At 53.2% G+C, this 57,671-nt stretch carries 46 protein-coding genes (2 of these 46 cut by a window edge); 15 read left to right on the forward strand and 31 right to left on the reverse strand.

Annotated elements, in window-relative coordinates; genetic code table 11:
• Window positions 1-200: the start of a branched-chain amino acid transaminase gene (locus tag CO251_RS16165; RefSeq protein ID WP_103376845.1), read on the reverse strand. Its footprint begins 706 nt before the window's first position; the window shows 200 of its 906 coding nt (coding positions 1-200); the start codon lies at window positions 198-200; its stop codon lies beyond the left edge, outside the window.
• 191 nt (window positions 201-391) lie between these two features.
• Between CO251_RS16165 and CO251_RS16170 the strand changes: the two genes are divergently transcribed.
• Window positions 392-1,003: a hypothetical protein gene (locus CO251_RS16170; protein WP_103376846.1), complete on the forward strand. Its 612-nt coding sequence runs from the start codon at window positions 392-394 to the stop codon at window positions 1,001-1,003.
• A gap of 34 nt (window positions 1,004-1,037) precedes the next feature.
• On the opposite strand, the gene CO251_RS16175 is transcribed toward CO251_RS16170, so the two are convergent.
• The 6 genes from CO251_RS16175 to CO251_RS16200 are packed head-to-tail and all read right to left on the reverse strand — an operon-like array spanning window position 1,038 to window position 7,162.
• Entirely contained in the window at window positions 1,038-1,787 is a 750-nt protein-coding gene (locus CO251_RS16175; RefSeq protein WP_103376847.1) for a VIT1/CCC1 transporter family protein, read from the reverse strand.
• A 44-nt stretch (window positions 1,788-1,831) separates the two neighbouring features.
• Window positions 1,832-2,317 (reverse strand): NUDIX hydrolase, encoded by a 486-nt coding sequence (locus CO251_RS16180; RefSeq protein ID WP_103376848.1) that lies wholly within the window; start codon window positions 2,315-2,317, stop codon window positions 1,832-1,834.
• Window positions 2,304-3,572 (reverse strand): (Fe-S)-binding protein, encoded by a 1,269-nt coding sequence (locus CO251_RS16185; RefSeq protein WP_103376849.1) that lies wholly within the window; start codon window positions 3,570-3,572, stop codon window positions 2,304-2,306. Before CO251_RS16185 ends, CO251_RS16180 begins: the two co-directional genes overlap by 14 nt.
• Window positions 3,573-3,587: 15 nt before the next feature.
• Window positions 3,588-6,173 (reverse strand): FAD-binding oxidoreductase, encoded by a 2,586-nt coding sequence (locus tag CO251_RS16190; RefSeq protein WP_103376850.1) that lies wholly within the window; start codon window positions 6,171-6,173, stop codon window positions 3,588-3,590.
• Window positions 6,174-6,206: 33 nt separating this feature from the next.
• The gene (def, locus tag CO251_RS16195) at window positions 6,207-6,800 is read right to left on the reverse strand and encodes a peptide deformylase (protein ID WP_103376851.1); all 594 of its coding nucleotides are present in this window, start codon (window positions 6,798-6,800) and stop codon (window positions 6,207-6,209) included.
• A 14-nt stretch (window positions 6,801-6,814) separates the two neighbouring features.
• The gene (locus CO251_RS16200; protein WP_103376852.1) at window positions 6,815-7,162 is read right to left on the reverse strand and encodes a toprim domain-containing protein; all 348 of its coding nucleotides are present in this window, start codon (window positions 7,160-7,162) and stop codon (window positions 6,815-6,817) included.
• Between the two features lie 443 nt (window positions 7,163-7,605).
• Here CO251_RS16200 and CO251_RS16205 point away from each other — a divergent pair, with 443 nt between their 5' ends.
• A complete protein-coding gene (locus tag CO251_RS16205) occupies window positions 7,606-8,463 on the forward strand; it encodes an aldo/keto reductase (RefSeq protein WP_242968656.1) in 858 nt (285 codons plus the stop codon).
• Between the two features lie 148 nt (window positions 8,464-8,611).
• Here CO251_RS16205 and CO251_RS16210 read toward each other — a convergent pair whose 3' ends face one another.
• The 4 genes from CO251_RS16210 to CO251_RS16225 form a co-directional block, all read right to left on the reverse strand.
• Complete coding sequence (locus tag CO251_RS16210; RefSeq protein ID WP_242968657.1) at window positions 8,612-8,986, reverse strand: PadR family transcriptional regulator; 375 nt, start codon at window positions 8,984-8,986, stop codon at window positions 8,612-8,614.
• A gap of 49 nt (window positions 8,987-9,035) precedes the next feature.
• Entirely contained in the window at window positions 9,036-10,217 is a 1,182-nt protein-coding gene (locus CO251_RS16215) for an acyl-CoA dehydrogenase family protein (protein ID WP_242968658.1), read from the reverse strand.
• A gap of 103 nt (window positions 10,218-10,320) precedes the next feature.
• Complete coding sequence (gabT, locus tag CO251_RS16220; protein WP_103376853.1) at window positions 10,321-11,676, reverse strand: 4-aminobutyrate--2-oxoglutarate transaminase; 1,356 nt, start codon at window positions 11,674-11,676, stop codon at window positions 10,321-10,323.
• Window positions 11,677-11,703: 27 nt separating this feature from the next.
• On the reverse strand, window positions 11,704-13,179 hold the full coding sequence (locus CO251_RS16225) for an aldehyde dehydrogenase family protein (protein WP_103376854.1): 1,476 nt from the start codon (window positions 13,177-13,179) through the stop codon (window positions 11,704-11,706).
• A 240-nt stretch (window positions 13,180-13,419) separates the two neighbouring features.
• Between CO251_RS16225 and CO251_RS16230 the strand changes: the two genes are divergently transcribed.
• Window positions 13,420-13,722, forward strand: coding sequence for a rhodanese-like domain-containing protein (locus CO251_RS16230; protein WP_103376855.1), 303 nt, complete (start codon window positions 13,420-13,422; stop codon window positions 13,720-13,722).
• 59 nt (window positions 13,723-13,781) lie between these two features.
• Here CO251_RS16230 and CO251_RS16235 read toward each other — a convergent pair whose 3' ends face one another.
• Window positions 13,782-14,783, reverse strand: coding sequence for a heavy metal-binding domain-containing protein (locus CO251_RS16235; RefSeq protein WP_146039121.1), 1,002 nt, complete (start codon window positions 14,781-14,783; stop codon window positions 13,782-13,784).
• A 26-nt stretch (window positions 14,784-14,809) separates the two neighbouring features.
• Window positions 14,810-15,613 carry a heavy metal-binding domain-containing protein gene (locus CO251_RS16240; RefSeq protein ID WP_103377000.1) on the reverse strand — a complete coding sequence of 268 codons (804 nt, stop codon included), beginning with the start codon at window positions 15,611-15,613 and terminating at the stop codon, window positions 14,810-14,812.
• 245 nt (window positions 15,614-15,858) lie between these two features.
• On the opposite strand from CO251_RS16240, the gene hemQ reads away from it, so the two are divergent.
• From hemQ to thrB, 3 genes are all read left to right on the forward strand, one after another.
• Complete coding sequence (hemQ, locus tag CO251_RS16245; protein ID WP_103376857.1) at window positions 15,859-16,602, forward strand: hydrogen peroxide-dependent heme synthase; 744 nt, start codon at window positions 15,859-15,861, stop codon at window positions 16,600-16,602.
• A gap of 223 nt (window positions 16,603-16,825) precedes the next feature.
• Window positions 16,826-17,851, forward strand: a complete 1,026-nt coding sequence (gene thrC / locus CO251_RS16250) for a threonine synthase (RefSeq protein ID WP_103376858.1) — start codon at window positions 16,826-16,828, stop codon at window positions 17,849-17,851.
• Between the two features lie 12 nt (window positions 17,852-17,863).
• Entirely contained in the window at window positions 17,864-18,793 is a 930-nt protein-coding gene (thrB, locus tag CO251_RS16255) for a homoserine kinase (RefSeq protein WP_103376859.1), read from the forward strand.
• Here the strand turns inward: thrB and CO251_RS16260 are convergent.
• Window positions 18,753-19,784 carry a glycosyltransferase family 4 protein gene (locus CO251_RS16260; protein WP_103376860.1) on the reverse strand — a complete coding sequence of 344 codons (1,032 nt, stop codon included), beginning with the start codon at window positions 19,782-19,784 and terminating at the stop codon, window positions 18,753-18,755. The two genes, thrB and CO251_RS16260, sit on opposite strands and share 41 nt — an antisense overlap.
• Entirely contained in the window at window positions 19,781-20,845 is a 1,065-nt protein-coding gene (locus CO251_RS16265) for a glycosyltransferase (RefSeq protein ID WP_103376861.1), read from the reverse strand. The genes CO251_RS16260 and CO251_RS16265 overlap by 4 nt, the downstream gene beginning before the upstream one ends.
• Before the next feature lie 481 nt (window positions 20,846-21,326).
• Here CO251_RS16265 and CO251_RS16270 point away from each other — a divergent pair, with 481 nt between their 5' ends.
• The gene (locus tag CO251_RS16270) at window positions 21,327-25,601 is read left to right on the forward strand and encodes a glutamate synthase-related protein (protein WP_103376862.1); all 4,275 of its coding nucleotides are present in this window, start codon (window positions 21,327-21,329) and stop codon (window positions 25,599-25,601) included.
• A gap of 28 nt (window positions 25,602-25,629) precedes the next feature.
• Here CO251_RS16270 and CO251_RS16275 read toward each other — a convergent pair whose 3' ends face one another.
• Window positions 25,630-27,576 carry an acetate--CoA ligase gene (locus CO251_RS16275; protein ID WP_103377001.1) on the reverse strand — a complete coding sequence of 649 codons (1,947 nt, stop codon included), beginning with the start codon at window positions 27,574-27,576 and terminating at the stop codon, window positions 25,630-25,632.
• Window positions 27,577-27,887: 311 nt separating this feature from the next.
• Here CO251_RS16275 and CO251_RS16280 point away from each other — a divergent pair, with 311 nt between their 5' ends.
• Together CO251_RS16280 and CO251_RS16285 are read left to right on the forward strand one after the other, a co-directional pair.
• Window positions 27,888-28,979 carry an NAD(P)/FAD-dependent oxidoreductase gene (locus tag CO251_RS16280; protein ID WP_103376863.1) on the forward strand — a complete coding sequence of 364 codons (1,092 nt, stop codon included), beginning with the start codon at window positions 27,888-27,890 and terminating at the stop codon, window positions 28,977-28,979.
• A gap of 33 nt (window positions 28,980-29,012) precedes the next feature.
• Window positions 29,013-29,366: a hypothetical protein gene (locus CO251_RS16285; RefSeq protein ID WP_146039122.1), complete on the forward strand. Its 354-nt coding sequence runs from the start codon at window positions 29,013-29,015 to the stop codon at window positions 29,364-29,366.
• Here CO251_RS16285 and CO251_RS16290 read toward each other — a convergent pair.
• Window positions 29,363-30,844, reverse strand: coding sequence for a beta-N-acetylglucosaminidase domain-containing protein (locus CO251_RS16290; protein ID WP_103376865.1), 1,482 nt, complete (start codon window positions 30,842-30,844; stop codon window positions 29,363-29,365). The genes CO251_RS16285 and CO251_RS16290 overlap by 4 nt on opposite strands.
• 144 nt (window positions 30,845-30,988) lie before the next feature.
• Between CO251_RS16290 and CO251_RS16295 the strand changes: the two genes are divergently transcribed.
• Window positions 30,989-32,287 carry a sugar transferase gene (locus CO251_RS16295; protein WP_103376866.1) on the forward strand — a complete coding sequence of 433 codons (1,299 nt, stop codon included), beginning with the start codon at window positions 30,989-30,991 and terminating at the stop codon, window positions 32,285-32,287.
• 534 nt (window positions 32,288-32,821) lie between these two features.
• Here the strand turns inward: CO251_RS16295 and CO251_RS16300 are convergent.
• The 5 genes from CO251_RS16300 to CO251_RS16320 all read right to left on the reverse strand — a co-directional run bounded on the left by CO251_RS16300 (window position 32,822) and on the right by CO251_RS16320 (window position 37,045).
• A complete protein-coding gene (locus tag CO251_RS16300; protein WP_103376867.1) occupies window positions 32,822-34,123 on the reverse strand; it encodes an O-antigen ligase in 1,302 nt (433 codons plus the stop codon).
• A 129-nt stretch (window positions 34,124-34,252) separates the two neighbouring features.
• Complete coding sequence (locus CO251_RS16305; RefSeq protein WP_103376868.1) at window positions 34,253-35,029, reverse strand: sulfite exporter TauE/SafE family protein; 777 nt, start codon at window positions 35,027-35,029, stop codon at window positions 34,253-34,255.
• Between the two features lie 145 nt (window positions 35,030-35,174).
• Complete coding sequence (locus tag CO251_RS16310) at window positions 35,175-35,762, reverse strand: hypothetical protein (RefSeq protein ID WP_146039123.1); 588 nt, start codon at window positions 35,760-35,762, stop codon at window positions 35,175-35,177.
• Window positions 35,759-36,664 carry a glycosyltransferase gene (locus tag CO251_RS16315; protein ID WP_103376870.1) on the reverse strand — a complete coding sequence of 302 codons (906 nt, stop codon included), beginning with the start codon at window positions 36,662-36,664 and terminating at the stop codon, window positions 35,759-35,761. Before CO251_RS16315 ends, CO251_RS16310 begins: the two co-directional genes overlap by 4 nt.
• Window positions 36,665-36,754: 90 nt before the next feature.
• Window positions 36,755-37,045, reverse strand: coding sequence for a hypothetical protein (locus tag CO251_RS16320; protein WP_103376871.1), 291 nt, complete (start codon window positions 37,043-37,045; stop codon window positions 36,755-36,757).
• 499 nt (window positions 37,046-37,544) lie between these two features.
• Between CO251_RS16320 and CO251_RS16330 the strand changes: the two genes are divergently transcribed.
• Together CO251_RS16330 and CO251_RS16335 are read left to right on the forward strand one after the other, a co-directional pair.
• Window positions 37,545-37,871: a hypothetical protein gene (locus tag CO251_RS16330; RefSeq protein ID WP_103376873.1), complete on the forward strand. Its 327-nt coding sequence runs from the start codon at window positions 37,545-37,547 to the stop codon at window positions 37,869-37,871.
• Between the two features lie 22 nt (window positions 37,872-37,893).
• Window positions 37,894-39,306, forward strand: coding sequence for an FAD-dependent thymidylate synthase (locus CO251_RS16335; RefSeq protein ID WP_103376874.1), 1,413 nt, complete (start codon window positions 37,894-37,896; stop codon window positions 39,304-39,306).
• On the opposite strand, the gene glgB is transcribed toward CO251_RS16335, so the two are convergent.
• From glgB to CO251_RS16355, 4 genes are read right to left on the reverse strand one after another with little or no spacing between them, the layout of a single operon-like run.
• Window positions 39,287-41,185, reverse strand: coding sequence for a 1,4-alpha-glucan branching protein GlgB (gene glgB, locus CO251_RS16340; protein ID WP_103376875.1), 1,899 nt, complete (start codon window positions 41,183-41,185; stop codon window positions 39,287-39,289). The genes CO251_RS16335 and glgB overlap by 20 nt on opposite strands.
• 30 nt (window positions 41,186-41,215) lie before the next feature.
• Entirely contained in the window at window positions 41,216-44,464 is a 3,249-nt protein-coding gene (treS, locus tag CO251_RS16345) for a maltose alpha-D-glucosyltransferase (protein ID WP_103376876.1), read from the reverse strand.
• Window positions 44,464-46,431 (reverse strand): alpha-1,4-glucan--maltose-1-phosphate maltosyltransferase, encoded by a 1,968-nt coding sequence (locus CO251_RS16350; protein WP_103376877.1) that lies wholly within the window; start codon window positions 46,429-46,431, stop codon window positions 44,464-44,466. Before CO251_RS16350 ends, treS begins: the two co-directional genes overlap by 1 nt.
• 20 nt (window positions 46,432-46,451) lie before the next feature.
• On the reverse strand, window positions 46,452-48,806 hold the full coding sequence (locus CO251_RS16355) for a DUF3536 domain-containing protein (protein WP_103376878.1): 2,355 nt from the start codon (window positions 48,804-48,806) through the stop codon (window positions 46,452-46,454).
• Window positions 48,807-49,223: 417 nt separating this feature from the next.
• Between CO251_RS16355 and CO251_RS16360 the strand changes: the two genes are divergently transcribed.
• Window positions 49,224-50,510, forward strand: a complete 1,287-nt coding sequence (locus tag CO251_RS16360; RefSeq protein ID WP_242968659.1) for an MFS transporter — start codon at window positions 49,224-49,226, stop codon at window positions 50,508-50,510.
• A 70-nt stretch (window positions 50,511-50,580) separates the two neighbouring features.
• Here CO251_RS16360 and CO251_RS16365 read toward each other — a convergent pair whose 3' ends face one another.
• The 5 genes from CO251_RS16365 to CO251_RS16380 form a co-directional block, all read right to left on the reverse strand.
• Window positions 50,581-51,492, reverse strand: coding sequence for a reverse transcriptase domain-containing protein (locus CO251_RS16365; RefSeq protein WP_242968660.1), 912 nt, complete (start codon window positions 51,490-51,492; stop codon window positions 50,581-50,583).
• Window positions 51,396-51,938 (reverse strand): reverse transcriptase domain-containing protein, encoded by a 543-nt coding sequence (locus tag CO251_RS17865; RefSeq protein ID WP_242968661.1) that lies wholly within the window; start codon window positions 51,936-51,938, stop codon window positions 51,396-51,398. Before CO251_RS17865 ends, CO251_RS16365 begins: the two co-directional genes overlap by 97 nt.
• 483 nt (window positions 51,939-52,421) lie before the next feature.
• Entirely contained in the window at window positions 52,422-53,804 is a 1,383-nt protein-coding gene (locus CO251_RS16370) for a cobyrinate a,c-diamide synthase (RefSeq protein WP_103376879.1), read from the reverse strand.
• A complete protein-coding gene (locus CO251_RS16375; RefSeq protein WP_103376880.1) occupies window positions 53,801-54,466 on the reverse strand; it encodes an SDR family oxidoreductase in 666 nt (221 codons plus the stop codon). The genes CO251_RS16370 and CO251_RS16375 overlap by 4 nt, the downstream gene beginning before the upstream one ends.
• Window positions 54,467-54,643: 177 nt before the next feature.
• On the reverse strand, window positions 54,644-55,747 hold the full coding sequence (locus CO251_RS16380; RefSeq protein WP_242968662.1) for an AI-2E family transporter: 1,104 nt from the start codon (window positions 55,745-55,747) through the stop codon (window positions 54,644-54,646).
• Between the two features lie 192 nt (window positions 55,748-55,939).
• Between CO251_RS16380 and murJ the strand changes: the two genes are divergently transcribed.
• On the forward strand, window positions 55,940-57,529 hold the full coding sequence (gene murJ, locus CO251_RS16385; protein ID WP_103376881.1) for a murein biosynthesis integral membrane protein MurJ: 1,590 nt from the start codon (window positions 55,940-55,942) through the stop codon (window positions 57,527-57,529).
• 58 nt (window positions 57,530-57,587) lie between these two features.
• Window positions 57,588-57,671 carry the 5' portion of a trehalose-6-phosphate synthase gene (locus CO251_RS16390; protein ID WP_103376882.1) on the forward strand. It continues 1,365 nt past the right edge of the window, so the window shows 84 of its 1,449 coding nt (coding positions 1-84); its start codon is at window positions 57,588-57,590; the stop codon falls past the right edge of the window.

Consider the following 57,671-nt stretch of genomic DNA (forward strand, 5'->3'; position numbering starts at 1 on the left):
ATACGCATAATTTGGCATGACCGTGCAAAGCGCTCATAGTGTTCCCGCAACCGAAAAATGTACAATTTGTCCTGTTCGCGATTGTGGTAGGCACGAATGCCCTCAAAACATCCCGTGCCATAATTCAGTCCATGAGTGGCAATGGACACGGTAGCCTCTTCAAGCGGCAAAAACCGGTGATGAAAATACGCCAATGGCATGATAATCCTCCCAACGCAATAAAGTTGAGATAATGATATCATGGATTGTCTTGTGTCGGGGACGTCATGTTAGGCCATTCCACTTCCTGCCAGACCAATGCCTCTTTGAGAGTGGTTAGAATTTTACGCAGAATTTTGGTATGATTACATCACCAAGTGATACCCCGTTCCGTGCCAGAAAGGAGCCGACCGTGTCCAAGAAGCCAATCTCTTTTAAAGACCATAGTCGCAAGCGCCATATGGAGAAGCTCTATCAACGTAAAGCCCGCCGACAGCCGCGGGAATGGGACGATTTCTTGGATTACTGGCACTACTTTTTGCGCAACCCCTTTCAGGTCGCAAGCCAAGGACCGTGGACTGACCGGATGCTGTGGAGCAATGCCATTGTCGCGGGCATATTGGCGGCCCTGCGCGTGGTGGCCTTTATTGGATTTCACGTGATGTTCATGTTAAGTGCTGTCATTAACACGCTCTTTATCGCATTTTTGTTTTATTATGGACTAACATGGGTCATTGTCTGGGTCTTGAACCGCACCGAACCTGGTCGCCGCTCCTATGCCGTAGATACCATTCGGGTTCAAGCCATTGTCTATTCCGGTTGGCTGATTGTCTTAACGCTCATCAGTTGGATTCCTATATCTGGCCTCGTGTATTTGGCTGGAGCCATTTTAGTGATTTTAGGCATTCGGGCTGTCCATCAGTTATATGGCGTGAGCTGGCCGCGTGCTGTCTCTAGCATGTTAGCGGGGTCTGTGAGCATGATCGCGATTATCATGATTTTGAATCACTTAGCTGCGTTGTAACGGTGCCAAGTGACCCCCGAACCGCCGCTCCCTATTAAGCGCCCAACAGCCCTAAGGCCCACCCAATCGCAGCACCAACGGTTGCCGACAATGATGCTAAAATCGCAAATTGCAAACTGCTCTTCCATAGCGCACTCCCGGTAAATTTTCCTTTTAACGCACCAACCACGAGCGCAGCCATAATCGAGAGAGCCCACGCCAAATCACGTGCCCAAATGGTTGAGATGGGTAGCAAAAAAGGAATGATTGGGGGGCTTGATCCGACCACAACAGCCACAGCCATCGTGATCGCGTTGACAAGCGGGGTTTCTTCATGACTCGGATGAACGCCCAAGGCCTCTCGCACCATAAACTTCAGCCAACGAGGTCGACTTGCGGTAATGGTTTTACGCACATCGGGGATCACCGGATCGGGAATTCCGATGTCTTCCAATAAATCCTCAACTTCCTCGGCTTCTTGGTGTGGTCGCCGTGCGATATCTTCTTGTTGCTGGCGAATTTGTTGCCGCACCCAGTCATTTTGCGATGTCGTCGCCAGATACGACCCCACACTCATCGACACCATGGCTGCTCCCACGGACGATAGCCCGGCAATAATTATAGACCCATGCGATTGATGGGAGAGCGCCTCACCTGATACTAACCCTACCGTGGCCACTAATCCATCATTCACCCCAAAAATTGCTTCACGCAACAACACCCGGAAGTTTAAAGACAGCCGGGGACGGCGTCCCCCAGCCTTCAGTCCATCGCGTACTCGTCCCCCACGCAGTTTGGTTGACATGCCAACACTCCTTCTGCCAAGAGTGTCTGACGAAAGTCTGGCCCTTATTCAGGTTCTTGACATGCCATCTGTATAATGCGCACCTCATAGTCATTCATGTGTCCGGCAGGTAATGCCTCAATGGGCCACCAACGAAGGTCTAACAGCTCATGCGCATCAGGTGCCAACGTCACGTCCGGCGCCAGAAGCTTCACCGTATAATAAAAACGGAGCGAGTGATAGGGATGGCTAAAAAACGCAATGAAGTTTTCTTGCATTTCGAGAAAGCGCTGAACACTTACCGTAATCCCGGTTTCTTCCAAGAATTCACGGGCCAATCCGTCCGCCAACGTTTCCCATGGTTCTATCCCGCCCCCAGGCAAATCCCATTTTTCGCTAAAACGCGACTGGGAGAGCAGAACCTGGTGATTGTGACATAACACGCCATACGCGGCAGGGCGGAAGCGAATGCTTTCCGGCGCAAATTCGTGATCGTGGCCATATAAGTCGGGGCAGGTAATCATATGAGCAGGGGGTTTAGAGCGCGCCATCAGGACTTCCTCCTTGTGTGGGCTGCGAAGATGCGGCAGCACGCGCTGCCGCGCGTTCTAAATAGGTGGCAAGATGCTCAACCTGGACCGAGTGGTCTCCAGCTTGTTCTGCACCCCACCGCATTTGCAAGTGACAACCGGGGTTATTGACGAGGATCCGGTTCGGTCGTAACGCAGTAATGTCTGCCATCTTGGCCGTTACAATCGCCAACGCCCACTCTTGGTGCTCAATATTATAGGTGCCAGCCGATCCACAACACCGGTCTTGCCCGGGATAACCGACAAATTGATCACCTGGCACACTGCTGGCTAACGCCGCCGCATCATCTCCCGCATGCTCGACATTGACCAGGTGGCATGAATTTTGCAATACAACCCGTTCGCCAGACCCAGCAAGCGGTATCGCCTGCGGCTGCTGACGCAATACGGTCGACCAATCTCTTACGCGTTGACTAAACCGTTGGGCTCGGGTGGCCCACTGCTCGTCATGTTCAAAAAGCTCTCCATACTCGGACAGCATCGCGCCACATCCGCCCGCTGTGTTGACAACAAGGACATCCCCTGTCGCCTCAAACGCGAGAATATTGGCTTTGGCCATCGCCACGGCTTCCTCGCGTTGCCCAGCATGCAGGTGTAAGGCGCCGCAACACCCTTGGCCCTGCGGCGTGACCACTGCTAGTCCCGCACGTTGCAGGAGATTTTGCGCAGCACGGTTTGCATCGGGAAAAATTGCCGACATTACGCATCCTTCAAAGAATGCGACGTCCGGTTTCTTTGAGGGAATAGGCGAGACCGGCTCGGCAACTGCCGCCTGGTAGCCCGTCAATGGCAACAAAGGCTGCAAGGCACGAGGCATTGGCCATTTCCGAAAGGTGTGCCCAATGCCTGCTAAGCGGCGCAGCCGTCTAGGATGTTTGACGGTTCCGAGAATTTGGCGAGTGGCCCAACTGAGCCGACGAGGACGATGCTGAGCCAACGCGGTACGCCCTGCCTCCAAAATCCGGTGATACCGCACCCCCGATGGACAAGCTGTCTCACAGGCGCGGCACGACAAACAATAGCTCAACGACTCCTCAATACCCTGGCCCCATTCAATTTCTTGACGCGTGGCGGCTTCCACCATCGCAATCCTGCCGCGAGGGGAATGGAGCTCACTGCCGGTGAGTTGATAGGTGGGACACGCTGGTAGACAAAAGCCACACTTATTACAATGGTCAATTTCGCTCAAAATGCTGTTGCGTGCCACTGATTGCATTGCTGTATCCCCCTTTTATGTGCGGGATTTTGATGGTCCAAAAATGCCATCCGGATCGAAGACGTGTCTGATCCGGTCTTGGGTAGCGTCCCATCCGTCCGTGGGTTGTTGCCAATACTGCCCCTCACTAATTCGGCGGCTCAACCCCTCAAGATTGAGCGGCACGTCATTGGGCCCCGCAAAGATTTCATAGGCGCCTGAGGCCGGATACACAATAAACAGATGGTCCAACGCGACGCGGTTTATGACGTGGCTTAAGTGTGTCGGCAAAACCCCGCCTTCGGCATAGGTACCATGTTGTAGAGCCTGTTGCCATAACCGAGTGCGTTCATCTTCCCACGAAACCCATGCGTCGTCCTCCAGCCACGTCCACGTCAAGCCCGCTTCCCGCCCTTGTCCCTCCACCCACGCCTTGATCGGTTCTGCACCTGGGCTTTCGTGGGCGATCCATAACTGCGCCTGACCGGGCTTGAGCCGCGTGATGACCACCCCATCGGGTCGGCTAGCGCTCGTTCCAAATTGCAAAGCCATGTCCAGTAATCGATCGACCGTATCACTTTGCGTGTATCCTAGCAGGCGCTGTGGTGCTAGCGGCCGTAACCGCAAGATAGCCTTAGAGATAAGACCTAAGCGACCCCATGAGCCGATCGCAAGCTTTGTTACATCGTATCCGGCCACATTTTTCATCGTTTTGCGGCCAAAACGCAAAATCTGTCCTCGCCCATCGATCCATTCCACACCCAATACCACATCCCGCCAGCCTAGCAAATACGCGTGGCGCCAGTTCCTGGCGTTGGCAGCAATCATCCCGCCGACCGTTGTCTTGGGGCTACTATAGGGAAGAAACGGACTCTGCAACCCTTCGTGCCGCAGCCACTGTGCAAGCTCCGATGCGCTCATCCCAGCCTCAACTTCCACCGTCAAATTGTCTTTATCAAAATCCACAATCTGGCGCAAATGCGACGTGCTTAGCGGCGTCGTCAGGGGGCGGCCGGTCATGGCCCAGCCCGTAAAGTAGCCTCCGACGCTAAGTTGTATACCCGCTTGGCGCGCGTCCATGACTGCCTGGCTGGCCTCTTGGGCCGTGTTGGGCGTCCATGTGTGATCTGAAGGTTCTTCCCAATGGGGATCTGAAGGGCGCACAGGAGGCGGTAGCACGACTTTGAGGGGATTCAAGACCCCGTTGGGGTCAAACGCGTGTTTGAGATCGGACATCGTTTGCCGTTCCCGAGGTCCATACATCAGCGCCAAATTTTCCAACTTGTCAATGCCAATACCATGCTCCCCCGTGATCGCTCCCCCACGGTTGACACACGCCGCTAAAATGTCGTGATCCGCTTGGCGCATCCGCGCCACTTCGTCGGCATTTGCCGGGTCATAGGTAATGATAGGGTGAAGATTGCCATCGCCAGCATGGGCCGAGCAGAAAATATTAAAGCCATGGTGCTGTCCAATGACAATGACGTCGCGCATCATCTCGGCCAACAAAGGCCTTGGAACGGTCACATCTTGAATCCATAAGTGGGGCGCTATGCGAGCCGCCGCTCCATAATGAGCACGGCGCCCTTTCCAGAGGGCGTCGGCTTCTAGCGCGCTCTGGGCAATGCGGAATTCGTGGGCTCCGCCTTGCGCGGCGATGTCAGCAATCGCGGCCGTTTGGGCCTGTACCACGGCAGAAGGGCCGTCCACTTCAATTAACAAGACGGCGCCCGCATCTACAGGATAGCCAGCGTGCACAAACGATTCCACAATTTCCAACGATTTCTTATCTAACAGTTCCAGCGTGGAGGGAACGATGTGGTGCGCAATAATGGCAGAGACGGTGTGCAAAGCCTCGTCGACCGACGCGAACACCGCTAGCATCGTGGCCGTCTGTTCAGGTTGCGGGGCGATTTGCGCCGTGATTTGTGTCACAATGGCCATGGTCCCTTCGGACCCTGTTAAAAGACCCGTGATGTCCAAGCCTACACGGTAATCGCGTGCCGTTGGTGTCAAGAGGCGGCGACCGTCGGCTAACACCACTTCCAACTGGATAATGTGATTGACGGTCACGCCGTATTTCACGCAATGTGGGCCCCCCGAGTTCTCGGCCACGTTGCCGCCTAATGTAGAGATCCGGTGACTAGCGGGATCTGGGGGATAAAAGAAATGCCACGACTGAAGCGCCACTTGCAGATCAGCATTAATCACTCCAGGCTCGACCACGGCTTGACGGTTTAGGACATCAACATGGCGGATGTGGTTCATGCGCGTCAACGACAAAATAAGGCCCCCTAGGACAGGCGTTGTTCCGCCGCTCAGGTTAGACGAAGAGCCCCTTGCCAAAATATAGACGCCTTGGGCTGCCGCGATTTGAACCGCTGTTTCGACCTCTTGAGCCGACTGCGCAAACACCACGACATCCGGCCAATGGCGCTCGCCGGTCGCATCATAACTAAACGCCAATAGGCGTTCACGGTCACTAATGACCTGATCAGGCTGTAGCGTCGCGTTCAGGGCGCTGACAACGCCTTGAACGGCTGCGCTGTCCGCTCGCGACGCCCCTGCGCCGGCAACCCATAGTCGGTCAAGCTGTCCCGCTAAGGCTCCCTGCTTATGCATGCCTGGTCCCCCATTTGTCAATGCACGACGTCTCTACCACAATAAAGCATGTCCCGGGATCGGCCGTCTCCGACTCCGAATGAATTCTTGCAATTCCGGGTTAAGGGGACGCTCCTCGTACGTCGGTTCCTCGTTTTTTTTCGTACTAGGAATTTCTTCCATGACATAGAGTTCATCAAGAGAGTCGATCCGGTCAATAAAGAGAACTCCTTCTAAGTGGTCGACTTCATGCTGAATAATGCGCGCATCAAAACCTTCAAAGCCCCGGCGAAAGGGTTGCCCCGTCTGTGTCCATCCCGACAACTCGATGTATTCAGCGCGCCGGGTCGGACCATAGATACCAGGCACACTCAGACACCCGTCATAATCCTTCACTTCTCCCCGCGCCCGAATGATTTTGGGATTGATGATGATCTCAGGATCCTGGCCTTTCGTGCTTTTCCAGATGAATATTCGTAGGCGGGCTCCAATTTGCGGTCCGGCAATTCCGTATGCGGACACTGTATCCCACGTGTCCATAAGATCCTGACTAACCGTCAGAACCTCTTGTGTAACCGATTTCGCCTTAATTGTCCTTTGCCGCAAAAAGTCATTACGACTGGCAATCGTCCAAATTCCTTGCTGCACTCGCGTCAACCTCGTCATTTAAAGTATGGTGACTCACATTCCAGGATGCCCAATCGTTTAAACCGCTCGCTAATATAGTCGATGGGCGTATGTTCTACTCCATTATATCCGGGTTTGGTGTAGACATTGATCGCATCCGGAAAAGCCTCTCGGAGGATGCGTCGTATCCGTCGCCCTGCCGCATCCGCATCCGTAAAAATAATGACAGTATGGTGTCTGACCGCCTTGCGAATGCGTTCGAGACGGTCTTGGTTGGGAATCCCAAAGGTCAGAATAATCGGGATTTCAGGTGGTATCACGGCCCGCAATCGGGAGCGGTCATTTTTTCCTTCGACGATAATGGCAAATGGTTCTTCCAGCATCGGACGCAACCTGGCACACAAAAGCCTACCCAACAGCCCAATGGTCCAAAACGGGTATTTCGGGTAGCGTCCTCCCGTGACCAGGAATGCTAGCTCCTTTGTGGGCAAATTTCTTCCAAAGGAAGAACGCACGACCGGGAGGACGATTCAACGCCACGCCGACTGATTCGTGCTTTGAGACCGTCTGCACAAACCAGACCCTTGATCACCCTGTACCACGCTCTTCACACACCCAGCAGCACGTGGTGAGGATTTGTGCCCTTTCTGTTCCAAGCCGTTATCCAATCCTATTCAGTTTCTTATACTCGGCAGACCTCTCGACAAGTGGCCTTGTCTCGTATTTTATCATTGACGACTGCCCTTGCCACGTCGTGACCATGAATTTCCCCGCTGATGCTCTGCTATACTCGTATTAAGTAAACATTTTGAGGAGGACGATCATCGTGCGGACCGTGACCTTTGCGAGCGACGCGCGCTCCTTGGCGGCTTTAGGCCAGGGGACGTGGAAAATGGGGATAAACCCTGAACACGCAAGCCAGGAAATTGCCATCTTGCAAGAAGGATTGACTCATGGCTTGCAGGTGATTGACACCGCGGCCATGTATGCAGACGGGGGCGCTGAGCAAATTGTGGGGCAAGCCATAAGAGGTCAGCGCGAACGCGCTTTTGTGGTCAGCAAGGTCTGGCCAACGCATGCAGATCGTGATGGGGTGCGGCATTCTCTAGAGGCATCGCTTAAGCGATTAGGCACCCCCTACTTAGATTTATTTCTCTTACATTGGCCCAGTGCTCGCGTACCCCTGAAAGAGACGATGCAGGCTATGGCGAACGCTTTCCACGAAGGCCAAGTCAAAGCCGTCGGGGTCAGTAATTTCTCTGTTGCCCTTATGGAACAAGCCCAAGATGCGTTGAGAGACGTGCCTTTAATTGCCAATCAGGTCGAATACAGTTTATTTGCTAGGGAGGCAGAGACCCGTGTCATTCCTTATTGCCAAGCGCATAACATAGTCGTCATGGCGTATTCTCCAGTCAAAAATCTCCAAGAAATAGGAACAGACCATCCGGGTTATCAACTTCTACACGAATTGGCAACCCAGTATCACACCAGCCCTTATACGGTGGCGCTCGCATGGGCAATTCGGTCCCCCCACGTGATAGCGATTCCGAAAACGGCAAATCCTGAACACCTTCACAGCAATGAGAAGGCGCTGACGCTCGAATTAAGCACGGCTGACCTTGACCGACTGGACGCCGTGTTTCCAGCCAGTGGCGAGGACATTGCGGTACAGTATATCTCCTAGCTCAAGACGCTCCCTCTGGGGGCTTGGTCATGGGCAGAGCCGATTAATTAAAAGAGCACCAGGAACAGGCTGTGCCCACCCGGTCATGACCGGGTGGAAGAGGGGGCGCGAAATGCCCAGCAAATAATCTCCAACGTGGCGGGGCCAATCATGACGCCCCATCATCTGGCCGCGCCTCGTCCCACCACCGTAGAAAAAGATCCATGGAACTACGCCTGACCCGCAGTTCTTGCGACCACTGGTTCAAACGTTCCCTGCCCTCTGGCGTAATTTGATAAAAGCGCTTGGGAGCGCCCTGCCCTTCCGTCACCCAAGAGGACGTCACCGCTCCCTGGCTTTCCAACTCACGCAATAGACGATAGACGCCGCCACTGTCAATGACCCAGACCAGCGGCAACTCATCTTGCAGCCGTTTCAAAATCGCTCCGCCATGGCTCGGCTGTTGATAAATAAAGAGCAGAATAAAGGCTTCTAAATGTTTTCCGGTTTGATATCGACGTCCCGGTTCCATTGCGTTCGTCACAACAATCCCTCTCATTCTCTTAGTTCAGCTGAGCCCTTGTTCTCATCAATCAAAACGCATCTTCTTGCAAAAGGTCACGCCCGACAATCAAGGTGTGAATCTCATACGTTCCTTCATAGGTGTCAACGGTCTCCAAATTGGCCGCATGGCGCATACTGTGATACTCTGTGCTAATCCCATTGCCGCCCAAAATTTCACGCGCCTGACGCGCAATCATTAAAGCGGCGCGGGCGTTATGGCGTTTCGCTAAAGAGACATGAGCATAGCGCAAGGTATGATCGGCGTATAAGTGCCCCAGTTGACGCGCCAACAATTGCATTGTCACTAATTGTGATTCCATATCCACAATATGGGCTTGCACGAGCTGTGTCGCCGCGATGGGTTTGCCAAACGCCACACGACTCTTAGCATACAAGGCGGCCTCGGTTAATGCATCAAGGGCCGCGCCGATTGTCCCCCACACAATACCGTAGCGCGCTTGGGTTAAACAGCTTAAGGGGGCTCCTAGCCCCCGGGCGTCGGGCAATTGATACGACTGCGGAATTTTGACATGATCCAAATATAATTCCGAGGTGGCTGACATGCGCATCGATGCTTTCGTGCGAATGGGTACGGCATGAAAACCCGGGGCATCCGTTGGGACAATGAAGCCCCGAACAATCCCCGCATCATCTTTAGCCCAAATGACCGCAATGTCGGCCAAATGGCCATTGGTAATCCATCGCTTCGCCCCCGAGATTACATAGAAATCCCCGTCTTTCGCAGCGCGAGTCGTCATCGCAGCCGGATCCGATCCGGCATCGGGCTCGGTGAGGCCAAAACACCCAATCAGTTCGCCCCGTGCCATTCGCGGCAAATAGGTGCGTTTTTGCTCTTCGGTCCCATACCGGTAAATCGCGTACATCGCCAGGCCGCCTTGTACTGAGGCAAATGAACGCAGTCCTGAATCACCCCGCTCCAATTCTTGCATCATGACGCCATAAGCTAAGGGCGATAAACCCGAACCCCCATAAGCTTCTGGTAGTGTCGGCCCCAGTACCCCTAATGTTCCTAATTGAGGGATCAAGTGACGCGGAAACTCTCCCGCCTGCCACCATTCTCCCGCATGAGGCATGACTTCGCGGTCGACAAAACGGCGGACGGTGTCTGCCACATCCACTTCTTCCTCAGTCCACGTATCTTTTAGGCGATAGAAATCTTCAATCTTTTCCATTATTTCCTGATTAGCCATTGTACAATGTCCTTTCTCCCCAATGTCCTGGTGCTTCTCTCGCCCTGACTTGTGGGCGCCTTGACCTTTCGTTAGGCCAAGGCGCCTGATTCCGCATACGGCGTTAACGCGCCTCTTCTTCCGACAATGCCGTCTCGAGCACGTCCAACGCTTCATCCAGCATATCCAAGGGGGTATTTAGCGGAGCCAAAAAGCGAATGTTGTTCCCATAGATCCCCGCCTTCAGCATAATCACGCCACGCTTGAGCGCGTTATGCAAAACCCGGTTGGTGAGCTCTGTAGCCGGTTCTTGCGTCTTAGGGTCGGTAACAAGCTCCATCGCGACCATCGCCCCTAAACCGCGTACATCTCCTATGACGGGGTGCCGCCCTTGCATGGCTTTCAAGCGCGCTTGCAAATGCTCCCCTTGCCGTACCGCTTGGTCCAACAGGTTTTCTTCTTCGAAGATATCTAACACTGCATTGCCCGCGGCAGTGGCCAGAGGATTGCCCACATAAGTCCCGCCAATTTGGGAATCTCCCGGACCATTCATAACTTCCGGTTTGCCCATCACCCCCGATAATGGGACGCCATCGGCAATTGACTTGGCCATGGTGAGCAGATCCGGGGTAATGCCGGCGTGCTCGGTCGCAAAGAATTTACCTGTGCGGCCAAATCCCGTTTGGACTTCATCCACGATTAATAGAATCCCATATTTTTCCGTAAAAGCGCGCAACCACGGCAGAAAGCTTTTCGGCGGGACGATAAAACCCCCTTCGCCCTGCACGGGTTCAACAATCACGGCCGCCACATCCTCCGGTGCCACTTGAATGGTCAACGCCTCTTCAATGGCCGCATAACAGGAGACATCGCACACATGATGGGGGTCACCATGACGGTTGGGACAGCGGTAGGGATACGGAAAGGGCACACGGTAGACTTCAGGAGCAAAGGGCCCCATGCCGGCCTTATATGGATGAACTTTGCTGGTTAACGTCATCGCCATCAATGTGCGTCCATGAAACGCCCGTTCGAAGGCGATTATGCCCTTACGGCGTGTATACGCCCGGGCGATTTTGACCGCGTTTTCCACCGCTTCAGCGCCGGAATTAAAGAAGACGGTCGTCGCCGGATGGCCTCCGGGAAAATGGGCATTAAGACGTTCGGCAAGACGGACATAGCTTTCATAAGGCACGACCGTAAAGTCTGTATGTAAAAATCGGTCCACTTGCTCATGCAGCGCTTTTCGCACTTTGTCATGGGTATGGCCCACATTGAGAACCCCCACCCCCCCTGTGAGGTCAATGAAGGTATTGCCATCAATATCGGTTAACAAGCTACCATGGGCGTGATCCACCACGAGTGGGGCATAAACGGATGTCGCCCTTGGGGTCGCTTGCGGAATGCGGTCTAGTACGGCCGCTGATTTGGGACCAGGAACGGTTGTTTTCAAGGCGATATATTTGGTTGTCGCTGCCATAAACGTCCTCCTCTAGTGCGTTGGTCCTCAGTCATCAATCTGAGCCCGTTGCAACTTTCCACTAAAATCGACATAGACGGCTTTCCACTCGCTAAAAAAGTCCAAAGCCGCAGTTCCGGCTTCCCGGTGCCCATTACCGGTCCCCCGTGTTCCTCCAAAGGGCAGATGAATCTCCGCGCCCGTTGTACCGGCATTGATATACACTATGCCGGTCGCAAGGTCTCTGATTGCCTGAAACGTCCGATTGACATTCTGCGTAAATATTGACGAACTCAGGCCATAGGTGACTTGATTGTTCGCGGCAATCGCTTCTTCTAGTGAACGGACACGAATCATAGATAACACGGGCCCAAAAATTTCCTCTTGAGCGATTCTCATGTCCATCGTGACGTCCGTAAAGAGCGTGGGCAAATAAAAATTTCCCCCTTGCAATGCGGGATCAGCCGCTATTTGCCCACCGATTTCTAGATGAGCTCCTTCATCTTGGCCAATTTTTACATAACGATGAACTTTTTCCAAGGCTTGGCGATTAATCAAAGGTCCTACATCAGTTTGTTGATCTAATCCACTTCCGAGCTTGAGCGTAGCAATCCGTTCCTTTAAACGGTCACGCAGAGCACCATAAACGGCTTCATGGACAATCAACCGTGAACACGCAGTGCATCGTTGGCCTGTGGTGCCAAATGCACTCCAGATAATGCCGTCTACAGCCAAGTCTAAGTCGGCATCGTCCATGACAATAATGGCATTTTTCCCACCCAACTCCAAAGATACCCGTTTAAGTCCCGCCCCAGCCACTTGAGCGACGTGACGCCCCGTCTCATTCGACCCCGTAAACGAAATTAACGCCACGTCGGGGTGGGTAATCAGCGTTTCGCCGACTTCCTGGCCGGAGCCAAATACCAAATTCACCACCCCATCAGGGACCCCGGCTTCTTGCAAAATTTTCACTAAATGATACGCCAAATGCGGAGTTTCCGAGGCAGGCTTGAACACGACCGTGTTCCCTGCCACGAGGGCCGGGAACATTTTCCACGTCGGAATCGCCATAGGAAAGTTCCAAGGGGTGATAATCCCCGCAACCCCAATGGGATCGCGCACGGCCATCGCGAACTTGTCGGGTAACTCTGACGGCGTGGTGTAGCCAAAGCTTCGGCGGCCTTCTCCGGCCATATAAAAGGCCATGTCGATGCCTTCTTGCACATCACCCATGGCCTCTACCTGAACTTTTCCCATTTCCCGCGTCATATCCCGAGCCAAGTCCATTTTGCGGTCCATTAAGATTTGTCCCACACGGAACAAGATCTCCCCGCGCTTAGGGGCGGGAACGAGCCGCCACGTTTTAAACGCGCGTTTGGCCGCGGCAATCGCACGTTCCGTATCCTCCCGGCTCGAACGCGGCACTTCAAGCAATACCTCGCCGGTTGCCGGATCATAGTCTTCTTGAAAGATTCCGTTTGTTGGTGCGACCCATTGCCCATCAATGAAGTTCAGCAAGCGCATCCACTTTGCCCTCCTTAATATACGGACGAAACGTCTTGCTCCTGGGGCTCTATTCCATCGCCCCGTTTCCAGTATACTGAACTTCTATGTCCGCGGGGCGATTTTTGCCACGCCTCAGGTGTTTCCACAAAAATGGATAGGCTAAGCGGGGGTATGGGCTCATCCGCCTCTGGATTGCGTCGCGAATTAACCTTTGATATAATTTCATTTAACTTTAGTACATCTCAGAGGTGGTCGTTCTTGGTTCATCATTTGTCTTCAGATCGCGTGGAAAGTATGGCGCGCAATGGACAAGCCATTGTAGTGGATGTACGCGAAAGCAGCGAATATCGTGCCGGACACATTCCTCGTTCGCGCCACATCCCTTTGAGCCAATTGGTTCATCGCTTGAAAGAAGTCAGTAAGTCCCATACGGTCATTGTTGTTTGCCAAAGCGGAAGTCGGTCTGCGCGCGCTTGTGAACTCCTTAGTCAAGCAGGCTATACGAAAGTCTTCAATCTTTCGGGCGGCATGGCCAATTGGAAAGGCCCTGTGGAACGCTAACCCGTCATTTAGGCGCACAAGGATCAACGCATTATCCGCCGATCTTTGTGCGCTTATGTTTACGACAACGCGAGATAGTTTTCAATATCTTGCCCTGACACAGCCCCATGAGCCAAGCGGACAACACTCGCCCCTGTCGCGAAAAATTCGGTATTGTATGCCGGGACTTCAACTTGGCCGTTTTCTTCATACGGATAGAACGTACCATCAATGGTTACCCCGCTGTCGTATAGACTGCCGCGGGAAAATATGATTTCGGTTTCTTCCACCGTATAGTCAACTTTGACGCCCACCAAACCATCCACGCCGTGGTGTTGGGTGGCATCTTGGCGCATTTTCCGCAAAGCAAGGGAGCGGCTATCCATTAATTTTCGGCTCACACTGGTAAATTCTTGATTGTACCAACTTTGCCCGATGCCGTACTTAGTTGAAAAACCGACGGGCATGCAGTGCCAGTGATATCCTAAGGCCATTCCAACTGGCAACCATCCTTGGCGCAAGAGCTTATAGGTTTCTTCCCCTGACAGTGGACTAATCAACGGATGGCTAGGCGGCTTCACATGGGCAAAGCGCACGGCGGTCCCTAAGATAGTAAAGGAGACGATAGTGCCCTCACGGTGAAAACGATAACGCGCGTTGAGGACTGCGTGAGCTCCCACGGTGGTTGCTTCCATCGACAGACGGGTTAACGCGTCGTCCTTGGCCCGGTAATACGCCCGAACCAAGTTCGAAGCATCCATGTTGCTATCGAGAAAAATGTGTCCTTGACTGTCGGTTGATGCATGAAAATAACAAGCACCACTGACCTGTGCAACGGGCTCCAACTGCAAGTGCTCCGTCAGATAAAAGTCAGGGGCCGAATACGTACTCATCCAAGGCAGTTGCTTATGCACCGTCTTGTTCAGGCGTTCTTTTGCCTTACGGGGCAAATCACCCGCCGCCAACGCCTCTTGATCAGCCTCGACGTCCGCTAAGCTTTGGCTTTCATAGGTCACGGACGGTACAGAAGCCTCAGACGTTCTGCCTATAGGCGGTTTCGGGGGTCTACGAAATAGCGGCATAACCTGCTCCTTTCATCGATAATCGCCTAACCATTCGTATCATTCATCGGCAACACGAGACCTGGGGCTTTAATCGCGGTCTCTTGAAATTTGACAACGGCCGTACCTACCGCGAAAAATTCAATAATGTGCGAATCCCAACTGTGATTGTTCTCATCAAGATGGACGCCAACAATACCCTGCGCCTGCAAATCTGCGGCTTCAAGCTGCATGCGCTCCATGGCCCGTTCCCGTGCATCATAAAGGCCTTGCGTATACGGCAGCAGTTCGCGGTTTTGGCCCATCTGACGAATGCTCGCCAACGCTCCTTGATGGGCGACATGATACACGCACGAACCCATCACTAAGCTAACCGGCCGATACCCCGCTTGCATGAGTAAATAAAAATCTTGGCCGGATAAATCGGAGGTAAACGGCTTATTTTTTATTGTCCGGTGGCTTGTTCCATCCTTAGCGCGTACCGCCGTGCCCACCGCTACAAATTCTGCGACGTGTTGGCCCCATTCTTTGTGACTTACCTGCAAACGCACCCCAATAATCCCATCAGCCTTTAAGGCATCCGCTTCTTCTTCCATACGGCTCATCGCCAGCTCACGGGCATTGTACATGGCTTGCGACAGAACCGTCATTTCTTGGTTTTTGGTCCAGTTTGCTTGTTGATAGCCGATATGGTAGATCGACGATCCCATGACAAGCCCTAACGGGGTAAATCCTGCTTCTTCCACTAAGACAAATTCATTCACGCTTAAATCGCTCGTAAAAACAAAGTGCCCACTATCTTGTTGTAAGCGGGTTAAAGCATCTTGTGGGATATCTGGAAATTCCGGCATGAATTTCATCGACTCGCAATACGGACGTCGTCCGCATCAACGGAGTCTGCCCCCTTTCTAGTGACTGATTTCCTCCAGTATACCAAACGCCACGAGCGAATCCGTGTTGAAGCGTGTGCTATACTAAATATGCTAAGAACCCGGTCGAAAAGCCAGGCACAGGGAGTTTAGAATGTACAAATCTCTTGGCCTGATATGAGCTAGGTACGGGGCGCTTCACATTCTCACGTAAGGCGGGACAAACGATGCCAGATCCAATTGAAACCGTAGAAGGTTGGTATGCACTGCATGATTTTCGCCAGATTGACCGTACCGTGTGGGCGAAATGGTCACCAGAGGAGCAGAAAGAGAGTCTTGCAGAATTTCGTCAAATCCTCACATACTGGAACCAAGTCGAGGACACCCGCCAGGGTAGCACGGGCAGCTATCAAATTATTGGGCATAAGGCGGATCTGTTGTTTTTAAACATGCGCCCATCGATGGACGAGTTAGCCGAGATTGAGCTGGCCGTCGATCAGTCGCGCTTAGGCCAAGTTCTACGCAAGCCCTATTCCTATTTCTCGGTGGTAGAACTGAGCAAATATCTTGTCAAATCTGAGCGCGATTTGACGGAACTACCCGGTACCAAAGAGCGCCTCTACCCGATTTTACCGAAAACCCACTACGTGTGCTTTTATCCGATGAATAAGCGGCGCGAAGGACAGGATAATTGGTATTCCCTCACCAAAGAACAGCGGCGTGAGATCATGAAAGGACATGGGATTATCGGGCATAAGTATGCTGACCGGGTCACTCAGATCATCACAGGCTCACAAGGGCTTGATGACTGGGAATGGGGGGTCACGCTTTATGCTGACGACACCTTGGACTTCAAGAAACTGATCTACGAAATGCGGTTTGATGAAGCCAGCGCGCGGTTTGCAGAATTCGGCCCCTTTCTCGTTGGACGGCGCATGACCACAGCCGATTTTCTACGCTGTTTTGCATAATCTCTCTTTCGATTGAGGAGATTTATGCGTGTATTCAACGTCTTGCCGTTATTATATCCCCTGCTCTCTTTCTCCGTTAGAAGACAGTAGGGGATATTTTATAGGTTATGGTGCTCAAGGCGACAATGATTGTAGTGGAACCGCCAATTTTCTCAAAAATGGTTGAGCTTCGTATCGAGACTATGCTAGCATGTAAACATCTTTCTCAGGAGTGTGCCATCTAATGAACAAGGGACTCATTCATCGCTACCACCCGTGGTTAGGACTACCTGATCTGACCCCCGTGACGTTAGGAGAAGGCTCCACCCCCATGGTCCATTGGGCGGATTGGGGTCCGCATCATATTTGGTTAAAGTTAGAAGGTTGCAATCCCACCGGGTCATTTAAAGACCGTGGCATGACCGTGGCGGTCAGTCAAGCGAAATATGAAGGGGCCACGGCGGTTATCTGCGCCTCGACGGGAAACACCGCGGCATCAGCGGCAGCTTATGCGGGGCGCGGTGGTTTAAAAGCTTTTGTTGTGGTGCCTCATGGCCAAGTGGCACTGCAAAAAATGATTCAAGCCAGCGCCTATGGAGCCATTATCTTGGCGGTTGAAGGCAATTTCGATCAAGCCCTCAGTGCTGTCCGTCACGTTGCAGAATCTGAACAATGGATTGCCTTGGTAAATTCTGTAAATCCATGGCGGCTTCGCGGGCAAGAAACGGGAGCATACGAGATTCTTGATGACCTTGGGCATGCGCCCGCTGGGTTTGTCCTACCGGTTGGCAATGCGGGCAATATTTCCGCTTATTTTCATGGATTCCGTAGACGCGGTGAGGGATTGCCGCAAATGTTCGGGATCCAGGCGCAAGGCGCTGACCCCTTAGTGCAAGGCCATGATTTGGACAACGTATCGACTGTCGCCTCCGCCATTCGCATCGGTAAGCCGGCTAGTGCTCATCTCGCCCGAGAAGCCGTTGCGACGACACGGGGACAGTTCCGATCTGTTTCTGATGACGCCATCTTGCAGGCGCAAAAAGAATTGGCTCATGGCGGTGTGTTTGTCGAACCGGCTTCCGCTGCCGCCTATGCCGGGCTCAAAATGTTATATCAAGAAGGGCGGCTTCCCGAAGGAGATATTGTGGCCATTTTGACAGGCAATGGCTTGAAGGATTCCGCCACAGCAGGACTGTGGGCAGCCGTTGAACCCCAAGTGGTGTCCAGCAACGAATTGCTGAACGCTATTGCAGACTTAATGACGCCCTAGGAGAGTGAGACTGTGCTTGAAGTGCGCGTGCCCGCTACGAGCGCCAACCTTGGATCCGGCTTAGACAGTCTCGGTCTCGCCTTATCTTTGGAGTTAACGCTCACATATCACCCAAGTTCTTCCCTTCATATTTTCACTGAAGGCGAAGGGGCAGACGAGCTACCGACTGACGAAAGCAATTTAATCTGGTCCTGTGCTACTAAGTTGTACGAAGAGATGACGGGCGAGCCGTTACCGTCTGGCGTCGTCCGCGTGACCAATCACATTCCTGTCAGTCGAGGATTAGGATCCAGTGCGGCGGCCGTTGTGGCCGGGTTATTGCTTGGCAATGCGCTATTGCCCCATCCCCTAGGTCGTGCAGCTCTCTTGGAACGTGCTACGGCATTAGAAGGCCACCCGGATAATGTTGCCGCAGCCCTATATGGCGGCTTTGTTTTAGTTTATCGCAATCGCCATCATCAATTAGCGGTCAGCCAATATGCTCCCCCGCCGTTAATCAGTTTATTAGCGATTCCTAGCTATCCCGTGCCCACGAAAGATTCCCGCGCCATCCTTCCATCTCATGTTGCGCGCGACGACGCGATTTTCAATGCCCAACGGGTAGGGCTATGGGTTCATGCCATGGCCAGTCGCGACTGGTCCCTGCTGCGTGACGCGGCTGAGGATCGATTGCATCAACCCTACCGTACCCAGTTGGTGGCGGGGCTTGACGACCTGATTCAAACCAGTTACGCCCATGGCGCTTATTCTGCCACGTTATCAGGATCAGGCCCCACAATTTTAGCGTTGGTGCCGCCTGACAACGTCTCAGACGTAGAATCCGCATGGACGGCGTTAGCCATCCACTATGACTGGCCCCTTCAGGTGGTGCGCAGTTCTCCAGTTGCTGACGCGGCATCGGTCAAGTTTCACTCTCCATCCAATGCCGCAAGCGACGGGTAACAGGCTCCCCCGATTGCGGCACCGCATACCATGCGGCGCCGACCGTACGTTGGTAGACTTCTGGATTTTGCAGCGCCTCGACATGGCGCAACCAATCCTCGGGTTGTGTTGCCACATGAATGCCTCGTTGAATGGTCTGCGGCAATGCCATGATCCCTGTAGGACTGCAAATGACGGGTCGACCAAAGCCTATCGCTTCAAGAATTTTATTTTGTGTTCCCGTGCCTAGTTCAACGGGACTGAGGCTAATGCCGGTTTGACGGTAGATCTCTTGAAGATTGGGCACATAGCCATAGGCTATAATCCCCTCCCCCCGAATGCGTTCGCTCCCGCATCCGACCACATGCAAGCGGTATTGATGGCGAGCCAAGTGGGGCCAAACTGTGCGTAAAAAGCGCTGCAATCCTGTGCGATTGGGCAGATAGGCAAGGTTGCCCACAAAGAGTAGATCACGGGGATTTCCTGGCGGTAGCAAGATTTTCTCCCGTACGGCATTAGCGACCACTTGGGCTGTGACCCCGTGCTCCTTGAGCCATTGCGCATCTTGCCAACCACTCACCCACACATCATCAAAACGCTTGGCCCACGCGACTTCTGCGGCCTCAATTCCGTGCAAGATCCACTGCCGCAAGCGGCCAACATGGGCCTGCTCCAGACGATGGCGAAACAAACCCAAACTATCGGTCAAATCCAAAATGCGGTGGCGGCCCCCAATGAGTGAAGCAAATGGGGCTGTTCGTAACTGAAAGGCTATCACCACATCATAGGCCGTGGTGGGTGGATTTCGCGGCGCGTAATACGCACGTGCCCAGTATAGCGACCGTGTCTGCCACCACGCCTGCATCTGGTGACGCACGTCATAGGTAGGCGTTAGACGCCAGTGATCCACAGACCCCAACGCTTGGGCGCCTTGAATCAGATTATCCAATCGGAGGCGATCCCCTTGAGCCGGCCCCATCAAATCAATCGTCGAGATAATCAAGGTTTTCATGCGCGTCGTGTCTCCGCCTGTAATAAGACCGCTTCCGTATTCCTGAGTTGGTGCTCCAACGTATAGTGTTCGGCAATGACGGTCTGTGACCTTTGCGCAATCGCCGCATAATGATGGGCCACATATTGCACAGCACGAACCATTGCCGCCGCATCGCCAACTGGAAATAGCAAAGCACCATCAATCGCCGTCATCAAATCGGGCAATCCTCCCACCGGCGTAGAAACCACGGGGATTCCCCGAGCTAACGCGTCTAAAACGGTATAGGGCAATCCTTCTTTAAAAGACGGTTGCACCAACACATCAATTTCCCTAAAAAACTCTTCCGGATTGTCAATCCAGCCCCGCCACGACACCTGCGGGCATGCCTCCACGGCCTCGGTCACAAGAGCGCGTAAGGCGCCGTCCCCCGCTATCATCCAGGTCCATTGGGGATTCATGCGTGCAGCGGTTAAAAACGTCGGCAAGCCCTTCTCTGCAGAAAATCGTCCAAGAAAGCCAATTCTCAACCGGTCGGGGAGGGTGGGTTGATGCCCCGTTTGCACGGTAACTCCGTTTGGAATATACGCCACCAAGGTTTTAGGCGCTACACGCCGGACAAACGCTTCGTCATACCGGGTCATAACAATCACCGCCGCACTGTGCCGACTTCCCCACGTCTCTAAGACCCGGTAGAGCCACCGACTACGTGGTGAGCGCATCGGATCCGTAAAGACCATCCCATGCGCTGTGTAGATGACAGGCACTCCTAAGCGCATACCCGCTCTGCGCGCTAAAATGCCTGCCTTCGAGCTATGGGCATGCACGACGGCTGGTCGAAGATCCCGAATAACCCGGGTCAAATCGCGCAAGGCCACCAGATCGTGCCCCGATATCGCCCGGCGCATGGGCGGCATATAGTGCACCGTGGCGACATGTTCCACGCGTTGGCTAAGCCAGTCCCCTCCACCGTGCACAACATGCACGTCATGGCCGCGATCTGCAAGATATAACGTCAGTTCTGCCACATGACGTTGTGCACCACCGGCCTCCCCTCCCGTGATGACTTCCACTATTCGCATGGAACCCTCCTGTCTTGCTATCTCTCGTATTATACAGAATTGTGGCAGAGTCGGTGGAATCGGGAACGATACGGCCTTGTCAGAATCTATCCACGGAATAGCGGAGGATTCTGCCGTTTTAAAGCCCAGGGCACATTTCTTTTCGAAACACTTTCAGTACCTCTCACAAAATTATTTAGAAGATCTCACAAATTTGTCGGCAAAGCCTCTTGGAAGCTCGCGCACATCGTGCTATCCTAAGAATTAAGTTATTCTCATGGAAGTTTATTCGAATCAAGGCATTGCACAGCTCGATTCCGTCGTTGTTACTCACGCAACACCTGTGGTTACCTTGACGCTGATACCCTAGTTTTTCAATGCGAAGAGGTCGTCCTCAACGATATTATTCTTTCGATTATCACTTTTTAAGTATTTTATGCATAAACTTTCATTTTATTGATTATTTGCCATCCGGCGATTTTTTTAGAAAGAAGGCGGATTGATGATGGAAAACTCCCTACAGGCGCTTCGCTATATCGGCATCGAACACGATGCCTGTGCTATTTACGCAGCCATTTCGAAGAAACCTACAGGTGTCGGCACCCAAAGCGTGGCGCTGTGGAAAGTTGGTGTGGAGTCGCTCCGCCAAATGGATCACCGGGCCGGTTGGATTGATGGACGCAGTGACGGTATGGGCCTTTTAGTGGACATTCCGCGCGCGTTATGGGCACAACGATTGTCCGAACATGATATCCCTCTTTCTCCGTTTACCGAAAACTTTTGGATTTTCCAAGTCGTGACGCCGATGACGCAGCGGCGCGACAGCCTTCACACATTAGGTCATGCGCTGATAGGAACGCCGTTTCGGCGTCTTTTATCACACCTGGAGTTAACAGATAATGGGCAAGCATTGGATTCTCATGCCTTATGGCTTGATGACGCGAGTGTGAACCCCCAAGAGATTTACCGCACCCTCGAAGCTCTCGAACGAGCCTTCCCTGGGCGCATCGCTTCGTTTAGTAATACGCATATTGTCTTGAAAGTCACGCAAGGGCCCGAAGCGTTAGAACGGGTCTTAGGAGATCAAACATCTTCCGCGTTTCAGCCCCGCGTCGTCATTGGTCATAACCGGTTTTCCACAAACACTGCCACGGATTTGTCGCGCGTGCAACCCTTTTTAGGTCTAGCCCACAATGGCGAAATTGACACCATCGACCGCCTCCAGCGCGAAATGGCGGCGCATGGAATCCAGACCATTCCGGACGGGAGTGATTCGCAAAATCTTGACCGCCTTATTACCGCACTGGTTTGGCGAGATGGGTTAGGCCACGCCGAAGCCGTTCGTACGGCCATCAGCCCCTCCCCGGCTGTCATCGCAGCGTTGCCCGAAGCCGAACAGGCGCTGTGGAACAAGCTTCATAGCATTTGGGGACCCTATGCGCAAGGTCCGGCCGCTATCGTTCACCGAATGGGCAATTCGGTCGTCGCCGCGGTCGATGCCTTAGGTCTTCGGCCGTTGTGGATCTTAGAAACTGCAGATGCTTATATTCTCTCATCCGAGCCCGGTATCACTTCCCCTGACCAATGGATTGCAGAACCACAAGTAATAGGGCCGGGACAAATGGTGGCCTTTGAATGGGATGCCACCAGCGAGGTTCGGCGTATTGAGCAACACGCCGTGATGGACCGATTGGCCACGCGTATTACGGGTCCCGAACCGTTATCATGGTCGCGGTCGTCGTCTTCCGTGAGTCCTCAATATCCGGTATGGTGGTTTCGGATGAACGGTTGGCATAAAGATGACGAACAACTCGTGCATACCTTTGCTCAAGAAGGCCGTGAACCCATTGGATCCTTGGGCTTTGATGGACCGTTGGCGCCTTTTTCAGAGTCCGTGGTGAATATCAGTGACTTCTTGCAAGAGACCGTCGCGGTTGTGACCAATCCCGCATTAGATCGTGAACGGGAATCGGAACACTTTTCCTTGCGCACCTATTTAGGCAAGCGTCCCGCATGGAGCAAGCAAATCAGCCCGTCCGTCATTCCGCTGACCTTGGAGTCGCCCTGGCTCAATGACGAGGACGTGACGGCCATTACTCAACACTTTGAGGGGTTTGTTGCAACTCTACCGCTCACACTGGCTTTGGACGCGGACGAATTGCCCACGTGTCAACTTCTCGCAGCAGCCGCAGTCCAAGCGGTCCGTGATGGCGCAGAACTCCTCCTTTTTGACGACAGTGATGCGGCCAAGACGCCAGGAACCCTTGGCTTAGACCCCGCCCTGGCCATCGCCGCCGTCGACCAAGCTTTGATTGACGCAGGGTTGCGACGGAACACGGGTATTGTGGTACGCTCGGCCATGATTCGCAACCTTCACGATGGGGCTGTACTCCTAGGGCTCGGCGCCAATGCTCTAGATCCCTATTTGATGTGGAGTGTGGCGGGCCCGGAGCAGTTTATCAAAACACGCACGGTGATGGATCATGGTCTCGAAAAAGTGATATCGACCATGGGCATTCACGAATTGGCAGGCTATGGCCGTGTATTCTCGGCTATCGGCTTGCCCGATCCCGTAGCTAATGTGCTTCAGGTCCGTTCGTTTGCCGCCAGCCCCTATGACTCGTGGTTAGACCACCGCCGCCAACAACAACAAGAGCGCAACATGTGGCGGGATGCGTCCACGCGCCTCATGCCCATCCCGCGGGCCACTAACTATGTCTTTAAGGCGGTTAAAAAATTAATCGCTGGATCGATTGACATTGCGACCTATGAAGAGGAAATGCGGCACAACGAGGCGAAACACCCGATCGCGCTACGGCAAACACTATCTTTTCGGACCGAACGCGCCTTACATGCTGACACGCCCGTCTCTTTAGAAGTTGGTGAACATTCGTTACCCTTTGTGATTTCCTCTATGTCTTTCGGGTCTCAGGGGGAGACTGCTTTCCGAGCCTATGCCGAAGCGGGCAAGCGTCTCAATATGCTGTCTATGAACGGTGAAGGTGGAGAAATTCCCGATATGATTGGGCAGTACTACCATTGGCGAGGTCACCAAGTTGCTTCAGGGCGCTTTGGCATTAACACCACGTTGTTGAATGGAGCACGCTACGCGGAAATCAAAATCGGACAAGGCGCAAAACCAGGCGAAGGTGGGCATTTGCCCGGGAAAAAGGTATCCGCCAAAGTCGCCGAAGCCCGCAGTGCCATGCCCGGGGTTGATCTCATTTCACCTAGCAACAACCACGATCTCTATTCGATTGAAGATCTGAAGGAGCTAATCGATGAACTGAAAGAAGCCAATCCTGAATTGCTCGTCGTGGTCAAAGTGCCGGTGGTGCCCAACATTGGGACCATCGCAATCGGCATCGTCAAGGCCGGAGCTGATGTCATCAATTTGTCAGGCTTTGATGGAGGCACCGGCGCGGCGCGTATGCATGCACTGCGGCACGTAGGGCTTCCTGCGGATATTGGCGTGCCCTTGACCCATACCGCTTTGACTCTGGCGGGCCTTCGCGACCGGGTTGAACTGTGGGCCGACGGCGGTCTTCGGAGCGCCGCCGACGTCGTGCGCATGATATTATTAGGGGCTAATCGGGTGGGTTTTGGAACCATTAGTATGATGGCGCTAGGGTGCACGATTTGCCGAGGATGCCAGCTTGATACCTGCCATGTGGGGATTACGACGCAGATTGAATCCATAGAAGAAGCGCAAATGCGGGGACTCAAACGGTTTATTCCCCAAGAACTAGATGCTGCGGTGAACGCGCTGGTGAGCTTTTACAGTCAACTAGGCGACGGCGTCCGCATGCACCTGCGCAAATTAGGCTTTACTAGCGTACAAGACGCTGTGGGTCAGTCGGGATTGCTTCAGCAGTCCGCCTTCAATGCGGTATTAGGCTATGAAACCTTTATTGAAGAGCTGGGTGACCTTATCCAACAAGATGAATACGGGGTGCAAAATAGCCAAGCCGTAGGCCTCTCCGCAAAGGGCGCCGTCCGTCTGCGCAATAGCCGTTCCATTGGGACTAATGTCTCTGGCCAACGTATTCGCTATAAGGACATCAAAACCCCGATACTGAATCCGGTTGAGCGTGTCGCGGGTCAAGGGTTTGGGGCGTTTCTTAGCCATGGCGTGCATCTGATTGCTCACGGCGGTGCACAAGATGGCGTGGGCAAAGGCGCGTCGGGAGGATTAATCGCCGTCGTCAAAGCTCCCAATCAAGACGGTGTTTTCTATGGCGGACATGTCGGCAAAAGTATGGCGTATGGAGCTCAAGGCGGGCTATTTATCGTCCAGGGAGGAGCCGACGCGCGGGCCGGAATTCGCTTAGCGGGTGCTGATATCGTAATTCTCGCCCAAGGTATTCCGACGCCTAAAGATGCGGCATCCTTGTGGGATAGCGCGGCGATTAAAGGGTTTGGCTTTGAATATATGACCCGCGGCCGTGGTCTCGTGCTGGGAGATCCAGGACCGTGGCTTGCATCCGGAATGACGGGCGGTGTCATTTATGTCAAGCACTCCCCCGAAGACGGCTTAACGGTAGACTTCTTGCGAAGCCGGTTGGCGGAGTCAGCCAAGGTGTCCATCGTGCCGTTAAGCGCACCGGATATTACGGCCGTTCGCGACCTGCTCACGCCCGCATTGCAAGTATTGCGAACCACCAATCAAGAGGACGCTGCAGACGCTTTGCAGCGCATCTGGGATACACCCGATGCGGCATTCGTCAAAATTGTTCCGTCTTCTGAGCAAGTCGATCCTAGCTTGTCAACCGAATGAGTGAGGAAGCCCGAAGGCCGCTAAACATTTAGCGGCCTTCGGGTCGTATGGTGGCACATAAGGCATCAATCACTTCAGGATTTTCAAGACCGGTAATGTCCCCCTTCACTTCGCCGGAAAGTAGTATCTCTTTGAGAAGTCGACGCACAATCTTTCCGCTCCGCGTTTTCGGCATCGCATCGACGACAAAAACTTGAGCAGGTTTAGCAATAGCTCCGATGTTTTCGGCAATCTGTTCGGTGACACGATGCGTCCACTCATCTGCCGTGATAGTCGCTTGCCGTGTCGTAATGAAAGCCACAGGAACCTGTCCCTTGACGGCGTCGTCAACGCCAATAACGGCGGATTCGGCTACTCCGTCGAGATCTAATATGGCGCTTTCCATCTCCATGGTCGAGAGGCGGTGCGCGGCCACATTAATGACATCATCCACACGTCCTAAAATCCACAATTGCTCGTCCCGGTCTTGGACCGCGCTGTCAAATGTCGTGTACTGACCAGGAAATTGGGAAAAATACTGCGTGGTAAAGCGTTCGGGGTCATGCCAAATCGTTCGCGCTAAGGCGGGAAACGGAGCCGTTATCGTTAAAATACCTGTCCCATTGGTCGCCACAGGCTGACCTTTTGCATCCACAATCGCATAGGAATGCCCAGGCAAGGCACAGCCGCATGATCCGGGTTTTAACGGCGTCACCCCCGCCACAGAGGACACCCACGCACTGCCCGTTTCACTTTGTCCATAGGTATTGTTGATATCGACCTGACCGGCTCCGACGTGACGCTGCACCCACTGCCAGGTGGCGGGGTCTAGGGGCTCTCCGACCAACCCAATGAGCTCGAGGGGCGACAAATCATACGCCGCCGGTAGGTCTGGACCATACCGTGCCAGCATACGCAACCACGTCGGCGCGGTAAAAATCTTGGTCACCCGGTGTTCTGCCATAATTTGATAGAAGGTGGACGGGTTCGGGTAATCCATTGCCCCTTCATACACGATGGCGGTCACTCCGTGGGCCAGGCCCCCCACCAATTCAAAAATGGGGAACGTTAACCATCCGGTATCTGCCGTGCACCAGTACACATCCTCTGGCCGGATATCCAAAGAATAGCGCACATTGTGATACGTTCCCACCAAAAAGCCGACGCCTGAGTGCACGAGGCCCTTTGGCCTGGACGTGGTGCCCGACGTATAAATAATGAAGCCCGGCTCGTTCGCTTCCACGGGCACAGGATCTGCTAAAGGTGTATTGTCGTTAAACGCCTCGTGCCAATAGATATCACGCGGCGCACGCATCGTCACGTCTTGACCTGTACGCCTTATTACCACGACATGTTCAATGCTCGGCAAACGGTCAATCACCTTATCGAGTGCAGCCTTTAAAGGCACCACGCGTCCACGCCGGAAGGTGCCATCTGCGGTAACGACAACGCGTGGCTGGGTATCAATCAGCCGGTCAAACAAAGCCTCGGGGGAAAAACCAGAAAAAACAATGTTGTAAATTGCCCCAATGCGGTAGCAGGCATGAACGGCCGCGAAGGTTTCGAGCAAATTCGGTAAAAAGATCGCCACGACATCCCCTTTGCCCACGCCCATGGCCTTAAGGCTCGTGGCAAAGCGAGCCGTCTCGGAGAGTAGCTGTTGATAGGTCCATTCGCGCCGTTCCCCCGTTTCACTTCGCCAAATCAACGCGGTTTTCGCCCCATTCGCTCGGGCATGCCGGTCGATACAATTGACGGACACATTGGTCGTGCCGCCGCTAAAGAAGCGAAAGTCGGGCAAGCTGCCCTCCATATCTACCTGCCATGGCTCCATCCATTCCAGTTCATGGGCCACCTTTGCCCAATATTGGCCAAGATTCTCAATCGACTGTTGGTATAACACCCGGTACTCGTCCATGGTCTTTATGGGCATGAGACCAGATGGCTGATAATGCGGGGCAATCAGAGGGACATCACCCAGTGCAAATTCACTCATGACAACGATCACTCCCTGCCTTTTTATTCTTATAATTCTCTCATTATACACTTTCCGCACAGTTAAGAGAGGGCCAAGTCATCCTCAACCGGAGCTTTCCGCGCTGAACCCAATCCGTTGGTCTTTGATCCCACAGGGTGCTCCTCCATTCCCCACACCGCCCGTCTGTAAAGCGTTCACGAGGAAAATTAGGCACCATGCCTAACCTCCGGCGGCGGCAGTGCGTACAATTGATAAAACGCAAGCGTTATGGCATCATTAACGTATGGTAGACGTTTTCAGCAGCAAACCGCATTCAGGGGGAAGTCATTGTGCAAAAGATTGTCGTGGTCGGAGGCGGGTATGCCGGTCTAGGAGCATTAGGCGCGCTACGTGATCTCCCAGAGACCGAACTCATCTTAGTTGAACCGGGAGAAGGACATCAGCTCATACCCGAGCTGCCAGAAGCTTTAGCAAAACACGACACCGTGGACCATCACGTGATGCCGTATAGTGAACTATTAAAAGAAGTGGCGGTCTCACGGCTTCCCTATTTTGCGGTCGGTTTGGATACCCATAATAAAACGGTGTTACTCCAAGATCATGATCCCGTGCAGTACGACTGGCTCGTGTTAGCGCCAGGTTCAGAACCTTCTCTGCCCCCGATTCCGGGACTTCGTGAGGTGGCGCACACGTTGCGCGACGGTCATGATGCCCGAGGCATAAAAGATGCTTTGCGCTACGCCAAAGACCAACGGGTCGCGGTCATCGGTGGGGGGTTGACCGGGGTTGAAGTTGCGGGCATGTTGGCCATTGACCACGATGTGATTCTTGTCGAAGGATTTAGCCGACTACTTCCGGCCTTAGGCATTGGCTTATCCACGTATGCCTATAAACGCCTGATTGCTGCGGGTGTCACCGTCGTCATGGGCCAAAAGCTCGTACGCGTCACAGACACGCATATTGAACTAGAAAAAGACCATTATGGGTATGATATTCTTATCTGGGCAGGTGGCATTACGCCACCCGCGTGGATTCGCCAAAGCGGATTGCCGGTGGATAGTCGGGGATATCCAGTGGCAGACGGTTATGGGGAAGTACTACCCCAAGTCTTTGTCGCCGGTGATTTATGGCACGTGGTTGTGGATGGAGAAGATATCCCTGCAACCGCACAATTAGCAGCCCTAGCCGGCAACTTCGTCGGACAGACGATTGCGAGCCGTTTGACCAAAGGCCAACCCGGCCCCGAATTCCGCCCTCATTTGCGTGGTATGCTCATATCCCTTGACGAAGGTCAAGGGGTCGGGTGGGTATTACATGGTGGTATTCCGGTTCGCGGCTTTAGTGCACGAACGCTCAAGAACTATTCTTTTCAACAATATCGGCTGAAATTGTCTAAGATTTTTGACCGTCCATGGCCCTAAGGGACGGATCACTCTGGTCGGTAAGGAGACTTGATGATCATGAAATATATGGCGTTTGTACTGGGCATCCTGGGCGGTGTTACCGGCATTTTGGCGGGCCTCTTTGAGCATATTCCCGGCGTTTATACTGCCCTATTCCATAATTACAGTCGTTATGGGGTTTCCGCCTCACACCTGACGGTCGCTGTCGGTGTGCTGTGCTTAATTTCTGGTGTACTGTTTTTGGTCAAGCCATTGGCCGCCTCCTGGATTGGCCTGGTAGCGACCGTGCTGGGCGCTTTGGGATCGTTGACGTTATGGCTGATCCCGGGGAGCTTTATCTTTATGGCTACCGTCATCGGGTTTTTTGATGTCGCTCCTAAACGTGCCCATCAAGAAGCCCATTAAGCATGCGACGATAAGTGGTTTAACGCCTTGGCAAACCATTGGTTAAGGCTCTGGTATACGCTTAACTGATCGGGCGTTGCCTCAATTGCACTTTGCGCGGCATTAAGCGAAGCGGCCAAGCTTGGCCTGTGTTCTTGCAAGGCCTTGATGACTTGGACACCCAATATGCCCTCGCGGGCATACAAAGATACCCATGGCTTTATTTCCTGGAATAGTTCGGGCGGCAGCTTTTGCTGCAAGACCGCACTATTGCGCGTCCAGCGGGCAAATTCGGCATATAACGCTGTCTTCTCGAGATCCTTGCCGGCCGTCTGTGCCGTCCAAAAGGCTTTGATATTGGCCGTTAAAGGATCTAAGGGCTCGGGGTGCAGAAAACTCACAGAATTAGCTCCGGCGAAACTTTGCAGCGCCTCCGCCGCCCCAGGTCCCGCCACCATGTCTAAGGCTTGATGCCATGCCTTCAGCGGATGATATGCGGATGGGGTACGAAGGTATTGAGCACCGGTCGCGATAGCCACTTCCGACGCGTAGGGCTGTAGCATGGGATTGAATAGATAGCCCCGAACCACATTCGGCAAATTGGGACTGCGCCCCATCACAGGTCCCAACAAGATTTGAGGATGGTGCCACATGACATATGTATAGTCGTTTACCGGGTAATTATCCCAAATCATTAACGGATGGTCCACGTCTTTTTGCACCTGACGGGCTTGTTGCGCAGTAATTGTGGCGGAAAGGACATAGGGGCCTGTCCAAATCACGGGAATTCCGGGATCCAACGCTTTGGCAAGAGTTTGCCAGTACAGTGTATTCTGGGTTCCCCAATATACGGTCGGGGTGAAAAAAAACTGCATGTGGTGCCCCAGGCTTTTTTCTCTGGCCACCATGCTATCCACGAGAGAGGCTTGTGCCAGAGCAAGATTATCGTGATATTGGGTTTGATCTGCCGCATTCAACGTCGTAGGAATATCATCAAAACTCAGCATGATGGCATGAATCCCAATACCCCACAACGCATTGATTTTATTCAAGAGTTCTTGTCTATCTCGCTGGCTCGAATATTGAATCGAAAGCCCTGGACTAATCGAACAAATGAAGAGCACATGGTGAGCGCGCGCGGACATCACGAGCGTATGGAGTTTGTTGAGATGACTTTGGGGATATGGTACATTCCACTGGGCGCGCAAATACGGGACATTTTTAGGTGCATAGACAAACGTATTGAGCCCTTGCTTGTGCATGAAGGAAAAAATCTGTTCGGTTTGGCGCCACGACCAACGAGGGCCATAAAAACCCTCCACAATTCCCGCATACAACGGCCTAGGGGCAATGGCGGTGTGTGCTGAAAAATGCTGTGGTGATACGGGTAAGGTTCGCTTCAAATGCGATGCCGAAACCACATGCCACATTACACCGCCGACGACCACTAGTCCCGCTATCAAAGCCGTAGCGCGCCATTTACCGGCTTTCTTCGCCATATTTTGCCGTCAATCCCCCTATTCCACCATGGCGGTAGATAAACTTTATGAAAATAACTGTAACATATTGCGCAACAGTTATTGCCCAATGCCCTCGATTGCGAGAAAATGAGGGCGAATGCCACATCATCAGGGGATATACGCATGACACGTCACGCCTTAACCGCATGGAAAATTGGATTTATTGATGGGTTCATTTTTCTTGCTTCCAATCTTATCGCTTTTCTCATACGATTTCATCTGACTCTACCACCCTATAATCTACGGGCCTTCGCCAATTTATTGCCGTGGGAGATTATTAGTCTTTGGGTGATCTTTTATATTTATGGCCTCTACGACCGCCCCACGCACAAAACCTCACACGAAGTGGTGAGCTCAGTGACCATGGCCATCATCACCAACAGCTTCGTATCTTCGATGATTAGTCTAATGTTGGTCACCATTGGGCTCCCTCGCACCGTCTTCTTTTTGTCGGCAAGCATTCAAATGATGCTCTTCCTGATTTGGCGTTTAGCGTACCGGTCATGGTCTTTACGCCACGCTCCCGTCGTCACGGTACTAGCCGTAGGCGAAGAAGCCGAATGGTCGGCGTTGACGCGAAGAGCCGGACAATATTTGCCCCGTATTACGATGGTGTTTCAAGAACCGAAGGACACCAATACGGTGATCCCGTGGTACCGCATTGGAGCGGTGGTCCTAGGCACCGTTGATATCCCCACAAAATCCCGTTACTTTATCGAATGCATGAAACATAATATTCCCTGTTTATGGAAACCCGATACGTATGACCTCCTTGTTGCAGGCTCCGAACTCACATCCGTCGGCGAGGTCCCGATGTTTTCGCTCGCCTCCATTCGGACCCGCCACGGATCAGCGGCGTTAAAACGGCTAGCCGATGTGGTCGTCTCCGCTACCAGTCTTATTGTCCTGCTTCCCCTTTTTCTTGTCATCGCTCTCGTCACACTCCTCGATTCAGGCCGTCCTGTCCTCTATTTCCAAGAAAGGGTAACGGCGGGCGGGAAACACTTTATGCTGGTAAAATTCCGGACCATGATTCCCGATGCCGAAGCGGCAACGGGACCCATTTTATCCCAGCCCCACGATCCCCGTGTGACCCGGTGTGGCCAGTTCTTGCGGACAACCCATTTAGACGAGCTGCCCCAATTATGGAATGTCCTAAAAGGCGACATGTCCTTAGTGGGACCTCGCCCTGAACGTCCCGTTTTTGTGGACCAGCATCGTCAGGCGATTGACGTGTACGATCTCCGTCACTTGAGCACGCCGGGATTGACAGGTCTCGCCCAAGTAGCGGGGAGTTATACGTCAAGCCCTGAAGAAAAGGCGGTCTATGACCTCCATTACGCAACCAGTTGGTCCTGGTTCAAGGACTTAATCATTGTCGCCCGCACTTTGGTGCAACTGCCCTTTAAAAAGGAAAAGTAGTCTCATGTCCCATCGTCTTCCATAGACGACGGATCAATAGAGCACCAAGGTCATAATCGCGTTGATGCGTTCTTTATGGCTAACAGCATGAACTGCAGAGTTTAAAAGGCAGATACCCATGATCTCGCGATATCGCCGATTAAGAAGGAGCGCTGATACGTTGGGTTTAGACATGGCACTCGCGCTGTTAGGAATCGCCCTTCTTGTTCTCGCCCGTTGGGCGGGTGTTTACGTCTCGATATGGCGTCAACGCCATCATATCTCTCGCCCCGTTTGGGCTCTTGCCGTCCTGTCTTTCTTGAGTCTCCTAATTGTCGCTGCTTATCTATTCCGACACGGGAAATAAAGCTCATACCTTACGCCGCTCCATCAAACCTATTTAAACGCGTACATAAGGAGCGGTAAGCCGGTTCGCGTGGTCGGGTGGCATGGCAGCATTCCATGCACCCTGGCTGGTCGCGCAGCACGCTAAAATCTTTGAAAAATCGCCAGGGGGACAGGAACTATTGCTCCTGCCCTCCCCCCCATCTTGTCTCACACTCCCGAACCGTGCATGCGCGCCGTCAAGTGCGACGCGCTTGGCGCTTGCATGATTCGGTCTCCAAAGACGTAATACCATGCAAGTCCGATGAATAGCGTAAAGAAAAAATCACCAAATGAGACACCCCCCAGCATGAGGGATTCGACCACTTGTTGCGCTAAGCTCGCTAATAAGAAGGAAAATATTGCACTCTCTTGCCAATGATGCCAAGGATTTGTGAATAGCAAGCCTAAAAGAGCCCCTCCAACAATCAGCACCCACATCACTAAGCCCCACAAGCCGAGTTCTACGGCGGTTCGCAATAAGGAGTCGGAGGGCGTTAATCCCGCATAAATAGCCGGTACAAAAGGGCGCAGTGCCGCAGGGGAATTGCCCGGTCCCACCCCTAATACCCAATGGTGCGCCATGGCATGAAAGCCTGCAGTCCATAAGACTAAACGGCCATTTAATCCTTTTCTCCATAACAGTTGCCACTTGTGTAGGCCGGTTTTCGCCACTAAGCCTCCGGCTAAAAGGATAAGTCCGCCGAACAGGTACAGCGTCCCACGCCGCCCGTAATATAGCATCACAAACGCGATGATTCCCACCATACTGGCAATCCATGAAGAGCGAGAATAGCTCAGCGCGACACCAATGAGGATAAGAACCGCGCCTGTCGTCCAAAAGCGCCGAACGCCTAGAGGCTCGTCCCGATTTAAGGCTAAAAAAGAAGCGGCCGGCAGCGCAAAGGTTAGGAGCATTCCAAAGGTATTCTTATTGGCAAATGGCCATTGCCATGCCAGAATCTTGTGGTGGCCCACCGGAACAACAAAGCCAGAATGAAAACCAATCGCCGCAATACCGGCACTGAAAGTCGCGAGTATGCCTACAAGACCCATGATGCGAAAGACGTCCGCGACGGTGGTATATCCTTTCTCAATAGTCCATGGAAACACGAGCAGAGCGACCACCAAAACCGCTGGTACGCCCAGCGCATAGCGCAGTGAAACGGTTCGGTCAATGCCTACCACGGTCGACGCCACTATGCCTGCCAAATAGAGGGCAAAGAGAAGCACCGATACTTTTTGGCGTCGCAACAAGGCACCCCATTCCCGCCATACGCGGGGGCCCGCTGAAATCATAACGCCTAGCCAAACGCCGACCCAGGGCAGATATTGACCGATGCCTGCATACCAATGGTGAATCACTTCCACGCTGATAGCCGCTATCACAAGGCCTGGAATATAGAACTGCGGCCGCCCCCACACGAGGAATAAGCCGACAATAGCTAGAATACTGCACACGACAAACGCCACACGGACACCTCAATCTTTAATTGTTGGCCTTATTGTACCATGCTCCTCGTGACGAAGAGCCTTGCTTCGACAAACCAATACAGGCCAGGCGCCCGCTATGGAGCACCTGGCCTGTATTTTCATCCTGAGTTACCGATTCAGAATCAGCATATAAATGGCGACAATGATGACCACGCCGGAAAAAATAAAGTTCAACGTACGTTTTTGATGGCTTAACCGGCTGGCCAACCGAGCGCCCGCAAACCCACCTAAAGCGCCCCCCGCAATATATTCAATCACCACTAACCAATCCACCAACCCTGACAGGGCGTAATTGGTGGCCGTCGTCAACCCAAACGTTCCGACGGAGAACAACGAACTTCCAATCGCGTAAATCATCGGCATACCGGTCGAAAACATCAGACCCGGCACAATCAAAAATCCACCGCCAATACCAAAAAATCCCGACACCAACCCGACTGTGAATCCCGCGGGAATGACACGGCCTAGCATCCGCCGATGCCACACAAAATGCCGGTCCTCACTTTTCTCTTTAGGACGTAACATCAACCCCGCGACGACCAACATCAAAATCGCAAACAGAAACAATAAGTCTTTTCCATTCACCATTTTTCCAATAGTCGAACCAATTAAGGCGCCAATCGCGCCGGGAATGGCAAACCCCACGGCCGCTGCCCATTGCACATTGCCATTTCTCCAGTGCGGGATCAGGTTTAAATAGGCATTGACCGCCACCGCCAATGCGGTCGTGCCAATGACAATATGCGCATCATGAATGCCGACCACATAAAGCAGCAACGGTACCGCTAAAATCGAACCGCCCCCACCAATCAGCCCTAAGGAAAAGCCCACTAGTATCCCTGAAAAGACCGCAAGACCTTGCTGGACGGCTGTCACATGCACCATAAAGCCCATCTCCTACATACTTAGTCTAAAGTTATTGTACTCTTCGAGTATCTAATTGACGACACATTTTCAATAATAGTTAATTACAGTGTTTCACATATGAATATTAGCAAGGTACAAGTTCAAAAAAATTAGGGCCGGGTATTTACCCGGCCTCTACACTCGCATTTTGAATGGCTTGCGCCAAAATCCATTCATTTGCTGCCATCACACTTAGCGTATCGTTCACCATAAAGGCTGGCAATGTCTGTAGATTCCACTTGGCAATTAACCCTTGCTGCTTGTCTAAATCGACTGCGTATAACGAAATCTTAGGATTGCGTAGAGCCATGGCTCCAATTAACCGCACCGCTTGGGCGCATTTGGGACAACTTGGAATGGTAAACACCGCCACCCTAACCGGCTGCCGAATCGCGTCCACAATCGACTCCGTCATGGGAGTCAACAAGCGTTGTTGTCGTCCGACCGCCATGACCAGATCCTTCCAACTTCTTTCTTCTTGACCAATCGGCTCGCCCACAAACCATACCGAAGGCTCAGCATTTTCGGGACCAATGCCATAATAGGCCACCGTCGGGTCAAGCCAGTCCCATGCTACCGGCGGCTCCTTTGCCCTCCAGAGCATATTGTCTCCCGACATGGCGGTAATAAACCGCTCGTCTCCGCGTGCATTGTGGACCAATGTCACGGGGAGCGCGACCTCTTGGATCCACGCATAGGTGTTTTCCATCATAGTGCCCCTTTCTCCGATTGCAAGGTGCCGCCGCTGAATTCTTCGATAGCCTGACGCCAGCCCTCAAAGACTTGTGGGAGGCGGTGAGGCATAACAAATTCCCATGCTCGCGCCACCAGCTGCTCACGCAAACGGTGATTTTCCAACAACTCTTGGATTCCCTCTGCCCAGATCTCAGGTTTGGCAGGATCCGTCAATAAGGCAGGATACCCCACCATCTGGCGCGATACAGGAGTATCAGCAACCATGGCGGGAAGCCCAGCCGCATAGGCATCGAGCAATCCAAACAACTGCCCAGGTTTTTGGTCCGCATAGACAATTAAATCAGCGGATTGATACAAGGCTTCTCGTTCCGCAGGGGTTAAGGTCGGCGCAAAAATGGCCCGCTGCGCAAGACCCATGTGGCCCACGACGGGTGCCAGCTGAGCTCGGTATGCCGATCCGTCAAGAAAAATCACTTCTCCTTGCGATGACACCAGCGAGCGCACGGCTTTCAAAAACGTCGTAAGGCCTGCCCCATCTTGATACGTACCTAAATATAAAATACGCGGACGCTCTGTCAACCTTAAGCGGTCGGTCACGTCAAACACCGCACCGGACAACTCTGAAGCAAAGCCCCCAAGCACCGGAAGACGCAGGCCACCTTCTTCGGAAGGCCCCCACTGCAAAGGGATCCCTTGCTTATTCTCTCCGCCCAAGATGACTACGCTTCCCTCGTTGTCCTTATCAATCCGTGTTTGAATGATATAGGGACGATTATGCGACAGGAGCGGCCATGACGATCTATGGAGTCGCCAGCCGCTCAACATGGACGCACAACGTGTCTCCAGGGCTTGGCCCACTGCGCTACGCGTAGGGCCACGCACAACGACCTCGCGTCCTTTAGCCGTTATCTCAGGCATACGCTTGGCAAGACCTCCCCGTCTCAGGCATTTCGATTCCCGTTCACTCTAATCTAGCGCTTTCGCAGCCACCCTTCCGCAGGATGAATTTCAGGCATTCCACAAATCGTCGGTGCTCTGCGAACGCACAGGCATCACGAGTTCATCCATCCATTTATACAACTGGGCACATTGCGTTTCGGATGCTATTCGTAAACGCACCTGATCGTTCGGCACGCCACACCGAGCCGTGACAATGCGCAAAACGGCAGCCCGTAAAGCCACCAACGTTCCTTCATGTAGTCCAACCTCAATGCCTTCCTGCCAACCTTCCGCATGGCCTTGTGCATAACCAGCCTGCCGGGCTTCATCTAAAGAAAGGGAATTAAACATATCCGCCATGGAAAAATGCCTCCCTTCACCTAATCCCAATCGACTACGGTTGCCTTTGGATAGGGTAAGCAAGTCTTAGTGTAGCATACATCGCTTTTGGCTCCATTTTAAAAAAAGGTAATCCAATGCCTAAAGGGGTCGACACTTCATTCCCTCGTGAAGTGAATAACGCTAACGTCGTCACCGAACAGACTAGGACACAGACCATCCCGCTCGGTTGCCAAGATCTTGTCACGAGCGCAAAGCCGGTTCGCGTGAAATATCTATCCCCTACGGTACCATGCCTTGAGCTCACGCTACTGGTACTGTGTGGAAGCGCGGAGCAGGGCATGCGTTCCAAGACCCCCTCGGTGCGCCTAGATAAAGCCGTCTCAAAGCCACGGTTTCTCAACTGATCACAGCAAAGGCGCCATGGCCTCACCATTTTTCGCAATAATTCCCACTCTTTTCTTGTTACATTCGACAGCGATTGCGTTAATATTGTAAGAAAGTATATTAAGGAGGCCGTATGACAACCTATCAATATCTCGTAGGTCCCCATATTTGGGTGCGTCAAACACCCCAGTGGAATGCGGTAATCGAGACCTTCTCATTGCCGATGTTTTCTGATACGCAACGCATGCGGCTCATGCAATGGGTCGATCTTGACAACCGGCAGGTCAACTGGGAAGCTATTCACCAAGAAGCTGTCCATTACAATGCGGAACAGAAGATTCTTCTCCGCATTGCCGAAGCCTTGCACAGTGATGGTGATTGCCAATTGGCCGAACTTGGGCAATTATCCAGTGCGGGACGGTCGGCAGCCATTATGCTAATAGGCTTGCGTTACCGCTAAATCGATAGTCAAGGAGATCCATATGCCGCAAATTTATTCCGTAACCAATGTGCCCCCTGAAGTGCTGGCGTATGGCATGGCAAAGTATTCACGGTCCCGGCGCTCGTTGCGACAGAATTTACTAGAACTCTCAGAGGACAAAGCTGCGCAATTTCTCAACACCTTTTATTTTGATTATGGACATGCCTCCATCGCGGATCTTGCGCATGTTGCCCTCGCGGTGGAGGACATTTCTTTGCTTGCGGCGATGGAGATTGTCGACGAGCCGCTATGGGATGGTCAAGAACGCTCAACGCGCTATCAAAATTTCGATCACGCGCCATATTATCGTCCGTCCGATGCCAAGGAGTTTTACGACGAGGCCACACAAGAATTGTTTGCCCTCTATCACAGTGTCCTAGAGGAGTCCATTGACCTTCAAAGGGGCTGGTATCCTAAGCCTGAAGAGATGGACGCCAAAGCGTATGAACGGATTATTCGGGCACGGGCTCTTGACATTGCCCGCTACTGCTTGCCATTGAATGCGTTGACCAGTCTGGGCCAAATAACCAATGCGCGCACCTTAGAGCAACAAATCGCACGACTCTTGTCCTCCTCTCTTCCTGAGGTGCAAGATATCGCTTTACAGATGAAAGCCGCCGTAACAGAAAAGCCGCCCGTCAGTATCGCGCCCTCCACGGACGAATCCCATCCCGCAGTGCCCACATTGATTAAATATGCCGTGGCTGACTCGTATCGACAGGCCTTGCGGGCTTTATTAGAGCCGATTGCGGCCCAAGTGGCGCCATCATCAATGTCGTCCATGGCTGTCGATTTGATTATCGACACCGATCCGCTCCACGCCCAAATTGCCCAGCTGTTGTACCCGTTTGGCCAGGCGTCCTACCGCCAATATTTGGCCTACGCGGCCAGCCTCTCTCGTAGCGAGCAAACCGATTTGCTCAATGATGTGTTCGCCCGGCGTGGGCCGCACGATGAATGGCCAGCCTTCATGCGTCAAGCCCCTTTAACCTTTGACCTCACAATGGATGTCGGCGCCTTTCGCGATTTCAATCGCCACCGGCGGGTTTACAAGTCGGCTCAGAATCTCTCATTGGCCATGTCCTATGCGATTCCGGCGGTGCTTGGGGGAACCTCGGTACAATCACGTCTGACGCGCCACTTTGCCGCGTACTATGAACGCCTCGCGGCGTATGCGGTGCCGCCACGGCACCTTCCATATTTGCTGCCACTGGCTCATAAGCGCCGTGTCCTCATGCGCATGGATATCACCGAAGCCGCGTACATTATCGAATTGCGCAGCCGTTCCCAAGGCCATTTCAGTTATCGCCAATTGGCTTGGGACATGTATCAAGCGATCGAGCAAGCCCAGCCGGCATTAGCCCGCTACATTCGGGTCACACCACCAGATACCTTTAATCCCTTTCAACGCTAGGGGGCTCAAAAAATACGGCCGCGAGAGGAGGCAGCGTCAAGGCTAGCGACCAGGCCTGTCCTCCCCACGGCAAGGCTTCGGCCCATACGCCGCCTAAATTGCCTTGATTGCTTCCTCCGTAGCACGCCGCATCCGTATTCAACACTTCGTGCCACAAGCCTTCGTGAGGTACGCCCAACCGGTAATGGGTGCGGACAACCGGCGTGAAATTAAACACGGCCAACACCGAGCGCCCTTCAAGGTCTCGGCGAAAGAAGCTTAAAACACTCGCCGCACGATCCGCGAAATCGCACCATGCAAAGCCCTCGTTGTCGTGGTCGCCCTGATACCAAGCTGGAGTAGTTCGGTAGCGATGATTCAAGTCTTGCACCAATTGCCAGAGCCCCGCATGACTGCTCTCCCCGAGCAAAAACCAGTCAATTTCGCGGTCATGCGACCATTCGCGCCATTGACCAATTTCCCCCCCCATAAACAGCAGTTTTTTCCCCGGTACGGCATACTGATAGGCCAACAATAGACGTAAGTTGGCAAACTTTTGCCATGTGTCTCCGGACATTTTGGTCAATAACGACCCTTTTTGGTGCACCACCTCGTCGTGCGATAGGGGCAAGATGAAGCGCTCGCTTTGCGCGTACATGGGGCGAAATGTCAAAGCATCATGGTGATAGCGGCGGTAAATTGGGTCGAGGGCCATGTAATCAAGCGTATCGTGCATCCATCCCATATCCCACTTCAAATCAAACCCTAATCCACCCTCTTGGGCGGGCCGCGAAACGCCCGGCCACGCCGTGGACTCCTCCGCGATCATCAAAACCCCGGGAAATGTCTCATGAATCACATGGGTCACTTGCCGCAAAAAGGCAATGGCCTCTAAATTTTCGTACCCACCGTAGCGGTTGGGCACCCATTGGCCCTCTTCGCGACCAAAATTTAAATAAAGCATCGAGCTCACCGCATCCACGCGCAACCCATCGGCGTGAAAGATATCCACCCAGAACATGGCACTCGACACTAAAAAGCTGCGCACTTCATTGCGCCCATAGTTGAACACATAGCTATGCCACTGGGGATGAATGCCTTGCCGTGGATCGGCATGCTCATACAAATGGGTGCCATCGAACAAACCTAATCCAAAATCGTCCGTAGCAAAATGAGACGGCACCCAATCCAATAACACCCCAATGTCGGCTTGATGTAACCGGTCAATTAAATACATGAGGTCTTGCGGTGTGCCGTAACGTCGAGATGGGGCAAAGTAGCTTGTCGTTTGGTACCCCCATGACCCATAGTAAGGATGTTCCATCACGGGCATGAATTCAACATGGGTAAACCCGGTCCGTTTCACATAATCCACAAGCTCATCGGCCAACTCTTGATAGCTCAACGATGTTTGGTCCTGATGTTTACGCCACGATCCGAGATGCACTTCATAAATGCTCATCGGCTGCGCACGCCAATCGCCCGATTGCCGACGCGCCAACCACGCCGCATCATGCCACGTATAGGATAAATCGGTGACCACCGAGGCGGTTTTCGGCGGGATTTCCATGCCAAAAGCCACGGGATCGGCTTTGTCCCCCGAAAATCCCATAGAAGGCGTTTCAATATGGTATTTATATAAAGAGCCCACGGGAACGCCCTCGACCGTGCCAACATGAACGCCCGACACGCCGGCCGGTTGCAAGGGATTGCGCTTCGGATCCCACGCATTGAACGTCCCTACAACTGACACATACGCGGCCGCGGGGGCCCATACCGCAAATCGCACGGCATCTGTTAAGAGGTCAACCCGCTGCGCCCCAAAATGCCGATAGAGTTGAGCCTCAGACCCTTCGTTGAATAAGTAGAGCGTTGCATCGTCTAAATGGTCTTTATGCATCACGTCATGTCTCCTTTCCAATTTCATGCCTTACTCTTGGGGAATGAGACTTAAGATGCCTTCCATGGGAATACGGGTCCAGGCGGGACGATTGCGCAACTCATAGCGCAGTTCATAAATGGCCTTTTCGAGAATAAATGCTGATAACCAATCCGTCCCCCACTCGGGCAATAAGGGTGCCGGCATGCTAGCTCGGTACGAGTCCAAAAAGCGTACCGTCGCTGCTTGAAACCACGCAATGGCCCACGGTCGCAACGTGTCAAAGGCCACCCCAAACTCTTCTTGACGGAGGGCCTGGGTCAAAGCGGCATAATGGAAAGAGCGCACCATTCCTGCCACATCCTTGAACGGCGAGCGTTTGATGCGCCTTTGGGTTAACGATAGCAGCGGTTCTCCTTCAAAGTCCACCACTTTGAAGGCTTCACCAGTGTACAGCAATTGCCCTAAATGATAGTCACCATGACAGCGGATTTTTGCCCCTTGAACCGTGGGCCGTGCGGCCTTGCGCAGAAGCGTATCGATTCCCTCCCACCGCGCGATAACCGCTTCGGCTAAGGGTCTTAAGACCTCGTCTAAGTGCGGCAGACGGTCTTGAAGTTCACTTAACGTCCGGTCGGCCGTTTGTCGCATGGACTGGTAGGTGGCGCGTTGGTCAAGCGCAGAAAAAGGTTCAGGCCGAAATTCGGGGATGGTGGCGTCTGAGGCCAACAGGCGATGCATTTCGGCTGTCTGACGGCCCATGAGGGCTGCTTGGCCAATAAACTCCCCCATCATCGCGTGCACCGTTTCATTCGGCACCCAAGTGCGGTCGGTCCACCAATTGTGGCACGTGACCGGTTGCACGGTGTCCGTATGTGCGGCCGCTAATTCAAAATACCGCGTCAGGTGATCCAAGGTGTAGGTCCACGCATCCCCGTGGTTCACGACATATTCTTGCAAAATACCGAGTTGGTATTGATGTGTCCCCGGATGATATTCCCACCCCATCCATGTCCTGGGAGCCACCTGTTCTCCATGATGATCCGTCAGAAATTTCCCGACTTCCCAGTCCGGATTGATGCCATCTTCAAGACGACGAAACAATTTCATCATCCACCGCGTCCCAAACACTACTGACGTGTTGCTTTGTTCCGCATGCAGCGGGGTCGGATCTTCATTCAGAGCCTCGCCACGTTCTCGGTTGCGCCAGGCCCCGGTGGTTTTCCGTTCGAAATCTTTGCTGCTTAAGCGCTCTGGATAAATCCAATAGCGCCCCAGATCGTGCCAAAACGCGGGATAGTCGGTACCTTCCAACACACTCCACGTCTCATTGTGCCATGAAAAGAGGCCAAGAGCCGCGTCCGCCACTCCAGACTCCAACCATAAGGGCAGCTCGTAACGTTCCTCGCCCCCTCCCATATAGCGCACCCGGATAATCCATAATCCCCCATGCTGACCGACCGGAATCCACGCTTCATGCTCCACTTGCATAATGCGCAATCCCTTGCCCGCGAACCACCGTTGCCTAGGCAAATACTCGGGAATGAAGTCCGTTAAGGCATCTAAGACCCGTGGCATTTGCGCGAAATCGCTAATCGCGACGGATAGAGGGCCTGGCATTCCAGCAGGCGCAGCCAACTCCTGGACCGGGTCTTCGAGGCGAAAGAGATAAAAGTCGTGAGGCCCTAACGTGTAAACCGTGCTCTCATGTGAAATCGGTGGGAACGTCGAATGGGAGAACATTTCCGCCACACTTTGCCCGATCATATCCGCCGTGTCGATGGTGACCGCTTGAACAAAGCGCGAAAGATTGGCCACCACCATAATGCGCTCTGAGTCATACTCACGTACAAAGGCCAACACTTTGGGATTATCCGTGACCAAAAAGCGCAAAGCACCCCGCCCAAACGCATTTGAAGATTTTCTCAAAGCAATAATGCGGCGCATCCACCACAAGAAGCTAGAAGGATTGTTTTGCTGCGCTTCGACGTTGACCGATTCATAATGGTATTCAGGGTCGACAATGACGGGAAGGCACAGCCGCTGAGGGTTGGCGCGAGAAAATCCGGCATTGCGGTCTGGACTCCACTGAAACGGGGTGCGCACGCCGTCCCGGTCTCCAAGATAGACATTGTCGCCCATGCCTATTTCATTGCCATAATACAACACGGGTGTACCCGGCAAGGTCATAAGCAATGCATTCATCAGTTCCATGCGGCGGCGATTGTTTCCCAAAAGCGGGGCCAGCCGCCGGCGAATGCCGACATTAATGCGAAACTGTGGTTCTTTACCATAGACCCGGTACATATAATCGCGTTCCTCGTCAGTCACCATCTCCAAGGTCAGCTCGTCATGATTGCGCAAAAAGATGGCCCATTGTGCCGATTCGGGAATCGCGGGCGTATGCTCCAAGATGTCCATAATCGGATAACGATCTTCCATGTATAAAGCCATAAACATGCGCGGCATCAACGGAAAATGAAACGCCATGTGACACTCATCCCCGTTGCCAAAATACAAGGCTGCATCTTCTGGCCACTGATTGGCTTCAGCCAAGAGCATCCGTGAGGGGTATTTTTCGTCAATGTGGGCCCGAAGCTCCCGCAAGAATTGATGGGTTTCGGGCAGATTTTCACAATTGGTCCCCTCACGCTCGTACAAATACGGTACCGCATCCAATCGCAAGCCATCAACGCCCATATCCAGCCAAAAGTCGAGGATCTTGAAGACCTCGCGCTTGACGACGGGATTGTCGAAATTAAGATCGGGCTGATGGGAATAAAAGCGGTGCCAATAATACGCATCGGCCACATCATCATAGGTCCAATTGGATCGTTCAAAATCTTGAAAAATAATGCGAGCATCAGCATATTTGTCTGGGGTGTCGCTCCATACGTAGTAATTACGGTAACGACTGTTGGCTGGCGCTCGGCGGGCGCGTTGAAACCAGGGGTGCTGATCGGAGGTGTGATTCACGACCAGCTCGGTAATCACTTTCAGTCCCAGATCATGGGCAGCTCGCAGAAATCGGCGGAAATCCCGTAAGGTACCGTAATCCGGATGAATATTCATGTAGTCCGCAATGTCATAACCGTCATCTTTTAAAGGCGATGGATAAAAGGGCAGCAGCCATAATGCGGTGACTCCCAAATCCGCCAAGTAACTAAGCTTTTCGGTTAATCCCACAAAGTCTCCAATCCCATCTCCATTGCTATCAAAAAATGTGCGCACATGTAACTCGTAAATAATCGCATCTTTGTACCAGTCCGCACGGTCGACATGTATCATCTCTTGTGGCATTATATCCCCTCTTTGGCCTCAATCCGAAAAATATGCGCATTATAACTATCTGGACGAAGTTCCACGTAATTATAAGGTCCCCGCCATTCATAGCGCGCATCCGTTAATAAATCGTGAACGATATAGACGGCATCATCCGCCATCCCTAAAATCTGCATATTCAACGCCGTCCAACCCGATTGTGTATAAACTGGGTCGGTATTGACCACCATCAACAATACACGGCCATCTACTTGGCTTTGTTTGCTGTAGACCAGCAGCATAGGATTGTCACAACCATGAAATTCTAAGGAATGATTGTTATGCAAGGCTGCCTCTTGGTGACGAATCGCATTCACCTGCCGAATTAAGTGCTGGAGATTAGGTGTATGGCTAAGGTCCCAGTGCCGGATTTCATATTTCTCGGAATGATCATATTCTTCGCTTCCTGGCCGTACAGGTCTCGATTCCAACAGTTCATAAGCTGGCCCATAAATCCCATAGCTCGCAGCTAAAGTGGCGGCGAGAATCAACCGGATAGCGAACGCTGTGACGTTGGGTGTCTGTAAAAATTCAGGCAAAATGTCCGGGGTATTTGGCCAGAAATTGGGACGAAAAAATTCCTTGACCTCGGTGCGCGTCAATTCCATTAAATATTGCCTCAAATCCGCCGGTGTATTGCGCCATGCAAAATAGGTATACGATTGACTAAATCCGGCTTTGGATAGAGCATACATTAATTTGGGCCGCGTAAACGCCTCCGATAAAAATATGGCATCCGGATATTGCGCTTGAATTTGCCCAATCAGCCACTCCCAAAACGCCAAGGGTTTGGTGTGGGGATTATCGACACGAAAGATACGCACTCCGCGGTCCGCCCAAAATTTTACGACATCCTTTAAAGCTTCCCACAAGGCTTGCCACGCCGGCGTGTCAAAATTTAAGGGGTATACATCTTCATACTTTTTGGGGGGATTTTCTGCATATTGAATACTTCCATCGGGAAAATGGCTAAACCACTCGGGATGTTCTTGCACCCAGGGATGATCCGGCGCGCACTGGAATGTGATATCCATCGCCAATTCCATGCCGAGCTGCCGTACGGTCTGGTGGAAATGATCAAAATCCGCAAGAGTTCCTAAGGACGGTTCAATCGCTAGATGTCCGCCTTGAGCACTTCCAATGGCCCAAGGGCTGCCGGGGTCCGATGCCTTTGCCGTGGTGTGGTTATTGACTCCCTTCCGATGAATCGTCCCAATCGGGTGAATGGGGGGCAGATAGACAACATCAAACCCGAGTCCCGCGACATATTCCAAAAACGGCTCACTCTCGGCAAAGGTCCCGTGCCGGCCCCCCTCCCGCGCGCACGAACGCGGAAAGAATTCGTACCACGCGCCAAAAAGGGCCCGCGGCCGGTCGACGCGCACTAAGAAAATCTCCGAGCGTCCCACATCTTGATCATCTTGCACCTTAAGCATGAGGTCTTGCAATACCTTCGATGTGGCAACATCGGCAGCGGCTTCGACATCCAGTGATTCCAACTGTTGTTGCACCTGAGCCAGCTGAATTCGAACATCCTCGGGCAAAGACGATGCCATGGCAAGATGCTGGGCGATAATCTGCGCCAATTGTGCCAGTTCCCGCGGAAGGTCTTGGTTGATAGCCCGCTTTTTCTCAAAGCGCTCCCGCCACGTCGCATAGGCATCAATATAACCTTCCACGCGATATTCATAGACACCGACGGTCGTGGTCTTAAATGTGCCTTGGTACCGGTCGTTCCCCTGATGCGCAAGGGGAACAAACTGCCATAGTCCATCAGGCCTTACCCGGTAAGCAAGACGTCCGCGTACCACATCATGACCGTCTGCCACCAAATCCGCTGATACGGTTACCGTATCATGGACAATGCGCTTAATCGGAAAGCGTCCGCAATCCACGCTGGGGCTGACGTTCAAAACGAACACCCGAGCCGGCCGCTTCATCTCCATAGACTTCTCCCCTTTAACCCCTAATCTATATGCTGCGGGTCCGCATGAATCATGAGCAATTTTTCCAACTCCGTCATCCGTTCGTGCCATAGGGCTGGGTGCCATGTTTTAGCCTCTTGATGGAGCTGAAACACGGCCATTTGCGCAAACCGTAAGTCTACAGTCATGGGCAAATCATACGCGAGCCGCACACCTTGCGCCAAGTCCTCCAGCGCTTTGATGTCCTCGGCGTACACCTGCACCGTGCGTGTGAGTCGCTCTATAAGGCGGGTCACCCAATCCAAGACCTCTTCGCCTTCGCGCCAAATTTGCCACTCTTTGGCCTCTTGGATCCACCGTTTAATGATGTCAAAACGCACTGGGTCCTGGCTTAACGCCTGCTCAAGGTTGGCACGAATGGCGACGGCTGCCACGTCATAAAACGTCTGGGGAATCGGCTCCTCAATTTCTTTCAGAAACCGCATCAACGGCACATGACGTTCATAGTGCTGGCGATTGTCTTCAATTGTTGGGAATAAGGCCTGTTTTACCCAATGCTTCATGACCGCTTCTTGTTCATCGCGAAATAAATGGCGCAAAGAATACGTGCGCCCTTGCAGCCATTGGTCTAAGAGGCGCAGAACCTCAGGAAATTCTGCGGAGTCAAAGGCATGACCCATTTGAGCTTCCATAGCCGTTACAACGTCATCGGCCATGTCCGCGCGCACTCCGGCGGAGACGTTGTGATCGCCTAAGTGCAGCGCTCCGAACACGAACGTCTGGGAGGCTAGGGTTAGCTGCGACTTTACGCGCACCCGTCCTATCTTTAACACGATCGCTCCGGAACGCCATATCCGGACATGGTGCTGCCATACATGGTAACAATAAATGGTTTCCGGCCCCGACCTGTCATCTTCTGACATGACATGAATTAGGCTAAAATGTACGGCCACGCGAGCAAGGTCAATTTGTTTAGGCAGCACGTGCTCTTCGAAGATGCGCCGCCCGCTATCGCCGGTCTCATTGGCCACGGCCTGCGCCAATCGCGCGGTAAACGATGCCGTCAGATTGATCCCAAAAACCTCGTTAGTCAGTTCGATAGCACGGGCCGCATATTTCATCACTTGCACCGCTTCAATTCCGGCAATGTCATCGAAAAACCAGCCACAACTGGTATACATCAATAGCAGGTGTCGGCATAGTTCCATCAAGGCCAACGCCTGCACACGTTCTACTTCCGACAATGCCATTGCTTGGTGTTGATGCAAAAACGTTTGCCGATGCGTCTCATCGCGCGATAATAACACCTCAATATAGTCATTGCGCGCTGCCCACGGATCTTTAAACCACTGCCGTCCGGCATTGTCTATCAATGGCACCACCGCGTCTCGCAGGCCGTCCATCGCGTCACGCAAGGGTTGTCGCCACTGTTGATTCCACTTTGGGTGCAACCCCGTGTGACAGCCGCAATCGCTTCGCCACCGTTCAATCCCGTGAGCACAACTCCATGAGGTATTTTCGCGGATGTCAGCTTCCCACTCGGCCGGATGCCCCGCTAAGTACTCCCCATAATTGGTCAGACACACATCAGTCCTATGCTCAATCGCCTCTAATGCATAGGCTAAAGCCATTTCTCCAAAGCGATGATGATGCCCGTACGTCTCCCCGTCTGTGGCGATATTCACGATCTGTCCATCTTCATCGCCCCGTGTAAATCCGCTGGCTAAACGCGCCGCGAAATCTGCTCCGTTATTGAGTAACCCCTCAAACGCGACGGCTCGCGATAACGGGGCGTGATAAAAAAATACTGTAATCGCACGGTTCGAAGCCAGACGAATACGGTAAGGACGGGTCGTGTCGAGCATCTCCGACGATACATCAGTCCACTGCATGGTCTTAGGGTCCCTAATGCGTTCCACCTGTTGGGGACTTAACACAGTAAAGAGAATGCCATGGGCGGCTAATAATTCAAGAGTTTCATAATCGACCGCCGTTTCGGCCAGCCACATTCCTTCGGGATTGCGACCAAAGCGGTGAACAAAATCATGGATGCCCCAGCGAATTTCTGTTTCTTTATCCCGCCCAGACGCCAAGGGCATAATGATGTGATTATAGACTTGAGCCATGGCCGAACCGTGACCGTGATACCGATTTTGGCTGATGCGGTCCGCTTGCAAGATAGCTCGGTAGGTCTCGACGTCATAGCGTTCGAGCCAGTCTAATAACGTAGGGCCGAAATTAAAACTCATGCGGGCATAATTATTCGAGAGGGCGCGCAAGTAGCCTTGAGCATCTAACAGTCGTGCGTGAGCATTGGGGGCGTAGCACTCTGCAGTAATTCGTTGGTTCCAATCATGAAACGGAGAGGCCGTCGCTTCAGGCTCGACACTTTCCAACCACGGATTCTCCCGTGGAGGTTGATAAAAATGACCATGAATGGTGATAAAACGATTAATACGCGCTCACCTCGTCCAAGCGATTTTCTCGTGCGTCCTATTGTGATATGCCTATGGTATCACACGCGCTCGTCGGTGGGTGTCACTTCCTCCCTCACGCCCTCAACTTTCCCCGGTCAGTGAATAACGAATGGTTGGCTTCTTCTGTTAAATCTGATACACTGCAAAAAGGTAAAGATTACAATGCAAGGAATATCTTTACCTTTAATCTGGAGATTCTTGAAACATATAATCCCCGTCTCCTATCTTCCAATGCTTTATTTCGCGGCATTTTTGATCGATTCTATTTCTTTTCATTCGAAAAAGATTGCGCAGAACGCTATGCTTCGCAAGGTCAGACCCCAAGGAGGGATTCCATTGACTGTAGTTGACGATCGCCCCACCGGGCACAAGCGCTGGACACGGATTATTCCCGTGGCATTTCTTATGTATACGATTGGGTTTATGGACCGCATTAACATTGGGTTCGGTTTCAGCGGCATGGAAAAAACCCTGAGTACCAACGCCACCATGGCCGGTCTGGCCGGCGGTATCTTCTTCTTCGGTTACTTATTTCTTCAGATTCCGGGCGGCCATTGGGGCGTCAATTGGAGCGCTAAGAAATTTATCACGTTGTCGCTCATATTTTGGGCTATCTTTGCCATGCTCACCGGAGCCGTACAAAATGTACCCGAGCTATTAACGGTACGGTTTTTATTGGGGGTGGCCGAAGGCGGCGTATGGCCCGCCACGTTAGCTCTCTTGGCCAAATGGTTTCCGTTTGATGAACGAGCTCGAGCGAATTCTTATTGGATGTTTTGCTTACCGGTGGCCGCCATTATTATGTCCCCGATCGCTGGCTTGATTTTGGCCCATCTCTCATGGCGCTGGCTCTTCTATCTCGAAGGATTGCCGGCTCTCATTTGGGCCGTGGTATGGTGGATATTCATTGACGACTCGCCTGCGACCGCAAAATGGCTAAGCTCTGAAGAACGAGCGTATTTAGAAAGAAAGTTTGCCGAAGATGACCAACGAACAGTGCCGCTGGCGAATGATTGGCGGCAGGCCTTTACGAATAAACAAGTGTGGCTCTTAGTCGCCGTGTATTTTTTGGCCGTGACTGGACTCTATGGGGTGACGTTGTGGATGCCAACGATCGTACAGCACCTTTCGTCGTTTGGCCCCATCGGCGTGGGCTTGCTCAGCACACTGCCCTACATTGCCGCTGTGCTGGCGTTATGGCTTAATTCCCGCCACTCAGACCGCACGGGTGAACGCAAATGGCATATTGCCATCCCCTTAATTGTCGCTGGCGTCTCTCTATTACTCTCCGCCCTCGTTGGCACCGCAAGTCCTGCCCTATCGATGATTTTGTTATCCCTCACCGAAGCGGGAGTCATGGCTTTTCTTGGTGTATTTTGGACGCTTCCCCCCCTCATGGTCGGTCCCGCCGCATTAGGATCCTCCATGGGTCTCATTAATGGCTTAGGCAATTTGGGAGGATTTCTCGGCCCCTTTCTGGTCGGCTACTTGATGACCATCAGCCACAATAGCATGCTGGCCGGACTCGGGCTGATGACCACCCTCCTTGTATTAGGCGGCCTCCTCATTTTGGGAGCCCAATATCGCTCTCGGCCTGTGTCTGCCACCGAAACCGCCATGTAAATCGAGTAGGGGCGGGTGACTAACCCGCGCCCTCTCACACCACCGTACGTACCGTTCGGTATACGGCGGTTCATGACCAGCGTAGACGTGTGACCTCGTACAGGTTGAGGAGACGGTGCAAGCCTAGTGCATCCCAATAGCTCCTTGTCAGCACGCTGTTTAAGGGCCCCGCGGCCATGCGCCATGGGCCCTTGCGTGCATTGGCGAGTTCCCTGACTTTCCACGCGGGCACCCCGAGAGCCCGCAGTTCCCGGTACCGCGTGCGGACGCGTTTCCACCGGCGCCAGACGATGGCCCGGAAGCGATGGCGAATCCAGCGGTCGAGGTCCCGTAGGGGCGTCGGCGTATCCACCAGCGCGAAGTAGCCGATCCAACCCGCGAGGTATCGATTGACTTGCTGAATGCGCGTCTCAAGTCGTCCGGGAGCGTGTCGGTCCGTGAGTTCCCGCAGGCGGCGCCTGACGCGCCGCAGTGATTCACGGGCCAGCCCGATGCGGTATTGGCCCCGGTGCGTCAGGAACTTGAACCCGAGGTATGGGCGCCGAGTCAGTCGGTCGACCGCGCTTTTGGTTGGGTTCACCGGGAGATGCAGTGTCCGGTCAAGGTATCGGGTGACCGATGCCAAGACCCGCTCCCCGGCCCGGCGGGAGTGCACAAATATCATCGCGTCGTCCGCATAGCGGACGAACGCCAATCCCCGGCGCTCGAGTTCCTTGTCCAAGTCGTCCAACACGATGTTGGCGAGTAAGGGACTGAGGGGCCCGCCTTGGGCTGCCCCGAGCGTCCGGGGGGTGCTGACGCCATGGAACATGAGCCCGGCTTGGAGATAGCGGCGAATGAGCCGGAGAACCACGCGGTCTTGGACTCGGCGCGCGACGCGCGCCATCAGGATGTCATGATTAATCCGGTCGAAGAACTTCTCCAAGTCGAGGTCGACGACCCATTCGGCCCCGCCTTCGGCGAATCGGCGGGCTTGGCGCACGGCTTGGTGCGCACTGCGCCCGGGCGAAAGCCGAAGCTCAGGTCCGAAAACGTGGGGTCAAAGAAAGGCGTGAGCACTTGTAAAATGGCTTGTTGGATAAAGCGATCAACCACGGTCGGGATGCCAAGCATCCGGACGCCTCCGGTCGGTTTCGGGATTTCGACCCCCCGGATGGGCTGCGGATAGTAGGTTCCCTCACGTAGTTGCGTGCGAATCGTCAGCCAGTGCTCGCGGAGGTAGTCCATGAACTCCTCGGTGGACACCCCATCCACGCCCGGTACGCCCTGATTGGCCCGTACCCGGCGTAGCGCACGCTTCAGATTCTCTCCGTCCAAAATTGCGTCCATAAGGTTACGGGTTGACGCGTCGGGTGTCGAGACTCCGGATGCCGAGGACCCACTCGGCGCCTGTGGCGGCCCTCCGGGCTTCACCCGGTCATCCGACACGAGGCTCTCGGCTGGCGAGATATTCGGCTGTCGTTGTGTGTCCCACGAATCCATGAGCTGCACCACTTTCTGGTCATGTTCGGCCCTTCAGCCCGCGCGGCCACGCGGGCCTAGTATGGCCTCGGCTGACTTCTCTCCCGTCACGCGCACCTTGCGGTGCGCCTTTCCGCTTTAGCGGTACCGTGAGAGACCTCCCCGGGTAAGAACGTGTACTGTCCCTCCATCTACCGGGTGCATTTACGTGACGCGCGCTTGACCGTATTGGGCTTCGTTCTGGTGAGCGAATTCGCCCCACGCGCCCCGCCTCGGATGCACTTCCTGTTCGTCCGGCCGGAGGTTTGCCGCCGGCTTCCTTCAGATCCCGCCTCGCGACGAACACCCTTGCCTTAGGCTATGGTTGGAACGGTCATCCCCCATTTGGGACTTTCACCCTAAAGCACACGCCCATGCCGGGCGCACTCACCCAAAGCCCGTAGCCATTGTCTACGGGCTTTGCCTGGCCTTAAGATGGTTCATCCACCACCCCATTGCTGAGACATTGGATGGAAAATAAAAATGGGCATAGCCTGCGAGCAAAGCTCCTTGCGCATAACCGCTTTCTTCAGTGCCTCCGCGGCCCTCAAGACGGTAGGCGGCCGGCCCTTGCTGTTGTACCGTACGCGAATAATGAAATTCATGTCCTCGAAACGCCACCCCTGGCCCGAAGTGACTTGATTCTAAAAGCGTAATCGTACGGTACCCCACGGCTTGAAGACGTGGTTGCATCGCTGTCTTGTGGGGAATGACGCCCACCATTGGATAGTCCTGGCCATCTGTGCCGCGCAAACTTTCGCTCAAAAACATATAGCCGCCGCATTCTGCGATCGTGGGAAGCCCACCTGAAATCCGCTCTCGGTATCGCCTCAACAAGGTCGTTTGGGCACTTAATCGCTCAACATATCGTTCAGGAAATCCTCCCCCGATATACAACGCATCCGCCTCGATAGGAATATCGTCACCCGCCAAGGGACTAAATAGCACAAGTTTTGCGCCTAACTCCACCAACAATTCCAGATTCTGTGGATAGTAAAAGTTAAAAGCCTGGTCTTGGGCAACTGCAATCACCTTGGATGCCGCCGCAGGGCGCTGAACAGGAGCCACAATGCCTGAAAGACGAGGGGCGTGACGGGCGATGCGAAGAATTTGGTCCATATCCAAGGTCTGGCTCGCTAGGAAGGTCAAGCGGTCGATCAAGGCTTGGGTCTGGATATTCTCGTGGGCGGGCTCGATTCCCAGTGCCCGTTCCGCAATGGCCACCTGATCGTCAGCAGGTAAGTACCCTACACAGGAAAGGCCTGTGTAGTGCTCAATAGCGTCTTGCAACAACCGGTAATGTCGTTCAGAATTTACCCGGTTAATCACTACACCGGCTAGATAACTAGGCTGCACCATGTTTTGAAATCCCCACACGATGGCTGCCAGACTGGCCGCACTGCGTTGGCCGTCAACCACAAACAACACGGGCGCCTGCAGCAGCGACGCAATGTGCCACGTGCTCGCCTCTCGCGTCACCGGATTTTTTCCATCAAAATAACCCATCACGCCTTCAATGACGCCCACATCCGCTTGCGCCATTCCTTTGATGAACGATGCCTGCACGTCATCAGGCCCGCCCATCCAGGCGTCTAAATTACGCCCTGCGCGCTGGGAAGCCGCGTAATAGTAACTGGGATCAATATAATCGGGCCCCACCTTAAACCCCTGAACACTTTGTCCTACGCTGTGCAAGCCCGCCATGACGGCCAGCGTCACCGTGGTCTTCCCTTCGCCACTGCGCGGAGCCGCAATAACCAAGCGAGGATATGCTCCATCCAACCGTTGGCTCATGACACGGTCACCACCGTACCACTGGGCCCCGGCGCCTTAAGCCACTCCATAATAACGCCCGCGACCCGGTCGGCAGAAATCCAGTGTTGGGAACGGCTTTGCTGAATCAGCCGTTCGCGCTGTTCGGGGGACAAACTCGCCGCCCAACGGGTTTTGACCCATCCCGGCGCGATCACGCCGACCCTAAACGTTGGGGCTAGCGACCGAGCCAAACTGGCACTATAGCCAATAATAGCCGCCTTAGCGGTCGCGTATAATTCTGCAGATGCGCCTTGTGCACCCGTCAAGGCCTCGTCCCACGCGATGTTAATAATCACGCCGCCTGGGCGGAGTCGGGGTAAGACCGCTTGGGTACATTTGATGGTTCCTTCAACGTCCGTCGTCCACAATAAGTGCAGTCGCGATAAATAGGGCAGTTTCCGGACATCGCCTTGTAAAATATCAGCCCCTGCCAAATTGACCCACCCGTCAAAAAGCTGTGATGGTGCGATAGCCCCTGCTATCGTAGCGCCTATTGTTTCCCGGTCCCATGTCACATCGAGGGTCTGGTGGCCTGAATGAGGATTGCGCGCAAAGCCGATCACGGATATCCCGTCGGCCGTTAACTGCGCCTCCAGTGCGGTCCCGATTCCGCCGCTTACGCCGGTAACACCAACAATCATGCTCTTATTCCCCTTCGTTTGGCGCAATAATATTGACAACAATTCCGACAAGTGCTAAATTAATTAATGAGGGACGCACTATTAGGATTGTGGAGTGCCAGAGAATCGGCTGAGGGATCGGATTCTCAAATTGATGGCTTCCTATAATGAAGGAAGCCGTATTTTTGTTTATATGAGTTATTCAATCGGCGGCGTCGGCTGCGAAGGCAATACCACTTTTTCACGCCACACTCGTACCCCAGCCACCCATGCTGCCACAATGATGCCGGCAATAGGCACGGCGAAGAGTGCCCCCAAAATTCCCCGCAACGTCGCCCCTATCATCAATGCAATCACCGACACAACCGGATGGATCCCTACCTGGCTTCGGATAATACGCGGCCCGAGAATTTGAGATTCCAATAAGTGCGCGGCAGCAAGCAATACTAACACCTCAGGAACCTGAATCCATGGTCTCCCGAAAAGAGCGAGAATAATCGGTAAAATCGCGCCTAAGACCGGCCCCAGCATGGGGATGAGTTCCATCACCGCGGCAAAAACACCAATCACCAACGGATATGGCAATCCGATAAGCCAAGTTCCGAAACCAAAAGCCGTACCTACAATGACGGATAAGGCGATCTGCCCTCGCACATAGCCTCCAACAACGCGTGCCAGGGTGTGTTCCACCGCTAACAGACCTTCACGCTGCTTATGTGGGATGAGACGCAACACCCCCGACTGAATCCGCGTCGCATCTAATAGCAGGTATACGGTGATGAATAACGTAATCGCCGCATCGACGATGGTATCTACTAAGTGCGTCACAATATTGACCGTTTGAGTGACTAAAAATGATGAGACTTGTCCCAAACTGCTTACTAAGCGGTCTTCTAGTTCGACGACGTTCAGTTGCACCCCATTATGGCGAAACCACGCCATAAGCCCTGGGGTGGTTTGGGTCACGGTCTGAATTTCTTGCGGCAACTTCGCCACCAAATTCGCCAACTGTGACGCAATGACGGTAATTAACAAAACGCCGCCAACAGCGAATACCACAACCGTCGTCAGAACCACGAGCAAGACGGCCCACGGGCGCCGCCAATACAAGGCGAGGCGTTCGACAAGCGGGCTCAGCGTAATTTCAAACATGACAGCCATCATCAAAACAACCACCACATTGCCTAGCCGGCTGAGTACCCACCACAGCGCCATTAAGACAAGACCCGCTCCCAAGATGACCAACACTGCATCCCGCGCCATCGCTAGCCGCGTTGCCCAATTAGCCCCTTGTCCGCTCATAGTCCCCCTCATTTCTGTATGGCGCATTCCTCTTCTTCCTATTGTATAGGCTCCCCGTGCATCGCGTCCACTAACCTGTATTGCCAAGAATTTCTTCACGAGGAGATATGAAGGGATGGCGAATTGTTGGTATACTAATATCGCTTTTGGACAGATTAGCGTTTTATCGTGGAAGGCGGGATTCCTCTGAAAATGCGCCGCGCAGGATCCACCGCGGCCGGACGGCACCAGAGCATTGGCCTATCGGCTGGCATTATTTTTGTAGCCACACTGATCAGCCGACTCAGCGGCTTTATCCGAGAAATCGTGATGGCCGCCTATTTTGGAACCTCAGCCGCCAACGATGCCTGGCTCATGGCTTCGGTTCTGCCCAACTTGTTGTTCAGCACGATAAATGGGGCCATTTCCGTCACCCTCGTTCCCCTCATGACCCAAGGGGATGCGCAGTTGTCCAAACGTTCTGTGCAAAATTTTGTCAATGAAGTCTTTACGGCTATTGTCATTTTGGCAGCCTTTTTAATCGTCGTCGGCGAGCTGTTTGCGCCCACCATTATGCATATTGTAGCGCCAGGATTTCATCACCACGAGTTGGCGCTGACAATTTCCATGACACGCATCATGATTCCCACCATTTTGTTTTGGGGATTATCGGGGTTAGTCGTTGGTATTTTGCAAGAACGCGAGCAATTTTTTTATCCGGCCGTGTCTCCGGTCGCGATTAATATCGTCCGTATCCTCACGATTATCGTCCTCGGCCACTATTTCGGAATTCAAGGCGTTGCTATGGGGTTTTTGATTGCGGTTGTCTCCCAGCTTGCCATTACCCTCCCCGCGTTAAGCAAGACGGGGCTGCACTTGCATTTCCGTTGGCACTTCAGTCATCCCCTCTTACGAAAAATGATTCGCATGTCAGGGCCCTTTTTTCTGACCAGTTCGGTCGGTACCATTGGCGTGATTGTTGATCGCGTCTTGGCATCATCCCTGCGCACTGGCAGTCTTGCCGCCTTAAACTATTCATATGTCTTGGTTCAAATTCCCGTAGGTCTCGTCATTTCGTCCCTGACGACGCCGATTTATACGCGTTTAGCCCAACACCAGAGCCAACACGATCAATTGACCTACCAAAAGCTGGCGATGCGTGGTTTTCGGCTGGTCGTGCTGCTCATCGTCCCCATTACCATTTGGTTTATGATCTTGTCCGTTCCCATCTTACGCCTCATTTACCAGCATGGCGCTTTCTCCAATTACTCAACCCGCATTACCTCCGGCACTCTATTATTTTGGTCTGTCGGCTTACCGGGTTTTGGCTTATCGTTTTATCTGCAAAAGCTCTTTTTTGCCACGCAAGATACGAAAAGCCCGGCCCGTTTTAGCATCATCACGATTCTGTTCAACATTGTAGGGGACTTAATTCTCGTGCGTTTCATGCAAGCAGACGGTCTCGCCTTAGCGACGGGGCTCGCGGCTTGGCTCAATACGACCTTATTAACTATCCGGGCTCTCAATCCTGCACATAACAGCAGCCTACACTTTCGACCTTTTGCGGTGAAAACTCTCATCGCCGCCGCCGTGACCGCCCTTGCGGTATACGGCGCCCGCCACCTCTTCGCTTTAGATGCCATCCACGGCTTGATTCCCCTAACGTTAGGGCTTGTCGGGACGGTCAGCACATCCTTGTTGGTCTATCTCCTCATGTTAACCGTGTTCCGCTTTCCCGAGATTCGCGAGCTCGTGGCCCGTTTTAGAAAAATTCGTCGCAAATCCCCATCCTCTCTGGCTTGATCTACCAAATTTCTTCCTTTTTTGTATGTTACAATGGCTGTAAAGAGAGGTGACGGTCATGGCCATCAAACAGCTGATCGAGGCTCCTCTTGTTGTGGTAACCAACCGGGAGCCCTACATCGATGAACGCGTTGCCGGTGGA

It is taken from the genome of Sulfobacillus sp. hq2 (assembly GCF_002903155.1).
GTDB lineage: Bacteria > Bacillota > Sulfobacillia > Sulfobacillales > Sulfobacillaceae > Sulfobacillus > Sulfobacillus thermotolerans.

Coding starts and splice junctions, on each gene's coding strand:
- gabT (WP_103376853.1), bottom strand. CDS start 11,676: ATGGCAGCGACAACCAAATATATCGCCTTGAAAACAACCGTTCCTGGT.
- CO251_RS16270 (WP_103376862.1), top strand. CDS start 21,327: ATGATGGAAAACTCCCTACAGGCGCTTCGCTATATCGGCATCGAACAC.
- CO251_RS16225 (WP_103376854.1), bottom strand. CDS start 13,179: ATGCGCTTGCTGAACTTCATTGATGGGCAATGGGTCGCACCAACAAAC.
- CO251_RS16335 (WP_103376874.1), top strand. CDS start 37,894: ATGCCGCAAATTTATTCCGTAACCAATGTGCCCCCTGAAGTGCTGGCG.
- CO251_RS16315 (WP_103376870.1), bottom strand. CDS start 36,664: ATGCCTGAGATAACGGCTAAAGGACGCGAGGTCGTTGTGCGTGGCCCT.
- CO251_RS16200 (WP_103376852.1), bottom strand. CDS start 7,162: ATGCTGGAAGAACCATTTGCCATTATCGTCGAAGGAAAAAATGACCGC.
- CO251_RS16310 (WP_146039123.1), bottom strand. CDS start 35,762: ATGATGGAAAACACCTATGCGTGGATCCAAGAGGTCGCGCTCCCCGTG.
- murJ (WP_103376881.1), top strand. CDS start 55,940: ATGCGCCGCGCAGGATCCACCGCGGCCGGACGGCACCAGAGCATTGGC.
- thrC (WP_103376858.1), top strand. CDS start 16,826: ATGAACAAGGGACTCATTCATCGCTACCACCCGTGGTTAGGACTACCT.
- treS (WP_103376876.1), bottom strand. CDS start 44,464: ATGCCACAAGAGATGATACATGTCGACCGTGCGGACTGGTACAAAGAT.
- CO251_RS16180 (WP_103376848.1), bottom strand. CDS start 2,317: ATGGCGCGCTCTAAACCCCCTGCTCATATGATTACCTGCCCCGACTTA.
- CO251_RS16290 (WP_103376865.1), bottom strand. CDS start 30,844: ATGGCGAAGAAAGCCGGTAAATGGCGCGCTACGGCTTTGATAGCGGGA.
- CO251_RS16375 (WP_103376880.1), bottom strand. CDS start 54,466: ATGATTGTTGGTGTTACCGGCGTAAGCGGCGGAATCGGGACCGCACTG.
- CO251_RS16235 (WP_146039121.1), bottom strand. CDS start 14,783: ATGCCGCTATTTCGTAGACCCCCGAAACCGCCTATAGGCAGAACGTCT.
- CO251_RS16240 (WP_103377000.1), bottom strand. CDS start 15,613: ATGCCGGAATTTCCAGATATCCCACAAGATGCTTTAACCCGCTTACAA.
- CO251_RS16275 (WP_103377001.1), bottom strand. CDS start 27,576: ATGAGTGAATTTGCACTGGGTGATGTCCCTCTGATTGCCCCGCATTAT.
- CO251_RS16185 (WP_103376849.1), bottom strand. CDS start 3,572: ATGCAATCAGTGGCACGCAACAGCATTTTGAGCGAAATTGACCATTGT.
- CO251_RS16215 (WP_242968658.1), bottom strand. CDS start 10,217: ATGGCTAATCAGGAAATAATGGAAAAGATTGAAGATTTCTATCGCCTA.
- CO251_RS16305 (WP_103376868.1), bottom strand. CDS start 35,029: ATGGTGCATGTGACAGCCGTCCAGCAAGGTCTTGCGGTCTTTTCAGGG.
- CO251_RS16175 (WP_103376847.1), bottom strand. CDS start 1,787: ATGTCAACCAAACTGCGTGGGGGACGAGTACGCGATGGACTGAAGGCT.
- CO251_RS16260 (WP_103376860.1), bottom strand. CDS start 19,784: ATGAAAACCTTGATTATCTCGACGATTGATTTGATGGGGCCGGCTCAA.
- hemQ (WP_103376857.1), top strand. CDS start 15,859: ATGCCAGATCCAATTGAAACCGTAGAAGGTTGGTATGCACTGCATGAT.
- CO251_RS16265 (WP_103376861.1), bottom strand. CDS start 20,845: ATGCGAATAGTGGAAGTCATCACGGGAGGGGAGGCCGGTGGTGCACAA.
- CO251_RS16350 (WP_103376877.1), bottom strand. CDS start 46,431: ATGGAGATGAAGCGGCCGGCTCGGGTGTTCGTTTTGAACGTCAGCCCC.
- CO251_RS16370 (WP_103376879.1), bottom strand. CDS start 53,804: ATGAGCCAACGGTTGGATGGAGCATATCCTCGCTTGGTTATTGCGGCT.
- CO251_RS16330 (WP_103376873.1), top strand. CDS start 37,545: ATGACAACCTATCAATATCTCGTAGGTCCCCATATTTGGGTGCGTCAA.
- CO251_RS16295 (WP_103376866.1), top strand. CDS start 30,989: ATGACACGTCACGCCTTAACCGCATGGAAAATTGGATTTATTGATGGG.
- glgB (WP_103376875.1), bottom strand. CDS start 41,185: ATGCATAAAGACCATTTAGACGATGCAACGCTCTACTTATTCAACGAA.
- CO251_RS16285 (WP_146039122.1), top strand. CDS start 29,013: ATGATCATGAAATATATGGCGTTTGTACTGGGCATCCTGGGCGGTGTT.
- CO251_RS16380 (WP_242968662.1), bottom strand. CDS start 55,747: ATGAGCGGACAAGGGGCTAATTGGGCAACGCGGCTAGCGATGGCGCGG.
- CO251_RS16320 (WP_103376871.1), bottom strand. CDS start 37,045: ATGGCGGATATGTTTAATTCCCTTTCTTTAGATGAAGCCCGGCAGGCT.
- CO251_RS16190 (WP_103376850.1), bottom strand. CDS start 6,173: ATGCATAAGCAGGGAGCCTTAGCGGGACAGCTTGACCGACTATGGGTT.